Source organism: Shewanella sp. MM_2022_3, from assembly GCF_022557375.1.
Taxonomy (GTDB): Bacteria; Pseudomonadota; Gammaproteobacteria; order Enterobacterales; family Shewanellaceae; genus Shewanella; species Shewanella xiamenensis.
Genome location: NZ_JAKZGV010000039.1, coordinates 1 through 41,993, shown reverse-complemented (window position 1 = coordinate 41,993; position 41,993 = coordinate 1). Strand labels below are relative to the sequence as shown.

General features: G+C 44.1%; 38 protein-coding genes and 1 pseudogene. 13 read left to right on the top strand and 26 right to left on the bottom strand.

What is annotated here, in order from left to right; genetic code table 11:
- Window positions 1-15 precede the first annotated feature (15 nt).
- From MMG82_RS16440 to MMG82_RS16415, 6 genes and pseudogenes are all read right to left on the bottom strand, one after another.
- Complete coding sequence (locus tag MMG82_RS16440) at window positions 16-837, bottom strand: nucleotide-binding protein (protein WP_241407114.1); 822 nt, start codon at window positions 835-837, stop codon at window positions 16-18.
- A gap of 235 nt (window positions 838-1,072) precedes the next feature.
- On the bottom strand, window positions 1,073-1,879 hold the full coding sequence (locus MMG82_RS16435) for a nucleotide-binding protein (protein ID WP_241407113.1): 807 nt from the start codon (window positions 1,877-1,879) through the stop codon (window positions 1,073-1,075).
- 228 nt (window positions 1,880-2,107) lie between these two features.
- Entirely contained in the window at window positions 2,108-2,290 is a 183-nt protein-coding gene (locus MMG82_RS16430; RefSeq protein WP_241407112.1) for a hypothetical protein, read from the bottom strand.
- 15 nt (window positions 2,291-2,305) lie between these two features.
- The gene (locus MMG82_RS16425; RefSeq protein WP_241407111.1) at window positions 2,306-2,500 is read right to left on the bottom strand and encodes a hypothetical protein; all 195 of its coding nucleotides are present in this window, start codon (window positions 2,498-2,500) and stop codon (window positions 2,306-2,308) included.
- A gap of 114 nt (window positions 2,501-2,614) precedes the next feature.
- Window positions 2,615-4,153, bottom strand: coding sequence for a recombinase family protein (locus MMG82_RS16420; protein ID WP_241407110.1), 1,539 nt, complete (start codon window positions 4,151-4,153; stop codon window positions 2,615-2,617).
- Window positions 4,154-4,198: 45 nt separating this feature from the next.
- Window positions 4,199-4,441: pseudogene (locus tag MMG82_RS16415) on the bottom strand (FKBP-type peptidyl-prolyl cis-trans isomerase N-terminal domain-containing protein); the annotation flags it as partial.
- A gap of 221 nt (window positions 4,442-4,662) precedes the next feature.
- On the opposite strand from MMG82_RS16415, the gene MMG82_RS16410 reads away from it, so the two are divergent.
- A complete protein-coding gene (locus MMG82_RS16410; RefSeq protein ID WP_047534927.1) occupies window positions 4,663-5,991 on the top strand; it encodes a short-chain fatty acid transporter in 1,329 nt (442 codons plus the stop codon).
- Between the two features lie 221 nt (window positions 5,992-6,212).
- Here the strand turns inward: MMG82_RS16410 and MMG82_RS16405 are convergent, their stop codons facing one another.
- The 4 genes from MMG82_RS16405 to MMG82_RS16390 all read right to left on the bottom strand — a co-directional run bounded on the left by MMG82_RS16405 (window position 6,213) and on the right by MMG82_RS16390 (window position 9,031).
- On the bottom strand, window positions 6,213-6,563 hold the full coding sequence (locus MMG82_RS16405; RefSeq protein ID WP_047534924.1) for a DUF1294 domain-containing protein: 351 nt from the start codon (window positions 6,561-6,563) through the stop codon (window positions 6,213-6,215).
- Between the two features lie 89 nt (window positions 6,564-6,652).
- Window positions 6,653-7,855 (bottom strand): DUF418 domain-containing protein, encoded by a 1,203-nt coding sequence (locus tag MMG82_RS16400; protein ID WP_047534920.1) that lies wholly within the window; start codon window positions 7,853-7,855, stop codon window positions 6,653-6,655.
- Between the two features lie 135 nt (window positions 7,856-7,990).
- The gene (locus MMG82_RS16395) at window positions 7,991-8,428 is read right to left on the bottom strand and encodes a nucleoside deaminase (protein WP_037415746.1); all 438 of its coding nucleotides are present in this window, start codon (window positions 8,426-8,428) and stop codon (window positions 7,991-7,993) included.
- A 111-nt stretch (window positions 8,429-8,539) separates the two neighbouring features.
- Window positions 8,540-9,031 carry a hotdog fold domain-containing protein gene (locus MMG82_RS16390; protein WP_047534916.1) on the bottom strand — a complete coding sequence of 164 codons (492 nt, stop codon included), beginning with the start codon at window positions 9,029-9,031 and terminating at the stop codon, window positions 8,540-8,542.
- Window positions 9,032-9,268: 237 nt separating this feature from the next.
- Between MMG82_RS16390 and MMG82_RS16385 the strand changes: the two genes are divergently transcribed.
- Together MMG82_RS16385 and MMG82_RS16380 are read left to right on the top strand one after the other, a co-directional pair.
- The gene (locus MMG82_RS16385; RefSeq protein ID WP_037415751.1) at window positions 9,269-10,183 is read left to right on the top strand and encodes a DUF368 domain-containing protein; all 915 of its coding nucleotides are present in this window, start codon (window positions 9,269-9,271) and stop codon (window positions 10,181-10,183) included.
- 204 nt (window positions 10,184-10,387) lie between these two features.
- A complete protein-coding gene (locus MMG82_RS16380) occupies window positions 10,388-11,962 on the top strand; it encodes a hypothetical protein (RefSeq protein WP_241407109.1) in 1,575 nt (524 codons plus the stop codon).
- A gap of 56 nt (window positions 11,963-12,018) precedes the next feature.
- Here the strand turns inward: MMG82_RS16380 and MMG82_RS16375 are convergent, their stop codons facing one another.
- From MMG82_RS16375 to MMG82_RS16350, 6 genes are all read right to left on the bottom strand, one after another.
- Window positions 12,019-12,699: a PAS domain-containing protein gene (locus MMG82_RS16375; protein WP_099457714.1), complete on the bottom strand. Its 681-nt coding sequence runs from the start codon at window positions 12,697-12,699 to the stop codon at window positions 12,019-12,021.
- Window positions 12,700-12,740: 41 nt separating this feature from the next.
- A complete protein-coding gene (locus MMG82_RS16370) occupies window positions 12,741-14,015 on the bottom strand; it encodes an L-serine ammonia-lyase, iron-sulfur-dependent, subunit alpha (protein ID WP_241407108.1) in 1,275 nt (424 codons plus the stop codon).
- A 22-nt stretch (window positions 14,016-14,037) separates the two neighbouring features.
- Window positions 14,038-14,421 carry a RidA family protein gene (locus MMG82_RS16365; protein ID WP_047539621.1) on the bottom strand — a complete coding sequence of 128 codons (384 nt, stop codon included), beginning with the start codon at window positions 14,419-14,421 and terminating at the stop codon, window positions 14,038-14,040.
- Window positions 14,422-15,054: 633 nt separating this feature from the next.
- Window positions 15,055-16,674, bottom strand: a complete 1,620-nt coding sequence (locus MMG82_RS16360; RefSeq protein WP_037415762.1) for a HAMP domain-containing methyl-accepting chemotaxis protein — start codon at window positions 16,672-16,674, stop codon at window positions 15,055-15,057.
- Window positions 16,675-16,718: 44 nt separating this feature from the next.
- On the bottom strand, window positions 16,719-17,129 hold the full coding sequence (locus MMG82_RS16355; RefSeq protein ID WP_037425478.1) for a phosphate ABC transporter substrate-binding protein: 411 nt from the start codon (window positions 17,127-17,129) through the stop codon (window positions 16,719-16,721).
- A gap of 9 nt (window positions 17,130-17,138) precedes the next feature.
- The gene (locus MMG82_RS16350; protein WP_037415766.1) at window positions 17,139-18,215 is read right to left on the bottom strand and encodes a hypothetical protein; all 1,077 of its coding nucleotides are present in this window, start codon (window positions 18,213-18,215) and stop codon (window positions 17,139-17,141) included.
- Between the two features lie 459 nt (window positions 18,216-18,674).
- Between MMG82_RS16350 and MMG82_RS16345 the strand changes: the two genes are divergently transcribed.
- The 3 genes from MMG82_RS16345 to MMG82_RS16335 are packed head-to-tail and all read left to right on the top strand — an operon-like array spanning window position 18,675 to window position 20,462.
- Window positions 18,675-19,811, top strand: a complete 1,137-nt coding sequence (locus tag MMG82_RS16345) for a transglutaminase domain-containing protein (protein WP_047539625.1) — start codon at window positions 18,675-18,677, stop codon at window positions 19,809-19,811.
- 16 nt (window positions 19,812-19,827) lie between these two features.
- On the top strand, window positions 19,828-20,145 hold the full coding sequence (locus MMG82_RS16340) for a mercuric transporter MerT family protein (protein WP_047540796.1): 318 nt from the start codon (window positions 19,828-19,830) through the stop codon (window positions 20,143-20,145).
- The gene (locus MMG82_RS16335; protein WP_052184041.1) at window positions 20,142-20,462 is read left to right on the top strand and encodes a heavy metal-associated domain-containing protein; all 321 of its coding nucleotides are present in this window, start codon (window positions 20,142-20,144) and stop codon (window positions 20,460-20,462) included. Before MMG82_RS16340 ends, MMG82_RS16335 begins: the two co-directional genes overlap by 4 nt.
- Before the next feature lie 471 nt (window positions 20,463-20,933).
- Here the strand turns inward: MMG82_RS16335 and MMG82_RS16330 are convergent, their stop codons facing one another.
- The 5 genes from MMG82_RS16330 to MMG82_RS16310 all read right to left on the bottom strand — a co-directional run bounded on the left by MMG82_RS16330 (window position 20,934) and on the right by MMG82_RS16310 (window position 26,107).
- Complete coding sequence (locus MMG82_RS16330; RefSeq protein ID WP_037425485.1) at window positions 20,934-21,677, bottom strand: cupin; 744 nt, start codon at window positions 21,675-21,677, stop codon at window positions 20,934-20,936.
- Between the two features lie 170 nt (window positions 21,678-21,847).
- On the bottom strand, window positions 21,848-22,930 hold the full coding sequence (locus tag MMG82_RS16325) for a hypothetical protein (protein ID WP_047539627.1): 1,083 nt from the start codon (window positions 22,928-22,930) through the stop codon (window positions 21,848-21,850).
- A gap of 109 nt (window positions 22,931-23,039) precedes the next feature.
- Window positions 23,040-24,173: a membrane protein gene (locus MMG82_RS16320; RefSeq protein ID WP_037425559.1), complete on the bottom strand. Its 1,134-nt coding sequence runs from the start codon at window positions 24,171-24,173 to the stop codon at window positions 23,040-23,042.
- Window positions 24,174-24,211: 38 nt separating this feature from the next.
- Window positions 24,212-24,583, bottom strand: a complete 372-nt coding sequence (locus MMG82_RS16315) for a cytochrome c3 family protein (RefSeq protein ID WP_099457720.1) — start codon at window positions 24,581-24,583, stop codon at window positions 24,212-24,214.
- 3 nt (window positions 24,584-24,586) lie between these two features.
- Window positions 24,587-26,107, bottom strand: a complete 1,521-nt coding sequence (locus MMG82_RS16310; protein WP_047539630.1) for a flavocytochrome c — start codon at window positions 26,105-26,107, stop codon at window positions 24,587-24,589.
- 337 nt (window positions 26,108-26,444) lie between these two features.
- On the opposite strand from MMG82_RS16310, the gene MMG82_RS16305 reads away from it, so the two are divergent.
- Window positions 26,445-27,227 carry a TetR/AcrR family transcriptional regulator gene (locus tag MMG82_RS16305; RefSeq protein ID WP_047539632.1) on the top strand — a complete coding sequence of 261 codons (783 nt, stop codon included), beginning with the start codon at window positions 26,445-26,447 and terminating at the stop codon, window positions 27,225-27,227.
- A gap of 94 nt (window positions 27,228-27,321) precedes the next feature.
- Here the strand turns inward: MMG82_RS16305 and MMG82_RS16300 are convergent, their stop codons facing one another.
- The 3 genes from MMG82_RS16300 to MMG82_RS16290 all read right to left on the bottom strand — a co-directional run bounded on the left by MMG82_RS16300 (window position 27,322) and on the right by MMG82_RS16290 (window position 30,999).
- The gene (locus tag MMG82_RS16300; RefSeq protein WP_241407107.1) at window positions 27,322-27,921 is read right to left on the bottom strand and encodes a response regulator; all 600 of its coding nucleotides are present in this window, start codon (window positions 27,919-27,921) and stop codon (window positions 27,322-27,324) included.
- Between the two features lie 10 nt (window positions 27,922-27,931).
- Window positions 27,932-29,701 carry a PhnD/SsuA/transferrin family substrate-binding protein gene (locus MMG82_RS16295; RefSeq protein WP_241407106.1) on the bottom strand — a complete coding sequence of 590 codons (1,770 nt, stop codon included), beginning with the start codon at window positions 29,699-29,701 and terminating at the stop codon, window positions 27,932-27,934.
- Window positions 29,702-29,871: 170 nt separating this feature from the next.
- Window positions 29,872-30,999, bottom strand: a complete 1,128-nt coding sequence (locus MMG82_RS16290) for an FAD:protein FMN transferase (protein WP_241407105.1) — start codon at window positions 30,997-30,999, stop codon at window positions 29,872-29,874.
- A gap of 185 nt (window positions 31,000-31,184) precedes the next feature.
- On the opposite strand from MMG82_RS16290, the gene MMG82_RS16285 reads away from it, so the two are divergent.
- The 4 genes from MMG82_RS16285 (at window position 31,185) to MMG82_RS16270 (ending at window position 37,921) form a co-directional block, all read left to right on the top strand.
- Window positions 31,185-32,537 carry an FMN-binding protein gene (locus MMG82_RS16285; protein ID WP_241407115.1) on the top strand — a complete coding sequence of 451 codons (1,353 nt, stop codon included), beginning with the start codon at window positions 31,185-31,187 and terminating at the stop codon, window positions 32,535-32,537.
- 15 nt (window positions 32,538-32,552) lie between these two features.
- Entirely contained in the window at window positions 32,553-33,593 is a 1,041-nt protein-coding gene (locus MMG82_RS16280) for a porin (RefSeq protein ID WP_231570523.1), read from the top strand.
- A gap of 364 nt (window positions 33,594-33,957) precedes the next feature.
- On the top strand, window positions 33,958-36,213 hold the full coding sequence (locus MMG82_RS16275) for a hypothetical protein (RefSeq protein ID WP_241407104.1): 2,256 nt from the start codon (window positions 33,958-33,960) through the stop codon (window positions 36,211-36,213).
- A 10-nt stretch (window positions 36,214-36,223) separates the two neighbouring features.
- Window positions 36,224-37,921 carry a toxin-antitoxin system YwqK family antitoxin gene (locus tag MMG82_RS16270; RefSeq protein ID WP_241407103.1) on the top strand — a complete coding sequence of 566 codons (1,698 nt, stop codon included), beginning with the start codon at window positions 36,224-36,226 and terminating at the stop codon, window positions 37,919-37,921.
- A gap of 87 nt (window positions 37,922-38,008) precedes the next feature.
- Here MMG82_RS16270 and MMG82_RS16265 read toward each other — a convergent pair whose 3' ends face one another.
- Window positions 38,009-38,830: an AraC family transcriptional regulator gene (locus MMG82_RS16265; protein WP_069454512.1), complete on the bottom strand. Its 822-nt coding sequence runs from the start codon at window positions 38,828-38,830 to the stop codon at window positions 38,009-38,011.
- A gap of 104 nt (window positions 38,831-38,934) precedes the next feature.
- Here MMG82_RS16265 and MMG82_RS16260 point away from each other — a divergent pair, with 104 nt between their 5' ends.
- Both MMG82_RS16260 and MMG82_RS16255 read left to right on the top strand, forming a co-directional pair.
- On the top strand, window positions 38,935-39,468 hold the full coding sequence (locus MMG82_RS16260) for a carboxymuconolactone decarboxylase family protein (protein ID WP_037415794.1): 534 nt from the start codon (window positions 38,935-38,937) through the stop codon (window positions 39,466-39,468).
- Window positions 39,469-39,481: 13 nt separating this feature from the next.
- A complete protein-coding gene (locus MMG82_RS16255) occupies window positions 39,482-39,919 on the top strand; it encodes a DUF417 family protein (protein ID WP_037425515.1) in 438 nt (145 codons plus the stop codon).
- Window positions 39,920-40,072: 153 nt separating this feature from the next.
- Here the strand turns inward: MMG82_RS16255 and MMG82_RS16250 are convergent, their stop codons facing one another.
- On the bottom strand, window positions 40,073-41,710 hold the full coding sequence (locus MMG82_RS16250) for a lactate permease LctP family transporter (protein ID WP_037415799.1): 1,638 nt from the start codon (window positions 41,708-41,710) through the stop codon (window positions 40,073-40,075).
- Window positions 41,711-41,993 lie beyond the last annotated feature (283 nt).

The following is a 41,993-nucleotide window of genomic DNA, read 5'->3' as shown; positions in this document are numbered from 1 at the left end:
TATTGTATGTGTGCATTATTTCTTAAGCAGTTTATTAAAGTCTATATCGTATCCGGCTTCTTGCATTTCTTGAGCAATTTTCATTTCCCAGTTTTCACTAACGTAAACAATACCGCTAATGTCATTAGGCAGTTCAATATCACCCTCGACTAATGGCACAACATTTTCACGTCCGAGCTTACCCATTAAGAAGCCATGTTCAAAGATTACATTCTGACGAGCTCTAGGCTGTAAGTCATTTACATTTGTCTTTACAACACCAAAATCATCAGGGGTATAGAGAATAATCGCAAAATCAGTTTCATCTGAGTAATCTTCAATTTTCTCTATTATTGTTCTACTTTTACTTACCTGTTCATGAAGTATGATTGCTTCGAAACCGAGCTTTTCAATGAAGCGAGCCGTTCGCTCTTTTACGTGTCCATCATGTCCATGCACGATGAACACTTTATTGGATTTAGCTTTAGGCGTTGATTGTGTTTCCAGTAGCTTAACATCCTTGTTTATAGGGGTGAAATCATACTCATCATTTTGTATATCAAGAATTAAGTTGCCCATGTAAGCATCCATGCGCTCCCCTTTTACTTTCCAAAAGTAGCCAGCATCAGTCATGCCATTTTTACGAGGAAGCACAAAATATGTTGGGTTTGCTTTTTCATTAAAATATGGGATTTCGTTAGGCAAATGTTGTGTAAAAAACTTAATTACACTCTTCTGCCAAGATTCAAAACGTGGGCGACCATAACTAGAAGATTGCTCTTTATAGGTATAAAGAACGTCCTCAATAAGTCTTGTTTGTAACTTCTTTAACCCACCAATAATCTCTTGTTTATTCATCAGTGCCTCATAAAAAAATACTATTAGAAGCATTCTATCGCGTTAGCAAGATATGGCAAGAAGTAGGGAGGTAACTTGCTGTTTGAAAATGGAGTTTGTGATGCTGTTCGAGAGTTGATGCTATAGGTACAATACGCAGTAGGAGCGTGTAATGTTTAGTACCTGACTTGCGAAGTTTAACCCTTACTATAACAACATTAGGCAGATGTGTTTAGTAAGGGCTATCAATTAAAACTTAGAAAAGCTTGTTGAAGTCGATCTCGTAACCTGCTTTCTTCATTTCTTTAGCTATAGCTGTTTGCCAGTCATCTCTAACGTAAACCACACCACTAATATCGTTTGGTATCTCAATGTTATCAGCGACTAATGGCACAACATTTTCTCGCCCAAGTAGACCAATCAATAAGCCATGTTCAAAGACAACATTTTGTCTTGCTCTTGGTTTTAGATCGCTCGGTTCTTTATTCTTTATTCCACCTATGTCATCAGCGGTGTAGAGGACAATTGCGAAGTCGGTTGTCTTAGCATACTCCAAGATTTTTTCGATGATTGTAGTGCTGCCACCACTAGCTTGTTCGTGAAGAATGATTGGTTCAAAACCTAGCTTTTGGATGAAGCGGGCGGTTCGCTCTTTGACTTCGTTATTGTGCCCGTGCACGATGAACACGTTTTTTGATTTTTCTTTAGGTGAAGCTTTTACAGTTTTAACAATTGTAGGCTTATATTCCAAATCATATACGCCATCTTTGACATCTATGAGCAATGAGTCAATAAGGCCTTCCAGTAAGATCCCTTCATTTCGCCAAAAATATTCAGCATCACTTTCATACTCACGGAAATATGAACATTGAGAAAATAACTCGTCAAAATTAACTGTATTTTGTGGTAAGTGTTCTCCTAAAAAACGTGACAGTGTTTTTATAAAAGATTGAAACCGTTGCTCACCTAAAGCAGAGCCTCGCTGCTTATACGCCTCTAATACATCACTTTTTAGTTTTATCCGAAATGATTCTAACTTTTCAATAATTTCTTGCTTATCCATCTCTGCCTCACAACACAATGCTATTAAAAGCATTCTATCGCGTTAGCAAGATATGGCAAGAAGTAGGGAGGTAACTAGCTGTTTTAAAATGGGGTTTGTGAAGTAGTGTGGGAGGTATTATTATAAGTGCAATGCGGATTAGGTCACTGTAATGACTGGCACCCGACTTTTGGAGCTTAACCCTTACTATAGCATCTATATATAGATGCTATAGTAAGGGTTTTAAAGCTAGACCTTAGCTTGAGCATTTTCGCGAACTACCCAATCGCGGCCAAAACCGCTCTTACCACAAGTAGTGCAAACATAATCACCAGTAGCAGTACCTAAGTAATACTCTTTAGATAGGTCAGGATGGTTGCATGGTTTATTGCCCCATTTCGCCCTTAGCTCTCTTGCTTCCTTTTCTTGCATTTTAAACTCCTTTAATCAAATTTGATTGTGATTTTCTACTATCACATTTCCTGTTTCACGTTCTTTATAGACAGTTTGATTAAACTCAACCTGAACAAGTTTGTCTCCCCTCATCTTCAAACGATAGAAATCTAAGCCACCGAAGTAAATCTCAGTGTCATCATCGTAGAGCCTTATCATTTCTTTAAGCTCACCAATTGTTAAAGTCATACTTCACCTTCCTTAGTTTAAAAATTTGTTAATAATCTTAAACTAGTACGTGAGTAGAAGCTAATTGTCTCTAACCATGCACTAGTGATGATTGTAGTCTTGTAGGTGCTATAGTTACTGTGCTTGTGTGTGCCATCCGCTTGGAAGTTCGCGATCAGCTGTTGCATGTTTTAGTTGCTTACGTTTACCTTTTATTTCTCTGATACCAAACTGGTCATTTTTGAAGTGTACTTGAAATTTGATATCATTAGCGTCGCTTGCAATCACAATTTTAGTAATGACCTTTTGAAGCTCAAGATTAACTAAACGCCTTAAATCAATGTTTTCGTGGTCAAGTGCTAAACGGGTATCTATACGGTCAAGCTGAGGCTTTGTGCAAGTATCTTCTAATGTGAATAGTTCAGCCTTTGCTTGTTTTAGCTGAGCTTCGATATCCTCATACATTGTAATGGCGCGTGAGTTGCCCTTAGCTACAAGTACAAGCAGGTTTTGGGCTTGTTCATCGAGAAGTGTTATTTGTGATTTTTTGTCTGATATTTCATCACGTTTATCAACTTGTAGTCTGCTAAAGCGTAATGACCTGAACCAGTTTAATATAGTGAACTCAGTATCTGGTAGGTTTATTGCGCGTGCTTTGCATTGTCCAGTTCCAACACGACCACTACAACGCAAATAAAGCATTTTTACCTTAATACCATTCCTAGTTGTGTTGCTTAGGTTAGGTTGATATGTATAGCCACATTCGCCACATACTAACAGACCACTGAATATGTTTTGCATGGCATGAGTTTTGGTTTTTGTTTTTGTGCGTCTAAATCTAATTTGTTGTGCTTTGTTGAACGTGTCAATGTCAATAACAGCAGGGTAATAGTCATATATAACTTGGTCTTTATGCGCTTCAACTGAGCTTATAAATGCACCATACGTTGAAGGTGATTTAATAATCCTAACAATACGCTGTTCGTTCCATGTCGGTTTGTGCTTATGTAAATTTTCACGATAAACAGGATATGGTATGTTTTCAGCGGTTAATGTTTTAGCTATAACACCGCCACCGCAACCATTAATGTACATCTCAAAAATACGTTTTATTAATGCAGCACGTTCAGGTATGAGTTCAATCTTGTTGTCCTTAACCTCTAACCAAACAGGGACTAAGCTTGTGATTACATCGCCTGTATCAACCGCTTTTTGTTTAGCTGTCTTGTAAGCTTGCTTTGCTCGCAATGCTTTTACTTTTGATTCGTTATGCGCACGTTCCATCACTGCTATTGCAATGTGTATTTTGTGAGTGTCTTCGCGGTTGTATATAACACCAGTAGATACTTCGTGAACTTCAACACCACTATTAATGATGTCCATTAAACGCGGTAAAGCGTCCATAGTATGCTCACGTCCTAAACGGTCTAGTGACTCAACTACTAAAGCGGCTGGGGTTGGGACTTTGCCCGTTTTGATAGCGTCTAGGAACACGCCTAAACGTCCTTGCATTTGTCTGCCGTGATAACCACTAGCTATGTCTTGGAAGCTGTCTAACTGTATCTCAAGCCCTATAGCGTTAGCGTAGGCATGTGTTAACTCAAGTTGTCTGTCTAAGCCGTCACCCTTTTTCTGTGTTTTGGTACTGATACGACTGTATATGAAGGCTTTCATTTAGGTTCCTGTAACTCACTTTAACTGTAGTTACAATAATATGCGCGTGCCATGGTAATGCACGGTCACGGTATCGCTCGCCTTGGGATGAACAGTGCCTGAGCCTTGATTTAACACCTGATATTGCAATCCTGAAGCAGTGCTGAGTACACCTTCTTTGGTTTTATTTTGTGCTAAAAATTCATTACCTAAACGGATATTTTCTTGGGCCGCTTTTTGGTTATTCATCGAGGTAAAGAAGTAAAAAATCACCCCAGCAATCACAACAACGGCAAGTAACATTTTCATTTTAAGGAACACCTTAGTCAATTTTGGCTATGTTATCAGTTTTTTAGCGTGAGAGGCTAGCGATGTTCGTGCGCGTAGCCGTGGATGATTCGCGTTACATTTTCTCACGCTTTAAAAGCATCCGAAGGCTTTATCCAGCTTTAGATATCGCTTAACCTGTGGCATTAGACTCTATAAAAACTCAATAAAAACAGATAAGAAGAATAAACAAGGATAGTCCTATGTTAACCAAAGCCGCAAAACCGTTAGTCAAGCTTGTCGACCGTTATTTACCCGATCCCTATATTTTTGTCTTACTCCTCACGTTAGTCGTGATGATTTCGGCCGTGGTCGCCGAGCAAAAAACACCTATGGACGTCATCAGTTACTGGGGCGATGGCTTTTGGGCACTGCTGAGTTTTTCGATGCAGATGCTGTTAGTGCTGGTGGCGGGATTTATGCTCGCCAGCTCACCACCGATAAAAAAATTGCTCGATGCCATCGCCGGCTTGGCTAAGTCTGCGCCGCAGGCGATTATCTTAGTGACGCTGGTTTCTCTGGCTGCCAGTTGGATTAACTGGGGCTTTGGTTTGGTAGTCGGCGCGTTATTTGCCAAAGCGTTGGCCCGTAAAGTGAGAGTGGATTATCGTTTATTGGTTGCTAGTGCTTACTCTGGTTTTGTGGTTTGGCACGGCGGCTTGGCGGGGTCTATTCCGTTAACCATTGCCACTGCGGGGCATTTCTCAGAATCACAAATTGGCATTATCTCTACCAGTGAGACCATTTTTGCCAGTTTTAACTTGCTGTTAGTACTGATTTTGTTTGTGGTTATGCCACTGGTAAACCGTTTTATGTTGCCAGAAGAAAAAGACAGCATCTATATCGACCCTAAGGCGCTTGAGGATGGAGGCGCAGACGATAAAGCGGCGCAGTTAACGGCCAATACGACTCGCCCTGCGGATAAATTAGAAAACAGTCGCTTGCTCGGTTGGAGTGTCGGCGGCGCGGGACTCGTTTACTTAGGCTATTACTTTGCAGTGCAGGGCGGCAGCTTAAACCTTAATTTAGTTAACTTTTTATTTTTGTTCCTTGCCATAGTGCTGCATCAAACGCCACGCAGTTTATTGCTGAGTCTTAACGAAGCGATTAAAGGCGGTGCGGGCATTGTGATTCAGTTCCCCTTCTACGCAGGCATTATGGCGGTGATGATGCAATCGGGTTTAGCCCAAAGTATCTCCGAAGGATTTGTAGCCATTGCCAGCGCAGAAAGCCTGCCATTTTGGAGCTTTATCAGCGCAGGTATTGTGAACATTTTTGTGCCTTCGGGGGGCGGACAATGGGCGGTGCAGGCGCCGATTATGTTGCCAGCTGCCGAAGCCTTGGGCGCCGATGTGGCACGTGTTGCTATGGCGGTGGCTTGGGGTGATGCATGGACCAATCTTATTCAGCCTTTCTGGGCTCTACCTGTGCTGGCCATCGCCGGATTAAAGGCGCGGGATATCATGGGATTCTGTTTAATGCAGTTGATTATCACAGGGGTCATTATCAGTATTGCCCTAAGCTGGTTTTAAGTACTGATATAGCTCAAAATTTCCCCGTTAAAAGAAGTAACAATTAACGGGGCTAATTGTTTCATTGCGACTTCCGTATTGTGTCAATTCCAAATGTGGCCGACATTTGGTTATGTATGCGCCTTGAATTGGCGTCCCTAAGGGCTCTACAACTTGTAGGCATGCTGACATTCGTATCTTCAGGTTGATTGGGGATTTCAGGTTGATTGGATATGCGCGCTTTAAATCAATCTATCCATCACTCCGGTTTGGAGCCCATAACCCAGCAAGGCCAAGTTGGTTACTACCGTTAGCCAAAACAGTTTACGAAAGGCCGTTTTTACTGATTTATGGCGTAGAAGGTGCTGGGCAAACAGTGCACCGGGCCAGCCGCCCATCAGCGACATCAGGTGCAAAGTACTTTCTTTGGTGCGCCATTTACCTCTTTTAGCGGCTGATTTATCAACGGCGTAGGTGAAAAAAGTGCATACACTCAGCGCCAAATATAAACCAGCAATCGCGACTGGCAGCATATGCCACCAAGCCGCGCCAATTAACATGGCGAGAAAGACCAGCGCTAATAACAATGGCATCGAACTCGCCTTGCTGTGAATCACTCTCGGCTTTGAGGCGCGGGGCGAGCGGGTGTGAGTCGTTTTTTTGTTGTTCATTTGTTCTGGTGCTAGGGACGAATGGATTTAAAGGCAAGGTGGCGCCAGAGTTTTTCGAGCGGCCCTTGCTTAAAGTAGCGTAAATATACACTCGCAAGCAGCAATTGCAGTAGCGAATAACCCAAGGCTATTGCCATATAACCGCCTCTATTGAGGGTTAACAGTAACTCAGGGGCAAAGTGGCGAAAGATAAATACGCCAACGATAGATTGCAGAATATAAAGGCTAAAGGCGAGTTTGCCGACATTTTGCAGTGGCTTTAGCACGGTCGAGCGGTTTTGGCAGATATAAACCACTATATGGATATAAATCAGCGCCATCGGGATAGCACTCAGCATGACTAGAATGTCTGAAAACATCACCAGTATGGGGTTTTCGGTTAAGCCTAATAGGGTATCCATGGAGGATAACACTAAGGTGGCTAAAGCGAGTTTGAGTAAGGTGTTACGGTCAAAACCCTGTTCAAAGATGCCCTGTTGATAGAGTGCCATCCCCAGCAACATTAAGCCTGCCGTAAACCACATTAAGGTAAAAGGGATCACGAGCGCCATATAGCCAACTTGAATTAAATGCAGCAGCAGTTGGTTGGGGTAACTCGATGTCCAAGCGCTGTATTGCTCGGCAAAAAGCACTGATTCGCGGGTAAACAGTTCGTCACTGCCGCTAAGCGCTATTAAGCTGATCATCACTAAGGCAATGAAAATAAAAATATTGGCCTTACGTTTTAACTCGTCGATGCTGGCATCACGGTAACAAAGTACTAAAAAACCGCTGATCCCATAGGTCAGTAAAATATCACCGGGCCAGATAATAATGCCGTGGAGCAGGCCAAAGACAATTAACCATTTCAAGCGTGAGCTTAGCAGCGAATAAGCGGCCAAGCCCTTGTTGCTAAATCGCTGAAATTGAATATAAAGCCCAACACCAAAAAGGATAGAAAATAGGCTGATAAAGCGCCCTTCAATAAAGAAATTGCTAATGCTTTGGAGGATTTGGTCTGAAAGTAAGGGGATTTGATGGGGCGCATAGCCATAAAAGCTTATCCCCATAAAATAGATATTCATAAAAAATATCCCCAAGACGGCTAAGCCCCGAATCGCATCGAGGTTGGCATTGCGAGTACTTGGGATCGAGTGATCGTGAGTGTGATTCGCCTTTGAGGGATTTGCCCAAGGATCTTTGGCAGCTTGAGTGATAGGTTTGATAGTAGGCATCCTTTCTCTACACGAAATGGGGTAAACCGAGTCAGAGCTCTGCTCCGTTCAATTTTATGGTACGAGGCCTTCGCCGAACTGGTGCTTAAGGTATATCACTGCTGAGCCATTCGATAAGAGCTACAAACAGCGTTGCTATTCACCAATATCTTCGTTCCATAGCTGTGGCTTGGCGGCGATAAAATCGCGCATCAGTTGTTTACACTCGGGATTGTCCACCACTGTCACGTCGACTCCGCGGGACTGAACATAGGCTTCCGGCCCTTGAAAAGTGACATTTTCACCGACCACTACCTTAGGGATGCCGTAGAGTAAAATTGCGCCACTGCACATATCGCAGGGGGAGAGGGTTGAATAGAGCGTGGCCTTTTGATAATCGGCGGCGGTCAATCTGCCAGCGTTTTCGAGGCAATCCATCTCAGCGTGTAACACGGCGCTGCCTTGCTGTACGCGTTTATTATGCCCGCGGGCGACAATTTTACCGTCAATCACTAATACTGAGCCAATGGGGATACCGCCTTCGGCTAATCCTTGTTTGGCTTCATCAATGGCGGCCTGTAAAAATTCATCCATGTTGTCCCCCTGTTAGATTGTTTTGCTTAGCATAGCAGTCCGTAAGGTTTGGGCAAGACAACTTAACTTGTTATCTTGCTTGACGATTAACCTTGGCTCGGTGGCGTTAACTTATTTTTGCGGCTTTTCTGAAATCCATAATTTGATATGTCCCTTTACGACCACGACTCCTTGAGTGTCGTAGGCGGTTACGGGCACTAGCATATCGCCGAGGGCCCATTGCTCTGGCGTGACTTCAGCCACACACAAAATATCGCTGCCCGCTTTGGCGGTGTAATCCACACTCATGCCCTTAGGGATCCAGCGTAAATGGGCGGGTATCGAGGCTTCGGCCATCACGCCCATTGCCATTTCTAGGCCATTACAAATCGCAATCACGTGCACCGTTTTTATATGGTTATGAACAGCATGACGTTTTTTTATTAAACATGAACAGTAGTTAAGGCGTAATTCAGTGATCAGTGGTTTGATGGTGCCAAAATAAGGCGCCATACGTGACACCATCATTGAGAAGATTTTTTGGCCAAAGGGTAAACCTTGGGTCTTGTGGTAAAGCGCAAGCACCTTGTTCGGTTTGGTACGGGTTTCTTCGTGAGTACTCATGTTTATCCTTCATCGGAGTGCAAACTAAGGGGGATAATCTTTGGCCAATGATGATGTTAGGTCTTAGTGGCGCGGTTATCTTTTTCTGGTCGGATGAGTGTAACATTGAGGTAACAATAATTGCCAGTCGGCTGAATTAAGTAAACTTCATTTCGCTGTTTTTAGGCTAACACCGTATAATCACGACAAATTTGTCATCAATGACACCACATATTGATTTAGCAACAAGGACTTACATTGAAATATTTGCTGACCTATTTTAAGGGCATGGCCATGGGCGCCGCCGATGTGGTGCCAGGGGTTTCGGGCGGCACCATCGCCTTCATTACTGGCATTCTTGATACCTTGCTTGAAAGCGTTAAGCGCATCAATCCATCCCTTTGGGGCGTGATTAAGTCGCAGGGGCTAAAAGGCGCTTTTATACATATCAATGGTGGATTTTTAGTGAGTCTATTGGCGGGGATCCTGACCAGTATTTTTAGCTTCGCTAAGCTGATTTCGTGGTTGCTGGTGGCGCATCCCATTCCGATTTGGTCATTCTTCTTTGGCTTAATCATTATTTCTGTGGTGCATATGCTCAAGCAGGTGAGTGGCTTTACGCTGGCACGCTTAGGTTTATTCGTGCTCGGCGTGTTGGCTGCTTGGGCAATTACTGTGCTTAATCCTGTGTCGGTGGAAGCCAGTTACTTAAATATCTTCTTTGGCGGTGCGATTGCGATTTGTGCCATGGTGTTACCCGGGATTTCGGGCAGTTTTATCTTATTATTGCTTGGCTTATATCCTGTAGTACTCGCAGCGGCGAAAAATATTCAACTGGATATTCTAGCGTGTTTTGCTGTTGGGGCCGTAATGGGGTTACTGACATTTAGCCATTTATTGTCGGCGCTGCTACGTAAATACCATGATGCCACTATCGTGTTTTTAACCGGATTGATGCTTGGTACCTTAGGCAAAATTTGGCCTTGGAAACAAACCTTAACCTGGCAGACCAACTCCCATGGCGAGCAAGTGCCTTTGCTGGAACAAAATATTTCGCCACTTAATTTTGAGCAAGTGACTGGCCAGCCCTCACAACTCTTGTTTGCTATTGTGTGCATGTTAGCGGCGATTGCCTTAGTGTGGGGCTTAGAAAAGGTTGGTAAACGGGATTAGCTAATTCTGTGGATGATGTTGAATAAAAGCAGCGAATATCGCTGCTTTTCTGTTTTAAGGGCGATTGAATATCTCGACTTTAGGGCAATGTCATTTTGCTCGTTCTTTAGTTACAATCGCCCAATTATAATGAGTGCTCAGCCATCGATGTTGTGCATCCGTTTAAACTCAGTGAGAGTTTGTCGTTACGATAAGGATATAGTTGTGGAAAAAAAACAGGTTCCCTGGGTTGGTGTGGCGCTAGCAATTTTTGCCTTAGGTCATGTAGTTAACTTGCTCATTGATAAACAAGATTCTGAGATATCACCTGAATTAAAGCAGCAAATTTCTGACACGATCTTAGCTCATCGGCCATCAACCGCCGTGAATAATGTTGTCACTTCCACCCCGAACAACCTTGAGTTGGTTGACGATTCGCCCAAAATCCCGATGCCCGCTCAGTTAGCCCAAGTGAGTCAAATCTACAGTAATCTCAGTGCATTTGCGGCGCTCAAGCAAGATGGCACTGTGGTGGCATGGGGCGAGCCTGACTGTGGCGGCGATATCAATAATGCCGCCGAGCCTCTGGTCAATGTAAAACACCTATATGCGGCAGAGGATAGTTGTGGTTTTGCGGCCTTAACCCATGACGGAAAGCTTATTCCTTGGGGAATGGCGATGAAGCAAGTGCTGACAGGTGTTCGTTCTTTTGTGTTGGGAGAGGTGCTGTATGCGGCCATCAAACAAGATGGCAGTGTAGTGAGTTGGTCTAACTTGGATTCAACGCCTGCCGAACTGATCTCGGGGCAATATGCCGCGCCTGCTATGACCAATATTGACACAGTCTTGATTAACAAAGGTGCCTTTGCTGCCTTAAAGCAAGATGGAACTGTAGTCACTTGGGGGGGCGCCGATTATGGCGGCGATAGTCGTCACGTAGCCTCTGAACTTACCCATGTCGATTTGCTCTATGCTAATGATAATGCCTTTACCGCGAGGACAGCGACAGGGAAATTAGTGTCTTGGGGCGGGCTCAGCGATGAGCAAAAAGGCCGTGAACAATTAGCTAAACTTAGCCAATTAGTGCCTGCCGTGAAAGTTGTTAACACCGATCATGGGTTCGCGGCACTGCTGGCTGATGGCAGCGTATATTCGTGGGGTGAGGGCGAATTGACTGAGTATCATGCCGCGTTTCCAGCGCGTTTATCTACCACAAGTCGCGCTAATAAAGTGATTGATATTTATGCAAATCGTGGTGCGTTTGCCGCTCTAACCATCAGTCGTCAACTGTACGTATGGGGCAGTAAATTCAATGGTGCCGATACGTCAGTCATACAGGAAAAGTTGCAAAACATTGATAAGGTTTATCCCTTTGATGAGGGATTTGTCGCGCTACGTCGGGATAATACGGCCGTTGCTTGGGAAGGTTGGGACTTGGGACAGCATCAACCACGTTATCAAGAAATCCCGCAGGTGGACAAGGTGGTGACCTATGAGCGGGAGTTTGCCTTTTTAAAACAGGATGGCACTGTGGTTGATGGTCACTCTGGACCTAAAACTCAAATCACTCAAGCATCGGATATTTTCCCGACAGGCTTTGGGTTTACGGTTAAACGCCTAGATGGTTCCATTGCTGTATGGATGGGCGAAGAGCCTGCGATGACGTTAGATAAGCAAGCCGTTGATTTGAGTCAAATGCGCGAGATTCGAAGCAATTTGTTTAATGCCATTGCGTTAATGGCCGATGGCACTGTACAGGCATGGAATATGATGGGCTTGAGCGGACAAGCCTCGCAATAACGAGCGCAAAATACTAAAACGCAAGGGCTAAGGTTATTAGATCTTAGCCCTTTATTTTAGGCTGAGGCTTTGTCGTTTTCAGCTTGATTGGCTTTGATTTCACGCAAATAGCGGTAAATGGAATGCACTGAAATCCCCAATCGAGTCGCCGCGACTTGGGCGCTATCCTTGAGTTCAAAAATCCCTAATTCATGGAGTTGATTGACGATTTCTCGACTTTTTTGTGAAGGTGAAATCGCAGCGTTAGCACGAACTTCGTGATTCACACTGTCAATCGCACTATGTAGCGCCTCATCAATATTGCGTGCGAATACTTCGGGTGAATGGGTCTGCTCATTGCTAAACAGTTGTTCTGGCATCATAGTGCGCAGGACTGATTGCAATGGGGCATCCATATCCGTGTTGATACAGAGCAATCCAATCGGTTGATCTTTGCTATTGCGGATAATGGTGGTGGTTGATCGGAGTGTTTTACCGTTGGCACATTTTGTCAGGTAAGCGTTAGAAATATCTTGTCCCGATTTTAGTTTTTGTATCGCAAGATTGGTAATCGGCGCGCCAACTTCTCGCCCGGTTATATGACCATTGGCAATTTTGACCACCGAAGGATGCTTAGCATCTAAGCTGTGCAGCACTACCTCTGTATGCTGGCCATACATGGCGGCAATCCCATCGACGATATTTTCGATCGACTTGAGTATATCCAGATCGCTTTGGGTTAAGTCATGTAATTTCATCATGTTAGCCTTTATTCAGAAGCCTATCAGGAATAACCGTCTTACTCTGACATGATGTTAATAATGGTGACATCCGTTGATGACATACCATTAAGGACCATTCTGCCAATGTTTTTGATGGTCTTCTCAACATCTTTGGCAATGATGCCTTGCCCAGAAACGTTTTGGCTGTTGAGCGCCATTAAGAAGGAGCGCACCGCCGCACTCGATGAGGTACTGACCTTCATAGCGCAGGAGGCTTTCGCACCATCACAGACCATACCCGAGCTGTCGCTGATAACATTTTGAATCGCAAAGCAGGATTGCTCGAAACTGCCGCCTGCTAAATACACCATCGCCATAGAGGCGGCGGCGCTGGTGACCGTATTGCCACAAAATGCCGATAATGGCGGGTAGTGTGACTTAATATAAATCGCCCCTAAGTGGCTCATAATTAAGGCGCGCGCCAGTTTTTCTTCACTGACTTTATAACACTGAGCCGTGATCACTACCGGAATCGTGGCCGCAATCCCTTGGTTACCACTGCCTAAATTGCTCATGGCGGGCAGGTTAGCGCCGCCCATACGCGCATCGGAAGCGGCCGCAGTTAGCATCACAATTTTATTGAGTAGGTCTTCGCCAATAATCCCCGCGGCAATACCGTTTTTCATGGTGCGGCCGACTTCTAATCCATAGGGTTTGGACATACCTTCATCGGATAATTTGCTATTTAACTCAGAGGCTTTAAGGATAAATTGGATTTCTTCGAAGGGCACTTCTTGGGCAAAACGGTAAATCGATTCAATATTGATATCAACGCCGTCGCAGATTGAGCCTGTAGCCTTGGCTTGGGCGTTATCGGCGGTAAATACTAACTCACCATTTAGGCGCTTTTCGGCTATTAAAGTATGGCCGCCGCAGATTTTTACCATGGCCTCTTGTTCACCCGCGGTTAATGTCACACAGCAATAGATAAATTCATCGGTCGCGGTACGCTCAACCTTCACTTTACCCGCATCAATAAGGGTTTGTGCTTGCGCCACTTGCTCTGGGGTGACGCTGGCTAGTACTTCCAATCCTGCGTCGGCATTGCCCGCAAGTGCGCCAGTGGCGGCAGCGATCGCAAGACCAATTTTGCCTGTGCCTGGCACATAGACGCCCATTGAGTTTTTATACAGATTATCAGAGACCTGCACTGCAATTGCATCTGGATCACCAGTCAATAATGTGCGTGCGACCGCTGCCGCGTATGCCGCAGCAATCGGCTCAGTACAGCCTAAAGCAGGTTTAACGACTTGATTGATGATTTGAATATACTGCTGCCATTGGGGTTTCATCGGGCTACAACCTTACAGATGCTTAATCGTTAACGTGGGCGATGGCTTCGATTTCCACTTTGACACCCAGTGGGAGATCCTTCACCGCAAAACAGCTGCGCGCTGGGCAGTCGGTTTTAAAATAGGTTTTATAAACGTCGTTAAAAGCGGCAAAATCACTGATTTCGCTTAAGTAACAAGTGGTTTTAAGTACGGTTTCAATGCTGCCGCCGCCAGCTTCGAGCACGTATTTTAGATTCTCAAGGCATTGCACCGATTGCTCGCTGATGCCGCCATCAACCACGCCACCTTTGTCTTTGCATACTGGCAGTTGTCCTGAGGTAAAAATAAGGTTGTTATAGCGAGTGCCGTGGGAATAAGGGCCAATGGCCAGAGGCGCGAGTTCTGCGTGAATAATGCTTTTCATGATTGAATCACCAAAGTCTAAATTTGCAACATTATTTGCATTTTTTGGCGATAGAGCAATCGTTATTGCAAATATTTTTGTATCCTTAGAAAGTTTTTGTGTTTTTTATTTAGCTATATCAGATTGTTATGTTTTGTGATGGCTGCTATTGGAAACACTCAACTTGGCTTTGACTCAAATGAATTTGCATTAGATAGCGGTTTTATGACTCGGTAATACCCTTGTTAGCTTTAACTCTGGTTAATAGGATTAATAGTATTAAGAGGATTAAGCCCAAATGAATCCGAGCGAAGATTTTGGCTAGATTCTAAAGCTGTTGCCAAATTTAGTTGACCACTACAAGGTGAGTTTACGCGTCAATCGTGAGCTTATTGCAAGTCCATTGAACGTAGTTATCATTGCAATAAGCTGTTTGATATACATTTATTTATCCGAGCTTGGTGTCTTCTGGCAAACGCTTACTCTTACATTTTGTCATAAGAGCTGCTCGACATTGAAGTAGAATAACTAGGCGTTATTCCTTGTTTCACGAGCACGATCTTGCCATAACGAACAACATTTAATCTCGAAACATTCCATACGCCCGAGAAATGAGCACACCCTCAAAATTTGTTTGAAGGTGTGTGAATCAAGCTAAAGCTTAAACTGCGAAGTCGCATTCTTCAGTTCATCGGCAAAATCGACTAAGCCTTCCGACACATTTCGCACCTGTGACAAAATCTGTAAGGTTTCGTCAAAGGAAGCATTCATACTAACCACATTATTCACAACGAGAGAGGCGACAGAAGCTTGTTCTTCGGTTGCAGAAGCAATATTCGTGTTCATTCCATTAATACTGACGATTTGCTCTTGGATTGATTTTAAGGCGAGGCCAGTATTTTTCGCGTTGGTTTCATTTTCTGAGGATTTGGTTAAGGCGGCATTCATGGTATTGACGGAAGAAACTGCGGCGGTTTTAAGATTTTGTAATACTTGACGGATTTCAGTGGTTGCATCGGCGGTTTTAGAGGCCAGGGCGCGCACCTCATCGGCGACGACCGCGAAACCTCGGCCTTGTTCACCCGCTCGTGCGGCCTCAATCGCGGCGTTTAGCGCTAACAGATTAGTTTGTTCTGCAATCGAGGTAATCACATTTAAAATTGAGGTGACATTTTCAGTATCTCTAGCTAACTCATTGATAGAATTTGAAGCAACTTGGATTCCTTTGTTGAGATCTTGGGAGATATCTATGGTTCGTTGCACCACATTCATGCCTTGCATGGCTTCTTTTTCAGCAACTTGGGCGGCACTGGCGGCTTGTCGAGCATTTTGCGATATTTCAATGACGGAATGACGCATATCCTCCATTGAAACTTGCACTGTACTCGCATCTTGGCTCTGTTGCTGAGTCGCTTTAGTCGCATCTTCCATCCGCTGTTTTAACGAATGTGAACTCTCTAACAGCGGGTCTGTTACGTTCACTACTTGGAGGATGGAATCGGCAAGTAATCTTAGAAATCGATTGAAGTTGCTGGAAACTTGGCCTAACTCATCAGTGCCAGAAACAGTGAGTTGATGATTTAAATCCCCTTTGCCATCAGCGAGTTCTTCAAGCGAGCGGGCAACGCTATGGGCGGCGGAGCTAATCGAGCGAGCAATTGCAATGGTTACAATAAACATCACGATAAGTAATGCAATACCAGAGGACACCGTTAGCCACAAGCTTTGCTCTGATCTGTCTGCGGCTTCTTTGATCGCTTGTTTAAACTCAATGATTTTACTCTGTTTGTAGGCTTGTACCTCATTGAGAACCGCTTCAAAGGCTTGAGACTTTTCTTGGCTGATTTGGCCAATATTTGCCATATCGATAGTCCCAGCCAGCATGCCTTTAGCTAGCTTTAGCGTCATGTCATTGTAGCGGGTGAGTTTATTAGATAAGCCGTTTAACTGATTTGCCTGCGAGGGATCAACGCTATCAAGCTGTTGTAGATTCTTACGAACTGACTCGTACATATTTTCCGCGTTGGTCAATAAATCTTCATCTGCAAAGGAAACCGATTGGGTATAAAGTTCATCGAGTCGTTGCACAAAAAATACGTTTTGATTGGCTAACTCTACTCTTTGATAAACTTGTTGCTCCATATAATTAAGCGTTGCGCGATTTTTATTAATTGAAATAACACTAATGCTTAAATTTAATGTGAATATAACGACAGCTAAAATAAAAATTGCGCCAACTTTTTTAAAAATAGAAACGTTGTTAAAAAAATTCATTATCAGCCCCCAAAAGGTGCCGGAGTATACTCCGGCACACCAACTTAAAATTCGGCAACCACTTTGACCGAATCATTGGCCTCACTACTATCAATATAGCCAATAATATTGGGGTTTGAAGAAACAAGTTTAATCATTTCTGCCCCACTAGTGACTTCTTTGGGCGGTGTTCCTTTACCGGTAAATACTTTTTGTGACCAATAGGATTTGAGTTGACTCGATGATTTACCTAAGACTTTTGAGTCAAAGGTTTCCCTTAATGGTACGGCACTGTCCAAATTCACTGGAACAGCTGAAGCACCGTTAGGAAAGGTTTTTGTTTTTCCTAGATAAATGTTTTCTATTGCTTTTTGATCAATAGTATCGCCATTGCTCGGATGAACAATTACCACCACGCCAGCCCAAATGGGCATTGATACTAAGCTAAGTAGGATTGAGCAAAGTAATTTTTTCATGTCTCTCTCCTAAAATACCAAGTCAACGCCGAGGCTGATGGATTGCGAGTCTCCGGCGACCTTCATGCCTGGGCCGCCTTCATCTTTTACATCATCGTATTGAATTTTAAAGGCTGCTGAGGGATGGAAATCCCAGCGAATTCCCGCAGATGTAGTGTGATGAACTTCCCCACCTTCACCATCATCAAAGTCAGAATACGAGACGAAAGGCATAACTGAATTAATGCGGTATCCCAATGTGACCAGATAAGTATCTAGATTACTACCATCGAGATCTAAGCGATTCAGCTCAGATAAAAATAAGAAATTGTTATAGTCAATATTTACAGATAGGCCGTAAAATTTGCCTGTTCTTTGTTTATTGCCGTTCCATTCTTGTTGTACGCCGCCAATATAACGTTCATTGGTATATTGCATATGGGTTAAACGAATATCTAACCAATCACGGTTAAATTGTACTACGATGCCGCCAATATCTTTCCAAACTTCACGGGTGTTCTCTAGGAAAAAGAAATCAGAAAGTAATTTATTGGGGTCACTATCTTCACTGCCGTAATAGACCTGTCCTGACATAGTCCATTCACCCATTAAATAGTTATATAACGCGCTAACACCCGTGTAGTTAAAGACTTGCCATGTGTAGTTATCTGCTGGTGGACGGATCCAAGGATAGGCATATCCCACGTCGAAAAAGTCACTGTAATAATAGAGTGGCAGTCTTTTTTTGCCGCCTTGTACCGTCCAGTGTTCATTTAATTCGTAGGATAAATAGGCCCACTCAAAATCGGCTGAAAAGTCATCGGCACCTCGGGAAACCACCTGAGCGGTCGCGGATAATCCTTCTAGTAAATCGGCTGAAAATTGAATACCAAAAAGTGTGTCGGGTTTAAAGCTGATATCTTCATCGTACGCGCCCACGAGTGGATAATCAGCTAGGAAGGTTGGACCAAGGTCAAACTCTGCAACGCCAGTGCCATCTATTACTCTACCCGCAACCACTGAGGCAAAACCTGAAATATTCACTTCGGCTTGGGCACTGGTGGCAAGTAAGAGAGAACAGAGACTGAATAACAGTTTATGTTTCATAGATAAACCTACTTTTGTAAGGTATGTGCATTTTTAAGCCTAGAATGAATGTGGTTTTTTACCATTATTTTTGGAACAATTTTGCAACAATCACGTCTAAGTTTCATTTTCCGGCAGAGCTTCAGGGCTTTTTTACTTTGATTTTGATTTATTTGGTGTTTAGTCATTTTGACCATGCATCAGTTAAGAGGCTGTCGAGCCAAACATGGATAAGTAATGTGTGACAACGTTTTTAAGAGTACTGAATTGACCGACCACTAAACGCAATACCTTTGCGACAAAATGTCCCACTTATCTTAACTGTTCTTGCATTTATGTGCTCTTTAAGGGTTTTTTTGGTACATCGATCCCATTCCCATCCACGACACTATTGAGGTGCAGATGGGACTTTCTATAATCGCTATCAAGTACTTTAGTGGTCTCTTTTTTTCTAATACTTATCCATATAAGGAATGTCTAATGCAAAGGCGTGATTTTTTGAAAGGTGCAGCAATTCTCTCGGCAGCGGGAACCGTGATGCCAGTGTTGGCGGCGTCGACCCAAGGTTTAATGGTCGATAAAGCCTGCGGCCGTCGCCGTTTTACCTTAACCAATACCTATCAATTAGTCGCGCCAGAAGGCTCATCCGGTGTGGTGAAGTTATGGGTGCCGCTACCCGAAAACACGGCCTTTCAACAGGTTGAAAAACTTAACTTTAGCGGCACTTATCAAGATGCTTATATCAGTGCTAATAACCATTATGGCGCCAAAACCCTGTTTGCGACTTGGCCCGATGCTAAAGGTAAAATGACCTTAACATTAGAATTAGTGATAGAAACCCAAGATTGGGAACCCCTTAAAAGCGGCGAGTTAAGCCATTATCGCGCGCCAGTAAAACCTGAGTATCCTGCTGAAGTCGCTATCTACCTTAAGCCAACCAAGCATATGCCAGTGGACGGTATCGTGAAGCAGACCGCCGATAAGATTGTGGGTAAAGAGACCGAACCACTCAAACAAGCACAACTCATTTATAACTGGGTGAGTGCCAATATGTACCGTGATAACAGTGTGATAGGTTGCGGTAATGGTGATGTGGCCGCGATTCTTGAAAGTGGCAAACTCGGTGGAAAATGTACTGATATCAACTCAGTGTTTGTGGCGCTGATGCGTGCAGTGGGTGTGCCCGCCCGTGAGATGTTTGGAATTCGTTTAGGCCAAGCGATCAAGATGGGGAAATACTCTAAAAAAGCCTTTGGCAGTGCTGATGACAAAGGGGTTGCCGATGTCACTGGTGGCCAACATTGCCGTGCCATGTTCTACCTTGCTGGTTATGGCTGGTTACCCGCCGATCCTGCGGATGTGACTAAAATGCGCCTCACCGAGAATAAAGAACATAACGACCCTGCAGTGCAAGCGGTGAATGACTACCTATTTGGTAACTGGGAAATGAATTGGGTAGGCTTTAACTATGGCCGTGACTTTGACTTATTCCCCGCCGCAGAGCAGACTCCACTCAACAATTTTGGTTACCCTTACGCTGAAGTGGATGGCGACCCTGTCAATTACTATGAGCCAAAAGTATTTGCCTATGACTACCAGTCAAGCGAACAGCGTTAAGCAGCTGTTAGCCACCATGACCGCCGCAGTGATTGCGGCGATCGCCTCCAGCCTTTGTTGTATTGCGCCTTTAATCTATTTAGTGTTTGGCGTCTCTGCGGCGGGGCTGTCGGGGCTATCGAGTTTAGGTTGGTTACAAGTGCCCATGTTGATCCTGTCAACCGGGCTTATCTTGTTTGGTTTTTGGCGTTTGTACTTTGCTAAAAAGCCGCTTTGTACCGGCAAGTTTAGCCGAGGACAAATGTTGCTCATCTACTGGCTTAGCGTGCCGATTGTGCTGGCCTTTCAGCTGTATCCCTTTGTTTTACCTTGGTTGCTTGAGGTGTTTGAATGAAGCCACTATCACGTATCACAGGATTTACCACACTATCGACCCTATTAGCCATCACATCATTAGGATTTACGCCCTCCACTTGGGCAGACAATCTGTTGGTCACACTCGATGTTAAAGGCATGACTTGCCCATTGTGCGTCACCGTCGTCAATCAAGCTCTGCGCAAAACCGATGGCGTGATTAAGGCCAAAGCCAATCTGAAAACTGAGCAAGCGGTAGTGACTGTCGCTGAGGATTATAACCTCGACAATCTGCTAAAAGCTGTTGATGCCACTGGATACAAAGGCAGCATCAACAAGGTTGAAAAGCAGAGTTGAGAAACTTTTAGCCGTTCGAGTGAGTCGTTAGAGCAGGCTAATCTTGGCTTTCTAGAACGGCTTTTAAGCGCGCAAAGGTTTTCATTGAGTCAGTGGCTAACATCGTTTGATAGGCTGGATTTTGGGCGTGTAACTCATATTGATTCGGTGCTGTTTTTCTAACAACGCGGAGCAAATACTGGTTATCACCCGTATCTTGCTTTATCTGGTGGTGTTGTGGTTTTTTTAAAACGATTCAGATTGCTCTTGCTACAGTTAATATTAAGTCCATTTTGCGTATTTCCTAATAAGTTCAGTCCTTTAAATAGCTTGATATTAAGACACATAGCTTGGGTTGACGAGTTTTATTAGGGGTTTCTGATATTAACTATCGCGCTGGCGGGGGATGGAAGGGGTTAACAGGTGAGTGTTAACCCCTTTTTTGAAGCGTTTTACTTCAGTTTTTTAAATCATTTTTGACTAATTTTTAAATCATTTTTTGAAGAAGGCTTCGTTGGTGCCGTATGGGCCTAAATCTAAGTCGCGTTTGCGGATGGCATCTACACGGTCGAAGGCTTCTTCGGCCACGCGTAGGTTTTTCACATCTTTACGCCAGTAGTATTTAAATCCATCAAAGTGGGCGTTGTTTGGATACCAGTAAAACACACCTAAACCTTCTTTATTGAGGATTGGGGTGTTGTGAATATGGGCACCAGGAATATAGAAGTACTGACCTTTTGCTAAGGTTTCAAATTTATTGTTCGCCAGTGTTTTACTGGTGCCGTTGACCACGTAGTAACACTCTGGTTGACCGTGGAAATGTGGTTCATGGTCTGATTTCAAACCATTGGTGATACCGATAACCATTGGGCTGTCTGAGAGTTCTTTCCAGATATAACCCACAGGTGAGTTTTTAGGATCACAGTTTTTGGCTTCGAGCACGTTACCGTGGTCATCCAAGGTTTTACAAAAACGTTGGTCTGCGGCAATGCTGTCATTGGGTTTGATGGTGTTAAAGTCGATTTTGCCTGCTTCCCAATCGGCAATGTAGGCCTCGATTTCTGGGTTACTGCACTGCTCAGGCATGGTGTTTTGCGGCACATAGGGTGTGCTGTCGTACGGCACTGGTGTCATTTGTTGATAGGGCAGTTGCGCATGGTTACATTGTGGGCCTTGAGCCATAACCGCTGTAGACGTTAGTGCGGCTAATCCAAAAAGCATTTTTAATTTCATCATTCCAATCCTATTTTTGCATCGCTTAGTGGCGATATTGTGTTGGTTATGTTGTTACGTGACTAACAATAAAGTGATTGGTTGATGGTAAAGGTGAATTGGATCACGGCATATTTTGAGTGGCAAACTTATTCGTGACTCTACTCGCGAATAATCTTACCGTCCGAGCCGCTTTACAGCTGCAATTGCATGCTGAGCTGGGCATAGTTGGCCATTCCCTGCTGCGCATTGGGATGGGCTGAGCTGTTGTTATCTTCAATTTGATAGCGGCCCACTTCAATACCTAGGGTGAGTGCTTGGGTTAAATTGGTAAACAAATTCACACCAATGTGGCTGCGATCCGTTTGTTCTCTCTCTGTGCGAGTATGACCAAAAAAGAGTGTCGAGCGGGTGTAGTCAGTCCAAAAGTGCCTGTAGGCAAACATGGCTGATGTCGAGGTTTCTAATTCTCCTTCAATAATATCGCGCGCGGCATCGGTGCCGACATAACGACCTAGGTGGCCGTAGTGCAATTGTAGGCGCAGATCATCTTGGCCAAAGGTAAAGAGTTTGGCAGCAAGGGAGAGCCCGCCAGCCCATTGCGAAGTGCCCGCTGGATCTAAATAACGCACTAAGCCTGAGAGAGACACATTGCCCCACTCGCCGGATTGGTTGTAGCGGGCAATCATATCTGGGATGTAGTCATGGCTGGTATCAATCCAGTTTGGTTTGGCTGCTGTAACGCTGGTTAGTCCATCCGTTTGGGCTTGGGTGCCGTAGGTGTAGGGATTTTCGAGGGCGAATTGCCATTGTTCGGTGCTATAGCGGATAAGTGCTTGTCTTACCATGGCTTGTCCAACTAATGGCCCACCTAAATCGGCTGTTTCGGCAAAGGTACTGGTATTGACTAAGGTTGACCAGGTTTGCCCGGCGGTGATGCCTTGATAACTGATATAGGCATGCCTAAGCCGTGGACTGTAGGAGTTGGAGATAATCGGATTTCCTTGGCTGGAGCCAACAAAATCGATTTCGGCAAAGGCTTTGGCCTCATCGGTGTTGAGTGTCAAATTAAAGCGGCTTTCTTGGGCGCCAAATTGGGTGCGTTTGCAGTGCTCAACAACTTTGCCTCCACCTGTCCAACTGTCTTGAAAGGCTAGATTGCCCTCAACAAAGCGAGTGTTGGCCTTAATAAAGCCGCCTAATTGCACATCGGCGGCATATAGTGAGGATGAACAGATAAAATAAACAGCAAGTGTAGGTAAATATTGTAGTTTCATCGTTCACTCTATAAGAAAAAAGCATAAAAAAAGCCCTAACGAATAGGGCAAAAAAAGGTATAGCAGTCTAAAACGGCAGGGAGGAGGGACGTCCTAAACTGCGCAAATATTAGAAGTAGTAACCAAAGTTGATGTTGATACGTTTATCCCAATCGTTACCGACTTCAGGTAGGCCAACGTGGTCGTTATTGGCGGTCGAGAAGGTCATGTTTTTACCCATGACAAAGTCAATCATGGTGTAAGTTGGGCCAGCTGAAATCGCCATACCGGTGACGTTTTGCATACTGTTGTCGTAGCTATCGTCATCAACATCAGGCGTCATTAAACCAAAGTCGTTATAAAACTTAATGCTGCCCCAATCCGTGTTAACGGTTTTGGCAATGTTGATGTTATAGGCTTGGCCTTTTGAGGCGATTTCGTACTGCCAGCTCACTACCGATACGCCAATTTTGTTGTCGTCGATGGCATCTGCAGCGTTGTATTCATACTGCATCGCCTGCATTTGTAGGTTCCAGCCGTTGTAGCTGCTGTCTACATGCAGTGCGACAGCATAGCGGTCGCCATTATTACCGGTTTTGCTGTTGTAGATTTGGCCGACCTGTACTGAGCCACCAAAAGTGGTTGCGCCACCTTCGTATTCGGCGGTGTAGGTTTGGCGCACGTTGAGTTGGTTGGTTTCTTCGTTGTTGTATTCAGTGCCATTGATGGTGCCGGTATACAAGTCAGTTGAATAACGCTTGTTTTCGGTTGGGCCGTATTCGGCATTTTTATAAAACGCTAAATCCGTGTGCCAGCCGTTTTTCTCATAGGTCGCTTTTAAGCCGATGTCATGGTCATCTTCAAAGCCTAAATAGTATGGCAGACCAAACCACCAACTGTTAGAGATAAACTCGCGGTTACCAAAGGGCACTTTGTTGATACCAAATTGCAGTTGCCAGTCTGGATCAATGTTATAGTAGCCATAACCATACTTGATGTAGTTAGTGCCTGAGGTAAAACGGTATTCCGCCGCTAAACCGAAATCGCCTTTTTTACCATCAAATTTGATGGCGGCCATGTCGAAGTTAAAGTCGCCGCCTTTATCCTTCGATTTTTCATCATAATCGCGATAGCCATAGTTAACGCGCACGGCGCCGCCAACATTAATGCCATCTTCTTGCTCTGCGGCAAAGGCGTTAGTTTGAGATAGTGCGATAGCGGTTGCCACCATGGACAACATAAACCGAGTGGATTTTTTCATCATCATTACCTTTCTTAAGTTTTTGTATTATAAAAATTAAATTACATTTCTTTGAACCAAGTTCGGTGGCATTCAGCGCACACTGGAGCCTTTTTCTCATGCTCGCCGTGACAGGCTAAGCAGCTGGCGCCTTCGTTGTAGTGCAGTGATTTGTGTGGATGGGCTTCAGGGATGGCAAGCTTGGACTCATCCACCGCAATACTGGTGATTTCGCCATGACATTCAACGCAGGCCGCATCGGTGGCATTTTGTTTACCCGAACCTTGGTGACACCCTTTACAACCATCTTGGTAGATAAATTCGTGGTTGGTTCTGCCTTGGGTGCTGCCTTTCATCTTGACGAGGTCTCCGGCATTGGCTGCGCCAGTGAACAGAGTTGCAACAACGAGTGTGAGTAGTAATGTTTTCATCATGATTTAGGCCTGCATGTCAGATTTGATGGTTTCAGCAACGATAATTCCCATCGTTAAGCACTCTAGACAAGCTGTTGAACTTAAACGGGTTCCACCGTGAGTTCCGCCTGTCGCTTCGCCGACGGCATAGAGCTTTTTGATGGAGGTCAGTGACTGGCTGTGTATGACTCGCGCACCTAAATCGGTTTTTAAGCCGCCCATGCAGTAGTGCACTTTTGGCCAAATACGCGACACAATAAACGGCGCTTTAAGCTCAACTGCCGTATCCATCATGCGGCCAAATAAAGGGTCAATGCGCTGGGGCACTTGCTTGTTGTACTCGGCAACGGTTTGTTTGAGCTGTGCAAGTGGGATATTGAATTGCTTAGCTAATTGCTCAAGGCTATCGACTTTCCAAGCGATTTGGTCACGTACCGCGCGGGTCACTTCCTCTGCACCAACATGATCGTCATGGTTAAAAAACACCACGGGATAGGCGGGTGAGCCATCTGGATGACGGTTTTTCATAATGGCATCGGAGCAGGTTTTTCTATCGGCGCGTTCATTCATAAAACGCTTACCGTCTAACACATTGACTGAAATTCCTTTATGGAAACCAATCGAGAGCAGAGCATTTGACCAGCCAAAGCCGCCTTCATCGGGCGAGCCCCAGTGACCTGTTTGAATAAAGCTCATATGAACCGGAAAAGCACCGTGGGCCATAGCCGTTAGCGTGACTTCGCCAGTTGCGCCGAGTGCATTGGTACAATCTAAGGTTTTATCTAATGCAGGGTCGACCAGTTCACGTAGTACTAAGTTACGTGAGAAACCACCGTGGGCAAGGATAACGGCCTTGTTGGCTTTGATGTAGATCGTTTTACCGGTTTTGAGATCCGGAAAGCGATAATTTTGACGCACTTTCAAGCCAACAATCTGTTGGCCATCCATGATGAAGTCTTCAACATAGTGTTGTAGACGGTATTCAACGCCTTCTTTTTTACCTGCTTCGTACAGCTTTGTGGTGATATCGCCACCGACACCGTGCTGAGTGCGAATAGCACGTGCTTTATTGTGGCCACCCACTTGTTGGTTAAAGCCTTCGCGGAATTTGACGCCAGTGTCGATACACAATTGGTAGGCATCGAGGGCGCGATTGGCAATTTGTCGCAGCATGTCGGTATTTTGCATACCGCGGCCAGAAATGATTTGATCCTTCACTAGCTCTTCGGGTGAGTCATCATTGATCCCTTGAGCTAATTGAATTGGGTTTTTAGGGATAGCTAACCAGCCACCGTTGATCGCAGAGTTACCCCCGATCACCTGCATTTTTTCTAATACCAGTATCGAGCCTAGACCTTGACGCTTAGCATTTAGTGCGGATGACAGACCCGCAAAACCCGAACCCACCACAATCACATCACGAGTTTCATCCCATTTAATGTTTGAGGCGCATTCAGTGGCTGATGCTGCACTTGGTAGTGCCGCTGCGATACCGCCGACCGCTGCGCTTGCACCTAGCTTTAAAAAACTTCTTCTATCATGCATTTTTTGTTAACCCTCTATGTCAGTTACCAGCAAGATAGAGGTTATGAACCGCGCCTAAGGAGAAGTGAGTCACGACTTTTTTTCAGTGACAATTTTATTCGTGAGTTATCTCGTGAATATCTTTTCTTTGAAGTAGATTGCTTTAATAACGAACGAGATGAAGATAATTTAATCTATGAAAGTATGCTGTTGATAAAATGTAAGTTTGAGGTAACTCACAAAGGTTGGTATTTAAGAGGTTTGGATGTGACCTTTATCCCGATTAACTCTTTACTGTCTATAAATATTATTTGTTAGCAACACATAATGTACTTTTTACGTATGTTGGAATAAATGAATGAAATGTCCATCTGATTCACTCTCTATTTTACGTTGTAATCAAATATTGGATGCGGCTGAAAGGCTGATTGAATCACAAGGTATTGTATCATTTAAGTTTTCCCAGCTGGCACATGAGGTTGGATGTTCTACAGGTACTTTATATAAGTTTTTTGAACGTAAAGAAGATGTGTTGGTTTGTTTATTTTTAAGAAGTGCAACATCAAATCACTTACCGATATTTATCCATAAGAATCCAGAGTTAACTGCACAAGAGAAAGTGCTTTTACCGATATTATTTACCTTTGAAACCATTAAGCGCAGTAGTAGCTTTTTTACGCTGCGTTCGGTGTCGGTAAATACCATGGTGTGGAAATTGGCGAGTGATGAAAAAGTTGAACGTTTTAAAAAACGTATTAATGCTTTTTGGGGGTGGTTTACAGACTCATTACATTTAGCGGTTGAGAATGGTGAATTAGTCGCCACTCCATTACAAATAAAAGAATTAGTTCAAGGAATTACCTTTTATCTAACGGGTGCTCTGACACAATTTGAAAGTCAATTGATTGCGCCTGAGTTTTTATCTGATCGCCGTGAAACCTGTTATCGACATTTGGCAAACCTGATGGCGCGATACGATTGGAAAACGCCGTTAACCTTTGCGCTGTTTGATTCGTTAGAGGCCAGAACCATCAAGTTTTTTGACCAACATTATCGTGACCATATGACCTGCGCAGCCTGTAGCGCGCTATCAAATACCGACACCAAGGCATTATCTCCCTGTACTCGTCAGTGTGGTTAGGGCGTCCTGCAATTCGGGTTTTATTCCACTCGCAGTGAGCGAGCTTTGTCTCACTGCGACTAAGAATTAGGCTTATTAAATCATAAGCTTAATTTCAAAATTTATGATTGGCTAGCAACCAAGCAAGTTCGGCGGCGTTACTCACCTGCATTTTTTGCATGACTTTTTGCCTATGCAACTCAATGGTTCGCTGCGCGATATCTAGCTCCGCTGCAATGACTTTGTTCATTTTCCCTGCCAGTATGCCTTCCATCACCTGCGTTTCACGCTGGCTGAGGGTGGCGAGTCGATTGGCAATGTCTGATTGCAAATTTTGTTGTTGCCATTTTTGCTCAGTATGTTGTTGGGCTTGGGTTAAAAGCTGAAATAGCTTCTCACCATCAACCGGTTTTTCAAGAAAGTTGAGTGCGCCCTGTTGGATGCAGTCTACGGCCATGGCAATGGTGCCGTGACCGGTGAGCATGATGACGCTGATTACACTTTGCGCTTGATTTAAATGGCTTAGCAGTGCCACGCCATCCATACCTGGCATTTTGATGTCCAGCAGTAGTACGGCGGGTTGCTTGATATCAACGCTTTTTAAAAACGCATCCGCAGCGTTAAAGCCTTTGCAGTTAAGCCCCATTCCTTCGAGCATCCAGCTTAACGAATCCAGTACATCTTGATCATCATCTACAAGGTAAAGTGGTGTCATTTGAGCTCTCTTAAGCTGATGGCTGGTTGAGTGGCAGGGTGACTTTTACCGTTAACCCCGGCGCGGCATGTTGTGCTTCAATTTTACCTTTGTGTTCCTCAATAATGCGTTTGCAGATAACCATGCCTAGGCCAAGCCCTTGGGGTTTGGAGGTTTCAAAGGGAAAGAATAAGCGTTCGAGGGCGTTATCACTCAGGCCGCAACCCGAGTCAGTGATATGAATATAGACGCTTTCGCTTGTGGTACCTGTGTCGATAATCAATGACTTATGGGGGCTGTTTTCCATGGCATCTAGGGCATTGCGTAATAAATTCACCAGCACTTGCTGGATCAAACTGGCATCGGCAAATACGGGTAAGGTTTGTAAGTTGACTTTAGGGCTGAGTTTGAGCCGCTGAAATTCAGGTTGCATCAAGGTTAAGGTTTCTTCTATCACGGCGCGTAAATCACAGGGCTGGTAATCACTGGTTTGTTGGCAAAATGTGCGCAGACGATGGATAGTGGTTTGGGCTCTATCGACCTGGTTGATGACCTTATTGAGCGCGGTAGCAAGCTCGGCTTGGGTGTTATCTAGCCGATATAAACAGCCTTGGGTGAGATAGCGAATACCGGCCAGGGGTTGTTTTAGCTCGTGGGCAATGCCTGAGGCCATTTCGCCAGTCAGCAGTACCCGTTGGGCGCGGTAAAACTGTTGTTGTTGCTCGAGTAAGATTTTTTGGGTGTGCTGATGATGGGTTATTTCGGCAGATAGGGCTTGGGTGCGTTTGACCACTAAACGTTTAACCCTTAAGTGATGAATATAGCCCAGTAGCAAAGCAAAAATGAAGCTTGCACCCCAAGGTAAGGCATTGTGCAGTAATCGCTGCCAGTTAGTGACAAATGGCCATTGCTCTAATTGTTTTAACAGTTCAAATACCGGGCTATCGTCCACGGGGGCTGACCAATATTGATATCTTCCTTGCACCGCCGCTTGGCTCTCCGGGGGTATTTGCAACAGGCTGGTGACCACTTTGGTAGCAAGTTTATGATCCGTATGGCCTAATTTGGTTAAGGCGTAGCCGGGATACAACTGTGTGGACACTTCGCAGGCAAAATCAGGATGCGGTTGCTTAAGCACCACTTTTAATTTATTCGCCGGAATGAGTCCTCGCTCTAGTGCGTTTTCCAACACACAGCTAGGTAATACCGCAACATCAGCCTCACCCGATAACAGCATTTGCAATAGTTTTTGCTGTGGAAAACCAATAAAGCGCAGCTGGGGAATATCGCGGTAGGCATTGATGCCTTTGGTTGCCATTGTCGCTGCAAAAATTTGAAATCCGCCAAAGGCTTGCGGGTCGCTTGATACTAACTTTTCATCTTTAAGTTGTGCCCATTGGCTCAGGTTGTTGTCAATTCGCGTGACGATGGCAGAGCCGATGCTTTGTTCGGGTGAATGCACGCGGTTATGGACTAGGGTGATTAAGTGACTGGTGCCATAGTTTTTTTTAAATGCGACCGTGGTGAGGGCGTTGCCAATTAAAAAGTCGATACGTTGCTTAGCTAATGCTTCATCTAATTGAGTTGGCGTTAATGGCGTGAGTTGTACTGGACGATGCAGCTGCTGACTCAGCCAATCAGCGGTAGGCTGCCAATTGGCCATGACTTCATCGGGCTCATTAAATGCCATGATACCAATCCGCACCGGATCACTTGCAGGGGGAGCAGCGGCAATGGCGGGCAGATTGAAGCCAATAAAAAAGGCCAGGATAAACATTAATCGAGTGAAGAATTGATACATGGTTTAAACCTGACAGGGCGATTTCATTAAGTGACTTAGGCTCCAAGAAGCATGTGTTGCAAGCGGCCAAGTCATCACATCTGGTGTAATGGAGATAATATGGCCAACAATATTGGCCATATTATGCCTATTAGTGATTACTGATATATTGAGCCGCTTCACACATTAGCCTAAGGGTTGAACTTAGCGCGATATTGTTCAAATTGTGGGGTGGCGATTTTGTTGCCTTGTTCATCCAGAAACCATACCGCTTCAATATCGCCAATACGCTTTATTAAAGCTTGCGCTTCTGGCATCGGTAATAAAAACAAACTGGTTGAAATCACATCAGCAAGAATGGGATTATTCTTCATAATAACCGATACTGAGATACCTTCTTTTTTCGGATAAAGTGTCGTTGGATCAATGATGTGATGATATTCTTGACCATCTACAGTGTAATAGTTTAAATAATTACCACTGGATACAATGGTAATATCTTCACCTTGAATTATTTCATGGTAGATCTCGCCGTTATTTATCTCGTTAAAATCTTTATGTTCTAATTGATATTTACGGATTAATGGGTTTTCGATTGCTGTAATAAATTGGCGACCATCTGGATGTGTACCAAAGTGGCGGATGTTTCCACCAGCATTAATCATAAAGGCAGTAATATTATCTGCTTTTAGTTGGTCATATACTTTTTCAACCATCCAACCTTTAGCAATACCACCTAAATCCAGCTTCATTCCTGGTTTCATTTGAATGGTATTATTGTTTACATCGAGTTTTATCTGTTTTATATCAATGTATTTTGCTGCATTGGCTAATTCAGTGTCGCTGGGAAGTTCGCATGCGCCACCCTGTTGGCAACGTTTACGATAGCTTCGCCAAACTTCTAAAACGGGGGCTAAGGCAATGTTAAATCGCCCTTGTGTAATGCCATGCCATTCGATGCTGGTGGTTAACAGTTCGGTCAGTTTTGCATCGATATGGTGTAATTTTTCAGGATTGTTATTGATGCTCTGAATATTGGTGTAACCAGGGTAAGTGCTAAAGTTTGATGCTAAATAATGATATTCCTGCACCACATTAAGTGCATGGCATAATGCTGAGTAGGCTTTGTTTTTGTCTGCCTCATAAATATCAATGGTAATGGAAGTGCCAAAATATTTTAACGTATTCATACTGCCTTTTCCGTGCTCATAATTAAATGTTGCATTGGTATTGCAGTCGAATGGTGAAAAAGTCGCATTTGCCATTGTTGGCGTAAAAAAGAGATAAATTAATACAGTAAAAGATAATAAATATTTCATACAACCCCCATCTTGATGATGGGGAATTAGTAGCATGAATTGTCGTTGATGACAGTAATCAATCTGCAAAGTGTTAGCTAACTCAACTATTTTGAATTGAGGTTGGCATATTGCGGTTATCCGCAATTGTCGAATTCTTTCCGAGGTCTATGCTGACGGCAAGTTCATTAGTTGAAGAGCGTTATATGATGAAAACTGAATTACATTTCAAAAAAAGTTTGCTTGTCAGTGCGGTTGCATTCGCAACGTTTGCCTTAGCGGGTTGTGCCAATACTACCCCTCAAGGGAAATATATTGATGGCGTCCATCATGTCAGCGGTAAGGGCAAAAAGAGTGAAATTACCCTTGAGGTTAAAGTTGAAAAGGGCAATATCACTCAGGTAAAAACTCTGTCACATAAAGAAACCGAGTCACTGTACCTCAATGCTGAGCGTTTGCTACCCGAGATTGTGAGCCGTAATGGTCATGAGGGGATTGATGCCATCTCAGGCGCAACCTACTCATCCAATGGTATTTTAAAAGCAATCAATGATTTACCTCGTGTAGATGGCAGTAAGCCTGAATATCAAAGCGTGGGTGCACGCAGCCAAACAGGGGATGATGACTTTAAACTGAAATGGTCTATCCAACCGCGTTTAGGCTTAGTGAAAGGTGATTACTACTTTGAAGAAGCCCGTTTCCGTCAAGGGCATATGGGTAGCATGTTGGTGGTAGTGGATTCAAACAACCTTCAGGATGTGATCCTGGCCGAGTTTAATGAGAGTGGTCGTCCGAATTACTATACCCGCCTTTACCAAAATGTGCCTAAGCGTATGTCTGAATACAATTTTTCTATGGGCAAAAAGAAAGGTACCGCATGGGTACAATCCGCATTAACCATGGAAAAGTTAATGATGGAAAAAGACCAACTTACCTTTGAGTTAAATCCTCACTACGATCCTAAGTTAGGCAACCAGCTCAGCGAGCCTAACCGATTAAAATATCAAGGTATTGATATTGTTGCTGGCGCCTCAAACAGCATTCAGCAATCGATGATCCCCTTGACCGCTAAGATCCATAGTCGGATTCAAGCAGGAGCGAGTGATGCGCTTTTTTATCAGCAAGCCGAAAAATTGCTCGATGAAAAAGGTCGCTGGACAGGCGTTACTGCAATGCTGCGGTTAGTGGTTGATAAAAATAGCCACAAAATTACCCATGCCCATTACGATGAAATCTTTGCTGACGAGAAGAAAGATATCCAAGACGCCTCATTGAAAGCATTTTATCGTCAATCCAAATATGACTCGATTAATTATGTTGAACCCGCGCGTATCGGATTTAACGTGATGATTGATGCCTTATCTTCGCATCTGAAAGAGGGTGGTTCGCTGTTCAATATTAATGATTTACCTGCGGCAGGTGATACCGGTAGTTACGCTCAAACCGGCTTTACTAAGCGTTCAGATGCCTGGGACAACTATCTGCGACTCGCTGATGTGTTGTACAAGCAAATGCGTGCCGATGGCGTGATTAATGAACATGCCTTACCTGCTCAGTAATATTGGATACCTAACATGATGAATAAATCATTTGCTATTTCGATGCTTACCTTGGCGCTATGTGCTACACAGGCCGTGGCCGATGAACATAAGTTTTATGGTCGTATCGATTATTCGGTAACCAATTCCGATAGTGGCAGTGCGACGCATAAAAATAAAAGCGGCACCGTATTAGAAAATAACTTTACGCGCATCGGTATTAAAGGCGCTAGCCAATTAACCGACAGCACCTCACTGTTTTACCAAATTGAGGTTGGCGTAAATGGTGAGAGCCAAGATAGTGGCGATAAACCATTCTCAGCACGCCCAACATTTATTGGTGTGAAGCACAGCACTTATGGTGCCTTAGCGGTTGGACGGATTGATCCGGTATTTAAAATGGCTAAGGGGATGTCTGATGCAATGGACAATTACTCCTTAAAACATGACCGTTTATTTGCCGGTGATAAGCGTTGGGGTGACTCCTTTGAATACAAATCCGCCCATTGGAATAAGTTGCAATTAGGTGTGAGCTATTTATTGGAGGACAATCATTACACTAATAATGATAACCGCCGTGATAATGGCAATTACCAGTTAGCGGTTACCTATGGTGATAAGTTCTTTAAAACGGGTGATGTGTACGCTGCAGTTGCCTACAGTGACGGTGTGGAAGATATTGAAGCTTACCGTGGCGTTGTCCAATATAAGTGGGATAAGTGGCAGTTTGCGACAATGCTACAACATTCAAAATTGGTGAATACTGATAAAACCGATTGGCAACAGCGTGAAGGTGATGGTGTTATCGTTAGTGCCAAATATCAATTAGGCCAATTATCATTAAAGGCCCAATATGGATTTGATAACTCCGGTATCGGATTAATCGCTAATCGTGTTTATGCCAGTAAAAACACCCTAATTGATGAGGTGCCAGAAATCTCTCAGTGGGCGATTGGTGCTGAATATAAATTAAGTAAGTCAACACGGCTACACACCGAAATTGGTCAGTTTGATGTGAAGCAATATGATGATTTTGACGATACCATTGTTAGCCTTGGTATGCGTTACGACTTCTAAAATTTATCAATAGTTTGTCACCTTGCTAAGTTATGTACTGTATTTAGCAAGGTGATAATTATTTAGCTTGGTTGTTATTTTTGCAACATAGTGTTTACTTTGTTTCGCTGGCAGTATTTTTTGCTTTAAACCACTATTTAGTGATATTTTGAGTTCGGTGCTTTTCTAATTATTTAATATTCCCTCCTTCTTCAGCCCTCGAAAGATATAGCATTAAGCGACACGCCAAATAGCCGTTAAGCCTGCATAGAAAAAATACTATGCTAATGACTACTATATAAGTAAAAAATAACCTAATAATTTTATTTATGTTGCATGAACGGGCATAATGCGGCGTTTAATTATTTAGTTACAAGGAATAACCATGAAGTATTTGGTTAGCGTAGTGAGCTGTTTTCTATTATTGGCCTGTTCCTTTGGGGATGCTGATGTGGAGTTTAATCCTAAAAAAGGTGAAGAGCGTGCATATCAAGTGTATAGCTCCACCAAGATTACAGTTGATACGGATAGTCGTACCGAAACAGTGAATACCACATCCCATCAATTATTGCGTTATAAGGTTCTCGATACGGGCACAAATAGTCGGTTTGAAGTGCATGTCGATTATATGAAAATGCGTGATGGTCAAGGGAGTGGCGTGAGTAGTGGCGAACGGGCTGAACGGAACCCTGAAATGCACGCTATTTTTTCACAGGGTTTTGAATTTACATTAAATTTAGACGATGGCAGCGTTAAAGCATTTAGCGCACTCAACAAGCCTGTATGGCAAGCGCAGTTGGCTGAGCGGGGGCTTGAACTGGAGCAGGAGCTTAAAAAGCTATTTAGTTCATCGGTCTTTCTTAACAGCATACCCGCTAAAGAGGGCGCTATCGTTGCGCTTCCAGCCTATCAAGGCCATGCTAATGCCAACCTTACCGTGTTAAAAGTCACAGAGACACATGTACTGGCTCAAGTGCAAAGTGACGGTGCCCAAGCCAACATTTACGGCCAACTGATGCTAGAGCGTGAGCGAGGTTGGCTAGTGCAGATGGCTTTAGTCGCTGAAGCGCCATTTGAGCGTTATGGCTTTAAAGGTGTGATGCGCAGCAATGTGATAATGGTGCCCAGTGAGCGAAAGCTGGGTGACCTGTCGCAACGAGTGGGTTTTGATTACGATTTCCCGCCAACAGCGTACCCAAAACAACCTGAATTAGTGCTAGAAGATGCGAATAAAACCTTAGCGGAAGAGGCGGTATTTGCGCTTGATGCAGGTTACTTTGACCTAAGTGATGACCAACTAAGCCTTGCCTATCAGCATGATGTTTCAGGTTTAAAAGCCTCTGGTGATTTTCACTTAACCGATATCACCGCCCACAGTGCCGATGGCAGCGTGCTGCCAATACAACTATTTAAGGTCGGTGGTTACAGTTATCCTGAAAAGGATGGTTTTTATCGTTCCCTTGAGCAACATTTGCTTATCGGCTGGAACGAGCCCTCGACACTGTTTGATCAGGTAGCTGAGTTTCGTGCTAAAGCCCATTATCAAGGGGCGAAACTGGTCAAACTGACCTTGACGCCAGATCCAAGCAAAACGGTGACCTTGCAGTATCAAGATTTACAACTAGAGCTGACCCCCGTTGCCGATAAACCCTTCACTTATTTGCTGACATCGCAGGATGCGACCAATACATCTTGGTTGACTGGCCGATTTGACGGGGCTGAAGGCGCTATGCTGAAGTACCAAACCCCGACTACGACAGGGCCGGATTGGTTAACCCCTGCTGAGCTGAATATGTTGGCGTTAGTCTCATCGGAGCAATATCAATCCACCACCCTGTTTAGCTTTCCTGCTGAGCCGCCGACGCTCACCATTTATGTTAATACTGCCGCGGATAGTCGCGAATTGACTAAAAATGTGCGTTTTATTCCGATGAACGATTACACGCAAAATACCAACTATCCCCCAGTGTATGAGACGACGCTTTACCGTGATGACATGTATGCGCGTTACGATGAGCAACCACAACCCTTAATCCCCGATGATCCCGCATTACTCGAACCACAAATGCTGGCCAAATACGGCGTTGGTTTACAGTTAACCTCCGAGCAGGCCGCGGTGTGTCGTTTAAGCGTGATGGATGCGCCCCAAGTCGATGGTCACACGTTGCAATGGACATCTATCAAATCTGAAAACAGCTTAGTGGAGCAGCTCGATAAGTCTGTACAGTATCAACTGACGAGTGCCGATGGCATCCGCCGCAACTTTTATGGTATCCGTGTGGCCAGCACTTTAGCCTGCACTGGTACTCCTCAATGGCAAGCACTTGCCTATCAACCTAAACAAGGTTGGCTGATTGATATCACCCAACTGCCCAATTTGGATACGACTCAAACGGTGGCCGACTTTATGCGCCGTTATCGTTTTTTAAATGCGCAGAATGTAGCGTTAGCTCCAGCTCCAGCGTTAGCTCCAGCTATTCAAGGTGATGGCAGTGATTTTTATCAGCGCCCGTTGCTGCAAGTATTACGTGAGGAGCGCTGGTTTGTGCTGGCAGGGCGAGCTGCCGCGATAGAATATCTGACCATCAGCGGCGATCCAGTGAATAAGCAGTGGATTACCACCTTCCCAGCATTACCTTAAGGAGCCGAATATGAGAGTTTTATTAATATTATCAGTGCTCTTTATGTCATTTAATTTGTCTGCGGAGCGGATCTTACTCGACGAACAATGGCGCCTTAGCGATGTGCCGGGTGAAGCCATCTATTATCAGCAGCAAGCGGCAACAGCGCAAAATGGCGAGTGGCCAGTGCAGCTATTTTATCTGGAGACGGATAAACCGGTTTTTAAGGGCCGCGTTAACAGTCCCAATTTAGCGGAGAGTTATATCGTTGGTGATTTCGAGTTCTTCTACCCCGACGGTCAACTGTCTCGCAAGGGCAGTAGCGATGCACAAGGGCGTTATCAGGGAACACATTTGCATTACTGGGAAGATGGAAAACTCTCGGGAGAGTACCACTACCTGAATGGCCAGTTACATGGAGAGCAGAAAAGTTACCATACCAATGGTCAATTACGCGACCATCAACATTATGTGAATGGTGTGGAATCTGGATTAGCGCAAAGTTATTTTGACAATGGCCAGCTGCAAACACGGGTAACCTATGGCGCTAACGGTATGGAAGGGCTTTATGAAAGCTTCCATAACAATGGGCAGCCGGAGCAAACCGTGAATATGGTGGCGGGAAAAAGAGAAGGTGAGCGACTGTATTGGACAAAGGAAGGTTGGTTATTCACCAAAGAGTTTTATCTTAACGGCAAAATACATGGCGAAGTGTTGGTTTACCAAGCGGCAGATGTGTTACAGGAAATTAAACACTATCAGCATGATAAGCAGGTAGGGATACAGCAGCGTTTTGATCCACAAGGGCGGTTAGCAGCGCAACAATTGTATGATAAGGATGGCCGCGAAATTCAAAATATTAGCTACGATGATGCAGGCAAAGTAACAAGCCAAACTGACACACAGTATCTTGCCAAAGGCCAGCTAACTACTGAAAAACGCTTCGATGCAACTGGAGCATTAACCGCTCAATATCAGCGTGATACTGTAAAGGACTGGAGTCTGCGTCAGCGTTTTACTGCAACCGGTGAGTTGATTGAACGGGAAGAACAACTCAAGGGACTGCATGACGGTTTGTATATTGGGGATGGCTGGAATGGTTATGTCCGACGGATTAACTACAGCAAAGGTAAAATGCACGGCGCATATCGCGAAGATAATGCCTTAGACGGTGGATTTGTCACCGGGCAATATCATTTCGGTGTAAAGGTCGGTAGGTGGGTGACCAAAAGCGCTGATATGACCCGTAATGAGCAGTTTAATCAACAAGGCCAGCTTAACGGTGAACAAACCGAAATCGCCGCCGATGGCACGCTAATGCTGCAAGCGTTTTATCAAAACGAAAAATTACATGGTGCGTATTTACAGCGTGGCTTTGATAAACAATTGCAGGCTCAAGGCCAGTATGTAAACGGTCAACGTGAAGGTAAATGGTTGGTTGATGACAGTAGTTATAACCAGGTTAAGCTCTGGCACGGGCAGTACCGTGCGGGCCACGAAGTTGGTCGCTGGCAAGCGTTTTCGGCAAATGGCCATTTATTAGGGCTGATGCAATATGATGATAAAGGCCGCTTGCAAGGTAAAAGCTACAGCTTTAACGAAGATGGCAGCTTGGAGCGAAGCGAGGAGTACGTTGATAATCAATTACACGGTCAATTAGTGTATTACTTCAATGGTGAAGCCTCATCCGTGTATCACTATCAAAAAGGGGTTGATGTTGGTCAATAGCAGAACGGTAATCGCCCAAAACCCATCTTGGGCGATTTGAGGTGAACTGAACGTATTGGCTCAAGGATGAGCTAATGCACATCAGCGCTAACGGTGTGCTTTAAGCCAGCGTCCTGGTGGCATCCCAAATTCTCGTTCGAATGCGCGTGCAAAGGTTGCACTGCCACTGTATCCACCACTCAGTGCAACCTGAGCAATAGGTTCCCCAGCCAATAATTGTTGGCATGCCATCATCATTCGCCACTGAGTCAGATACTCAAGTGGCGATAATCCCGTCAACAGTTGAAAATGAGCCGCAAAACGTGAGCGAGACATGCCCGCTTCTTTCGCGAGTGTTGCTACTGTCCATTTTTCCTCATAACGCTTATGCATCACGCCAATCGCACGCGCTAGTCGTGGATCAGATAATCCAGCCAATATGCCTTGTTGAGTGTGGCCATTATCAACGATGTAACGCAACAATAAGATAAATACGGTCTCCAACAAGCGAGTGATAATAGGGGCTTGGCCATATTGATTCGCAAATGCCTCTGAAAAAAGTAGGGTGACTAGCGGTTTTAATTCTGGCTGTTCACTCAGCGGTAGCACTAATACATTGGGGAGTGCCATTTGTATTGGGGATTGGTTTCCTTGTCCAAATGAAACGCTCGCACAGACGAGATCACATCCTTTAGCATCAACGGGTTCCATGCTGTGTTTAAGCCCCCGAGGAAAAAGGATTAGGCAAGGTTCTGTTAACAATCGTGGTTCATCAAATTCTTGATAAAGCGTCATCGCACCCGCGTTAAGCAAGTGTAGATGGCCCCCTTCAGGATAATCTTGGCTAAGCGAGGTTTGGCATAAGTTACCAGCAAAAAACATCGAAGCACGTGGCGCTGTATGAGCCAATAGAATTGAGAGAGGATCCATTTTGAGACGATAGGCGTTTAATTAAGGACTATTTGCGATAAATCGTATCATTGTGGGCTGTAAGCTATCAACCGTAACTTACACAATTAAATTGGAGCACGACTATGAGCCGTATTAAACCTGTTTCTCAACCTTCTTCAACTGTTGCACCAAGCTTTGCGGCAATGCAGCGTAACCTTGGTATGGTACCTAACCTATATGCCACGTTAGCTCACTCACCAGTATTATTTAATGGATTTTTGGCTTTTGCTGACGCACTAGGTAAGGGGCGGTTAACAACGACTCAGCGTGAATTACTCGCGTTGGCAATTGGCCAAAGTAATGAGTGCCAATATTGCCTATCTGCACATACATTGTTAGCGAGTAAGGCCGGCCTATCAGTTGACGCGATAAAGTCTGCGCGCCAAGGAAATGCAGAGTCTCCTCTCGATAATGCTTTGTTGCAACTGGCGACCGCGTTAGTTCATCAACGTGGAGTGCTCACCGATGAACAACTTGCTAATGTTCGTCACGCTGGCGTTGATGATGAATTAATGCTCGAAGTACTCGGCCAAGTTGTAGTCAACACCCTGACCAACTATGGAAATCATTTGGCCGCAACAGAAATTGATTTCCCAATAGTTCCTTTGCGTCCTTAGCCAAGGAGCATTTATGAAACAATATGATAAAGGTTTTTTGCTTGCTCTTGGCGGTGTGGTACTGACACTCCTCTGGATTGGCATATTTAAGTTTACGCCAACCGAAGCGGCAGCAATTCGTCCTCTCGTTGCAAGTCATCCTTTGATGAACTGGCTCTATAGCATTTTATCTGAACAGGGAGTATCTAACTTAATTGGTGTGGTTGAGATAGTCACAGCAATAGGACTGGTGATAGGGATTTGGCGCCCACGTGTTGGTTACTGGGCGAGTTTGAGTGCACTCATCACTTTTGTCATGACGCTGAGCTTCCTGTTGACCTTACCCTCGGTATGGAAGTTGGTTGATGGTGTACCGGTTACCGAGTTCTTTATTCTCAAGGATTTGGTATTTCTGGGTGTGGTTTGGTCTTACCTTAATCAAAATAAGGCGCAACTCATTCGGGCATCTTGAGCTATTAGTATGACAACGTAAATATATGTGCAGTGTATATCGTCCATTTAAATAAAGTCATTGATATAAGCACAGCCAACTATTTTTATCGTAAATATAAAAAATGCCGAGTGATAATTCACTCGGCATTTTGATATTTTTGATAGGAAAAGTTTACTTAGTAAAAAACACGAGTGTCCAAGGTATTATGTATGCTTGGATCACTGTGAGTAAACCAATAAAAGTACAGAAAAATAGACTGTGCTTTAGAGTAAAGCGGAAAAGATCAGATTCTTTGCCCGCTAACCCTGTAGCAGCACAGGCAACCGCAATAGATTGTGGCGAAATCATTTTTCCTGTTACCCCACCAGTCGTATTTGCGGCGACTAATAACTCCGGTGTTACACCAATTTGGTTTGCAGTGTTGGCTTGCAGCGCACCAAAAAGAGCATTTGATGAGGTGTCTGAACCGGTTAAAAATACCCCTAACCAACCTAAGAATGGTGAAAAGAACGGGAAAGCCACTCCAGTGCCTGCCAGTACTAACGCTAAGGTTGAAGATAGACCTGAGTAGTTTGCTACAAAAGCGAATGCTAATACTAAGCCTATGGATAATATCGGGAATTTTAATTCAATTAATGTTTCTTTAAATGATTTAAGTGCATTGCTTACTGACATTTTAAGAATAAAAATTGAAATTATTGCGGCTAATAGAATGGCGGTTCCTACAGCGCTTAATATATTGAGTTTATATATTGCAGCATAGGGGGTTTCTTTAGTCACAATCGGGGCTGTTTTTATCACTAAATTATGCAAGTAAGGCACTTCGATACTGATAGTGGCAAAACTTAGTGCGAGTTGTACATCTTTTAAACTCCACAGGGTTACAATCGCGGTAAGAATAATAAATGGAGACCAAGCTTTAAATATCTGACTATTAGAAAACGTAGATTTTGGCGTAATAGCTCTTTGTTTCATTCCTGAAAAAGTGAAAATTTCTTTTGGTTGCCATACTTTTAAAAATAATGTCAAACAAACTAGGCTGACTAAAGCAGAAGTAATATCGGGTAATTCAGGACCGATAAAGTTTGAGGTAAAAAATTGTGTAACTGCAAATGAAACGCCCGCCACTAATGTAGCGGGCCATGTTTGACGAATTCCCCTAATACCGTCCATCATCGCAATAAGCCAGAATGGCACTATTATCGATAATATTGGCAGTTGACGGCCAGCGAGTTGTCCAATATGGAATGGATCAAGTGATGAAACCTGACCTGCGACAATGATAGGAATTCCCATCGCGCCAAAGGCTACAGGCGCTGTATTCGCGATTAAGCAAAGTCCTGCTGCGTACAACGGATTGAATCCAAGCCCGACTAATAATGCCGCAGTAATAGCCACGGGAGCACCAAAACCCGCCGCTCCCTCAAGGAAGGCTCCAAATGAGAAACCAACCAATAGCATTTGTAAGCGTTGATCTTCTGTCACTGAAATGACAGAGGAACGTATAATCTCGAATTGGCCTGTTTTAACGGTGATTTTATATAAAAATACCGCGGTAATAATGATCCAAGCTATAGGCCAGAGACCATAACTAAAACCATATATCGCAGATGCAACCGCCATAGTGACAGGCATTTTATAAGTAATTATTGCAACCGCTAGGGCAATCAATAAAGTTAAAGCTCCGGCAATATAACCTTTGAGTTTTAACACCGTCAAAGCTAAAAAGAAAAATACAATAGGTAGTAAGGCGACTATTGCAGTTAGCCACAAGCTACCAAGTGGCGTATATGTTTGGGTCCAAGTCATAGGGAGGTAGGTCCATGTAGTTATAGTATGTTAATAAACGGTATTGCATACGCAACGTCACAGATACTAATGTTTGGTGATGTAGATGTAATGTTTCTTGTTGTGATAAGTGACTTTGGTCACGCTATATGTGGAAGCATAGGGTTTTAGTCAGATGGCTGGCGAGTGAGTGCATAAATTTAGTGCGTTAATGCTATTTAGCTAAATTAGTTTTTATTTATTATATTGAAAGAGTTATATCTTTATTAGAGTAACTGAATTTTAGCTGGTGATAACCTTATAT

Excerpts from the sequence above, each read along its gene's own strand:
- MMG82_RS16420 (WP_241407110.1), bottom strand. The coding sequence starts at position 4,153 with ATGAAAGCCTTCATATACAGTCGTATCAGTACCAAAACACAGAAAAAG.
- MMG82_RS16280 (WP_231570523.1), top strand. The coding sequence starts at position 32,553 with ATGATGAATAAATCATTTGCTATTTCGATGCTTACCTTGGCGCTATGT.
- MMG82_RS16410 (WP_047534927.1), top strand. The coding sequence starts at position 4,663 with ATGTTAACCAAAGCCGCAAAACCGTTAGTCAAGCTTGTCGACCGTTAT.
- MMG82_RS16310 (WP_047539630.1), bottom strand. The coding sequence starts at position 26,107 with ATGCATGATAGAAGAAGTTTTTTAAAGCTAGGTGCAAGCGCAGCGGTC.
- MMG82_RS16265 (WP_069454512.1), bottom strand. The coding sequence starts at position 38,830 with ATGGATCCTCTCTCAATTCTATTGGCTCATACAGCGCCACGTGCTTCG.
- MMG82_RS16255 (WP_037425515.1), top strand. The coding sequence starts at position 39,482 with ATGAAACAATATGATAAAGGTTTTTTGCTTGCTCTTGGCGGTGTGGTA.
- MMG82_RS16430 (WP_241407112.1), bottom strand. The coding sequence starts at position 2,290 with ATGCAAGAAAAGGAAGCAAGAGAGCTAAGGGCGAAATGGGGCAATAAA.
- MMG82_RS16425 (WP_241407111.1), bottom strand. The coding sequence starts at position 2,500 with ATGACTTTAACAATTGGTGAGCTTAAAGAAATGATAAGGCTCTACGAT.
- MMG82_RS16435 (WP_241407113.1), bottom strand. The coding sequence starts at position 1,879 with ATGGATAAGCAAGAAATTATTGAAAAGTTAGAATCATTTCGGATAAAA.
- MMG82_RS16315 (WP_099457720.1), bottom strand. The coding sequence starts at position 24,583 with ATGATGAAAACATTACTACTCACACTCGTTGTTGCAACTCTGTTCACT.
- MMG82_RS16350 (WP_037415766.1), bottom strand. The coding sequence starts at position 18,215 with ATGAAACATAAACTGTTATTCAGTCTCTGTTCTCTCTTACTTGCCACC.
- MMG82_RS16345 (WP_047539625.1), top strand. The coding sequence starts at position 18,675 with ATGCAAAGGCGTGATTTTTTGAAAGGTGCAGCAATTCTCTCGGCAGCG.
- MMG82_RS16320 (WP_037425559.1), bottom strand. The coding sequence starts at position 24,173 with ATGATGAAAAAATCCACTCGGTTTATGTTGTCCATGGTGGCAACCGCT.
- MMG82_RS16375 (WP_099457714.1), bottom strand. The coding sequence starts at position 12,699 with ATGAAATTACATGACTTAACCCAAAGCGATCTGGATATACTCAAGTCG.
- MMG82_RS16365 (WP_047539621.1), bottom strand. The coding sequence starts at position 14,421 with ATGAAAAGCATTATTCACGCAGAACTCGCGCCTCTGGCCATTGGCCCT.
- MMG82_RS16395 (WP_037415746.1), bottom strand. The coding sequence starts at position 8,428 with ATGGATGAATTTTTACAGGCCGCCATTGATGAAGCCAAACAAGGATTA.
- MMG82_RS16400 (WP_047534920.1), bottom strand. The coding sequence starts at position 7,855 with ATGCCTACTATCAAACCTATCACTCAAGCTGCCAAAGATCCTTGGGCA.
- MMG82_RS16335 (WP_052184041.1), top strand. The coding sequence starts at position 20,142 with ATGAAGCCACTATCACGTATCACAGGATTTACCACACTATCGACCCTA.
- MMG82_RS16295 (WP_241407106.1), bottom strand. The coding sequence starts at position 29,701 with ATGTATCAATTCTTCACTCGATTAATGTTTATCCTGGCCTTTTTTATT.
- MMG82_RS16270 (WP_241407103.1), top strand. The coding sequence starts at position 36,224 with ATGAGAGTTTTATTAATATTATCAGTGCTCTTTATGTCATTTAATTTG.
- MMG82_RS16275 (WP_241407104.1), top strand. The coding sequence starts at position 33,958 with ATGAAGTATTTGGTTAGCGTAGTGAGCTGTTTTCTATTATTGGCCTGT.
- MMG82_RS16340 (WP_047540796.1), top strand. The coding sequence starts at position 19,828 with ATGACCGCCGCAGTGATTGCGGCGATCGCCTCCAGCCTTTGTTGTATT.
- MMG82_RS16370 (WP_241407108.1), bottom strand. The coding sequence starts at position 14,015 with ATGAAACCCCAATGGCAGCAGTATATTCAAATCATCAATCAAGTCGTT.
- MMG82_RS16250 (WP_037415799.1), bottom strand. The coding sequence starts at position 41,710 with ATGACTTGGACCCAAACATATACGCCACTTGGTAGCTTGTGGCTAACT.
- MMG82_RS16440 (WP_241407114.1), bottom strand. The coding sequence starts at position 837 with ATGAATAAACAAGAGATTATTGGTGGGTTAAAGAAGTTACAAACAAGA.
- MMG82_RS16325 (WP_047539627.1), bottom strand. The coding sequence starts at position 22,930 with ATGAAACTACAATATTTACCTACACTTGCTGTTTATTTTATCTGTTCA.
- MMG82_RS16360 (WP_037415762.1), bottom strand. The coding sequence starts at position 16,674 with ATGAATTTTTTTAACAACGTTTCTATTTTTAAAAAAGTTGGCGCAATT.
- MMG82_RS16330 (WP_037425485.1), bottom strand. The coding sequence starts at position 21,677 with ATGATGAAATTAAAAATGCTTTTTGGATTAGCCGCACTAACGTCTACA.
- MMG82_RS16260 (WP_037415794.1), top strand. The coding sequence starts at position 38,935 with ATGAGCCGTATTAAACCTGTTTCTCAACCTTCTTCAACTGTTGCACCA.
- MMG82_RS16305 (WP_047539632.1), top strand. The coding sequence starts at position 26,445 with ATGAAATGTCCATCTGATTCACTCTCTATTTTACGTTGTAATCAAATA.
- MMG82_RS16300 (WP_241407107.1), bottom strand. The coding sequence starts at position 27,921 with ATGACACCACTTTACCTTGTAGATGATGATCAAGATGTACTGGATTCG.
- MMG82_RS16390 (WP_047534916.1), bottom strand. The coding sequence starts at position 9,031 with ATGAGTACTCACGAAGAAACCCGTACCAAACCGAACAAGGTGCTTGCG.
- MMG82_RS16405 (WP_047534924.1), bottom strand. The coding sequence starts at position 6,563 with ATGCCATTGTTATTAGCGCTGGTCTTTCTCGCCATGTTAATTGGCGCG.
- MMG82_RS16285 (WP_241407115.1), top strand. The coding sequence starts at position 31,185 with ATGATGAAAACTGAATTACATTTCAAAAAAAGTTTGCTTGTCAGTGCG.
- MMG82_RS16290 (WP_241407105.1), bottom strand. The coding sequence starts at position 30,999 with ATGAAATATTTATTATCTTTTACTGTATTAATTTATCTCTTTTTTACG.
- MMG82_RS16355 (WP_037425478.1), bottom strand. The coding sequence starts at position 17,129 with ATGAAAAAATTACTTTGCTCAATCCTACTTAGCTTAGTATCAATGCCC.